The organism is Aurantimonas sp. E1-2-R+4 (assembly GCF_036549515.1).
Classification (GTDB): domain Bacteria; phylum Pseudomonadota; class Alphaproteobacteria; order Rhizobiales; family Rhizobiaceae; genus Aurantimonas; species Aurantimonas coralicida_A.
In genome coordinates this window covers 1-45315 of sequence record NZ_JAZHLK010000034.1, presented here as the reverse complement: position 1 = coordinate 45315, position 45315 = coordinate 1, and the positions used below count along the sequence as shown (strand labels likewise).

43 protein-coding genes and 1 pseudogene are annotated in these 45315 nt (G+C 64.4%); 14 read left to right on the top strand and 30 right to left on the bottom strand.

The features are described 5' to 3' along the window. From VQ045_RS15355 to VQ045_RS15295, 13 genes are all read right to left on the bottom strand, one after another. On the bottom strand, positions 1-320 hold a 320-nt coding region (locus VQ045_RS15355; protein ID WP_331830714.1), incomplete at its 3' end, for an HNH endonuclease signature motif containing protein. Positions 321-472: 152 nt separating this feature from the next. Continuing rightward, positions 473-859 carry a hypothetical protein gene (locus tag VQ045_RS15350; RefSeq protein ID WP_331830713.1) on the bottom strand — a complete coding sequence of 129 codons (387 nt, stop codon included), beginning with the start codon at positions 857-859 and terminating at the stop codon, positions 473-475. Between the two features lie 68 nt (positions 860-927). Beyond that, on the bottom strand, positions 928-2064 hold the full coding sequence (locus VQ045_RS15345) for a phage major capsid protein (protein ID WP_331830712.1): 1137 nt from the start codon (positions 2062-2064) through the stop codon (positions 928-930). Further along, positions 2061-2606: an HK97 family phage prohead protease gene (locus VQ045_RS15340; RefSeq protein ID WP_331830711.1), complete on the bottom strand. Its 546-nt coding sequence runs from the start codon at positions 2604-2606 to the stop codon at positions 2061-2063. The genes VQ045_RS15345 and VQ045_RS15340 overlap by 4 nt, the downstream gene beginning before the upstream one ends. Next, entirely contained in the window at positions 2603-3823 is a 1221-nt protein-coding gene (locus VQ045_RS15335) for a phage portal protein (protein WP_331830710.1), read from the bottom strand. The genes VQ045_RS15340 and VQ045_RS15335 overlap by 4 nt, the downstream gene beginning before the upstream one ends. Beyond that, a complete protein-coding gene (locus VQ045_RS15330) occupies positions 3823-4368 on the bottom strand; it encodes a hypothetical protein (protein ID WP_331830709.1) in 546 nt (181 codons plus the stop codon). Before VQ045_RS15330 ends, VQ045_RS15335 begins: the two co-directional genes overlap by 1 nt. Before the next feature lie 141 nt (positions 4369-4509). Then, the gene (locus VQ045_RS15325) at positions 4510-5583 is read right to left on the bottom strand and encodes a hypothetical protein (RefSeq protein ID WP_331830708.1); all 1074 of its coding nucleotides are present in this window, start codon (positions 5581-5583) and stop codon (positions 4510-4512) included. Between the two features lie 298 nt (positions 5584-5881). After that, the gene (locus VQ045_RS15320; protein WP_331830707.1) at positions 5882-7258 is read right to left on the bottom strand and encodes an AAA family ATPase; all 1377 of its coding nucleotides are present in this window, start codon (positions 7256-7258) and stop codon (positions 5882-5884) included. A 565-nt stretch (positions 7259-7823) separates the two neighbouring features. After that, positions 7824-8072, bottom strand: a complete 249-nt coding sequence (locus VQ045_RS15315; RefSeq protein ID WP_331830706.1) for a hypothetical protein — start codon at positions 8070-8072, stop codon at positions 7824-7826. A gap of 28 nt (positions 8073-8100) precedes the next feature. Next, a complete protein-coding gene (locus VQ045_RS15310; protein ID WP_331830705.1) occupies positions 8101-9636 on the bottom strand; it encodes a DNA-methyltransferase in 1536 nt (511 codons plus the stop codon). Next, entirely contained in the window at positions 9633-9905 is a 273-nt protein-coding gene (locus tag VQ045_RS15305; RefSeq protein WP_331830704.1) for a helix-turn-helix transcriptional regulator, read from the bottom strand. Before VQ045_RS15305 ends, VQ045_RS15310 begins: the two co-directional genes overlap by 4 nt. A 95-nt stretch (positions 9906-10000) precedes the next feature. Further along, the gene (locus VQ045_RS15300) at positions 10001-10369 is read right to left on the bottom strand and encodes a hypothetical protein (RefSeq protein ID WP_331830703.1); all 369 of its coding nucleotides are present in this window, start codon (positions 10367-10369) and stop codon (positions 10001-10003) included. Next, on the bottom strand, positions 10369-11550 hold the full coding sequence (locus tag VQ045_RS15295) for a tyrosine-type recombinase/integrase (RefSeq protein ID WP_331830702.1): 1182 nt from the start codon (positions 11548-11550) through the stop codon (positions 10369-10371). Before VQ045_RS15295 ends, VQ045_RS15300 begins: the two co-directional genes overlap by 1 nt. A 304-nt stretch (positions 11551-11854) precedes the next feature. Between VQ045_RS15295 and VQ045_RS15290 the strand changes: the two genes are divergently transcribed. After that, entirely contained in the window at positions 11855-13315 is a 1461-nt protein-coding gene (locus tag VQ045_RS15290; RefSeq protein ID WP_331830701.1) for a cryptochrome/photolyase family protein, read from the top strand. A 125-nt stretch (positions 13316-13440) separates the two neighbouring features. Here VQ045_RS15290 and VQ045_RS15285 read toward each other — a convergent pair whose 3' ends face one another. The 8 genes from VQ045_RS15285 to VQ045_RS15250 all read right to left on the bottom strand — a co-directional run bounded on the left by VQ045_RS15285 (position 13441) and on the right by VQ045_RS15250 (position 19984). Further along, complete coding sequence (locus VQ045_RS15285) at positions 13441-13611, bottom strand: hypothetical protein (protein ID WP_331830700.1); 171 nt, start codon at positions 13609-13611, stop codon at positions 13441-13443. Continuing rightward, a complete protein-coding gene (locus VQ045_RS15280; RefSeq protein ID WP_331830699.1) occupies positions 13608-14960 on the bottom strand; it encodes an amidase in 1353 nt (450 codons plus the stop codon). Before VQ045_RS15280 ends, VQ045_RS15285 begins: the two co-directional genes overlap by 4 nt. After that, entirely contained in the window at positions 14950-16368 is a 1419-nt protein-coding gene (locus VQ045_RS15275; protein WP_331830698.1) for a TRAP transporter large permease, read from the bottom strand. The genes VQ045_RS15280 and VQ045_RS15275 overlap by 11 nt, the downstream gene beginning before the upstream one ends. Further along, complete coding sequence (locus VQ045_RS15270) at positions 16365-16949, bottom strand: TRAP transporter small permease subunit (RefSeq protein ID WP_327645824.1); 585 nt, start codon at positions 16947-16949, stop codon at positions 16365-16367. Before VQ045_RS15270 ends, VQ045_RS15275 begins: the two co-directional genes overlap by 4 nt. A gap of 74 nt (positions 16950-17023) precedes the next feature. After that, positions 17024-18154, bottom strand: coding sequence for a TRAP transporter substrate-binding protein (locus VQ045_RS15265; protein WP_442873054.1), 1131 nt, complete (start codon positions 18152-18154; stop codon positions 17024-17026). Between the two features lie 610 nt (positions 18155-18764). Beyond that, positions 18765-18893, bottom strand: coding sequence for a hypothetical protein (locus tag VQ045_RS15260; protein WP_327645825.1), 129 nt, complete (start codon positions 18891-18893; stop codon positions 18765-18767). Between the two features lie 91 nt (positions 18894-18984). Beyond that, positions 18985-19284 (bottom strand): hypothetical protein, encoded by a 300-nt coding sequence (locus VQ045_RS15255; protein ID WP_331830697.1) that lies wholly within the window; start codon positions 19282-19284, stop codon positions 18985-18987. A gap of 148 nt (positions 19285-19432) precedes the next feature. Next, positions 19433-19984: a DUF7282 domain-containing protein gene (locus VQ045_RS15250; protein WP_331830696.1), complete on the bottom strand. Its 552-nt coding sequence runs from the start codon at positions 19982-19984 to the stop codon at positions 19433-19435. Positions 19985-20226: 242 nt separating this feature from the next. On the opposite strand from VQ045_RS15250, the gene VQ045_RS15245 reads away from it, so the two are divergent. From VQ045_RS15245 to VQ045_RS15235, 3 genes are all read left to right on the top strand, one after another. Further along, entirely contained in the window at positions 20227-20655 is a 429-nt protein-coding gene (locus tag VQ045_RS15245) for a GlcG/HbpS family heme-binding protein (RefSeq protein WP_327622947.1), read from the top strand. Between the two features lie 201 nt (positions 20656-20856). Further along, the gene (msrA, locus tag VQ045_RS15240; protein ID WP_442873051.1) at positions 20857-21477 is read left to right on the top strand and encodes a peptide-methionine (S)-S-oxide reductase MsrA; all 621 of its coding nucleotides are present in this window, start codon (positions 20857-20859) and stop codon (positions 21475-21477) included. 76 nt (positions 21478-21553) lie between these two features. Beyond that, positions 21554-22012: a DUF302 domain-containing protein gene (locus VQ045_RS15235; RefSeq protein WP_331830695.1), complete on the top strand. Its 459-nt coding sequence runs from the start codon at positions 21554-21556 to the stop codon at positions 22010-22012. Between the two features lie 12 nt (positions 22013-22024). Here VQ045_RS15235 and VQ045_RS15230 read toward each other — a convergent pair whose 3' ends face one another. Next, positions 22025-22699 (bottom strand): SDR family oxidoreductase, encoded by a 675-nt coding sequence (locus VQ045_RS15230; RefSeq protein ID WP_331830694.1) that lies wholly within the window; start codon positions 22697-22699, stop codon positions 22025-22027. A gap of 261 nt (positions 22700-22960) precedes the next feature. Here VQ045_RS15230 and dps point away from each other — a divergent pair, with 261 nt between their 5' ends. Next, positions 22961-23461: a DNA starvation/stationary phase protection protein Dps gene (gene dps / locus VQ045_RS15225; RefSeq protein WP_331830693.1), complete on the top strand. Its 501-nt coding sequence runs from the start codon at positions 22961-22963 to the stop codon at positions 23459-23461. Between the two features lie 365 nt (positions 23462-23826). Here dps and fsa read toward each other — a convergent pair whose 3' ends face one another. The 4 genes from fsa to VQ045_RS15205 form a co-directional block, all read right to left on the bottom strand. Then, entirely contained in the window at positions 23827-24480 is a 654-nt protein-coding gene (fsa, locus tag VQ045_RS15220) for a fructose-6-phosphate aldolase (RefSeq protein ID WP_331830692.1), read from the bottom strand. A gap of 326 nt (positions 24481-24806) precedes the next feature. Beyond that, complete coding sequence (locus VQ045_RS15215) at positions 24807-27077, bottom strand: beta strand repeat-containing protein (RefSeq protein WP_331830691.1); 2271 nt, start codon at positions 27075-27077, stop codon at positions 24807-24809. A gap of 297 nt (positions 27078-27374) precedes the next feature. Beyond that, the gene (locus VQ045_RS15210; RefSeq protein ID WP_331830690.1) at positions 27375-29081 is read right to left on the bottom strand and encodes a SulP family inorganic anion transporter; all 1707 of its coding nucleotides are present in this window, start codon (positions 29079-29081) and stop codon (positions 27375-27377) included. Between the two features lie 83 nt (positions 29082-29164). Then, a complete protein-coding gene (locus VQ045_RS15205; RefSeq protein ID WP_331830689.1) occupies positions 29165-29425 on the bottom strand; it encodes a helix-turn-helix domain-containing protein in 261 nt (86 codons plus the stop codon). A 293-nt stretch (positions 29426-29718) separates the two neighbouring features. Here VQ045_RS15205 and VQ045_RS15200 point away from each other — a divergent pair, with 293 nt between their 5' ends. The 9 genes and pseudogenes from VQ045_RS15200 (at position 29719) to VQ045_RS15160 (ending at position 38688) form a co-directional block, all read left to right on the top strand. After that, positions 29719-31980, top strand: a complete 2262-nt coding sequence (locus VQ045_RS15200) for a primosomal protein N' (protein WP_442879880.1) — start codon at positions 29719-29721, stop codon at positions 31978-31980. A 43-nt stretch (positions 31981-32023) separates the two neighbouring features. Continuing rightward, on the top strand, positions 32024-32593 hold the full coding sequence (locus VQ045_RS15195; protein ID WP_327622956.1) for a hypothetical protein: 570 nt from the start codon (positions 32024-32026) through the stop codon (positions 32591-32593). A 134-nt stretch (positions 32594-32727) separates the two neighbouring features. Continuing rightward, positions 32728-33123, top strand: a complete 396-nt coding sequence (locus VQ045_RS15190) for an AGROH133_08824 family phage infection protein (RefSeq protein ID WP_327622957.1) — start codon at positions 32728-32730, stop codon at positions 33121-33123. A gap of 248 nt (positions 33124-33371) precedes the next feature. Then, positions 33372-33932: a F0F1 ATP synthase subunit delta gene (locus VQ045_RS15185; RefSeq protein ID WP_327622958.1), complete on the top strand. Its 561-nt coding sequence runs from the start codon at positions 33372-33374 to the stop codon at positions 33930-33932. Continuing rightward, a complete protein-coding gene (atpA, locus tag VQ045_RS15180) occupies positions 33932-35461 on the top strand; it encodes a F0F1 ATP synthase subunit alpha (RefSeq protein WP_327622959.1) in 1530 nt (509 codons plus the stop codon). The genes VQ045_RS15185 and atpA overlap by 1 nt, the downstream gene beginning before the upstream one ends. Positions 35462-35531: 70 nt before the next feature. After that, entirely contained in the window at positions 35532-36407 is an 876-nt protein-coding gene (locus tag VQ045_RS15175) for a F0F1 ATP synthase subunit gamma (RefSeq protein WP_327649294.1), read from the top strand. 40 nt (positions 36408-36447) lie between these two features. Continuing rightward, positions 36448-37884, top strand: a pseudogene (atpD, locus tag VQ045_RS15170) (F0F1 ATP synthase subunit beta); the annotation flags it as partial. Between the two features lie 126 nt (positions 37885-38010). Beyond that, the gene (locus VQ045_RS15165) at positions 38011-38274 is read left to right on the top strand and encodes a hypothetical protein (protein ID WP_327622961.1); all 264 of its coding nucleotides are present in this window, start codon (positions 38011-38013) and stop codon (positions 38272-38274) included. Between the two features lie 9 nt (positions 38275-38283). Then, on the top strand, positions 38284-38688 hold the full coding sequence (locus tag VQ045_RS15160) for a F0F1 ATP synthase subunit epsilon (RefSeq protein ID WP_331830687.1): 405 nt from the start codon (positions 38284-38286) through the stop codon (positions 38686-38688). Between the two features lie 147 nt (positions 38689-38835). On the opposite strand, the gene VQ045_RS15155 is transcribed toward VQ045_RS15160, so the two are convergent. From VQ045_RS15155 to VQ045_RS15140, 4 genes are all read right to left on the bottom strand, one after another. Then, positions 38836-39360, bottom strand: a complete 525-nt coding sequence (locus VQ045_RS15155) for an RNA pyrophosphohydrolase (protein ID WP_331830686.1) — start codon at positions 39358-39360, stop codon at positions 38836-38838. A gap of 101 nt (positions 39361-39461) precedes the next feature. Further along, positions 39462-40619, bottom strand: a complete 1158-nt coding sequence (locus VQ045_RS15150) for a divergent polysaccharide deacetylase family protein (RefSeq protein WP_331830685.1) — start codon at positions 40617-40619, stop codon at positions 39462-39464. 174 nt (positions 40620-40793) lie between these two features. Further along, positions 40794-42134 (bottom strand): S41 family peptidase, encoded by a 1341-nt coding sequence (locus VQ045_RS15145; protein WP_327649982.1) that lies wholly within the window; start codon positions 42132-42134, stop codon positions 40794-40796. Next, positions 42124-43821 (bottom strand): murein hydrolase activator EnvC family protein, encoded by a 1698-nt coding sequence (locus tag VQ045_RS15140; protein ID WP_331830684.1) that lies wholly within the window; start codon positions 43819-43821, stop codon positions 42124-42126. The genes VQ045_RS15145 and VQ045_RS15140 overlap by 11 nt, the downstream gene beginning before the upstream one ends. Positions 43822-45315 lie beyond the last annotated feature (1494 nt).

Genomic DNA, 45315 nt, shown 5'->3' with positions numbered 1-45315 from the left:
CCATCGACGGCCGCCGTCTTGCGGCCGTGGCAGGGTGCGCACATACTGGCGAAGTTGGTCGGGTCCAGCCTTCGGTGCGGCGCCTTCCGAATGCTGGCGATATGATCGACCAGCGTGGCCGGCTGACCGCATGATACGCACAAGGGGTTGCGCGCAAGGTGATTGGCTCGGGCTTCCCGCCACGCGGCATCGTACCCGCGTGCGGCTGGTGACGGGCGGTTGGCGTCGCTTTCAGCCTTGCGCCTTGCAGCGCACGGACACGGGCGGCCTGCAGGCACGGTGCGTCCGCACGGGCATAGGCGCGGACCCTTGCTCGGCATGATGGTCTCTCCTGAATGACGAGCGGCCCGCACCGAAGCACGAGCCGCTGATGGGCTTTGCGACCTTGACCCTCTTACTGAGCGTGGCGGCAGGGAGGTCGCTGATCGTTACCGGACGAGCCCGTCGCCCTCGCATGTCGCCGCCGGATTAGTTAGGCGACCGGACGATCCGCCGCGTGGCCCTTCACGACCATCACGCCAGCCGCAATAGAAGTGCCACCATTCTTGGTGAGGACGGTGCGGACATACCGCTTGTTGCCGATGTAGCCGACCTTCGCCACGCTGTCGGCGGCAAGGCTCGCCGGGAAGGCGCCGACCATCTCATCGGCCGCAACGTCGGTGAAGGCGCCGGAGGTCGTGGTGTCGCTCTCCTGGATCTTCGCGGTGAAGTCGCCGGCCGTGACGATGGCGCCGCTGTTGACGATGACAGCCGCGCTATCGAAACCGATGAGGTCGATCGCCGGGCTGGTGTTGGTGGCGCTAAGAACGGCCGGTGCGACCGCCTGGACGACGCCGATATTGTTCGCGATGTCTCGCATGGTGTTCTCCTAAATGAAGCGGGGCGCCACAGCGGACGCCCCGAGGAAGGTGAAAGAGACGGTCGCGATTAGCTCGCCGCGATCTTCAGCTTGCGAACGGCCTCGGACTGCACGGTGGCAGCGCCGACGCGGCGACGAGCATGGAAGCGGACCTTCCCGGTAGTCGCGAGGCTGTACGGATCGCGGAGGATCGACATCGCGGCGCGGTCATAGATGCGGAACGCCCGCATGAAGTCACCGAACACCACCGGGAAGGTGCCTGCCGCGATGTCGGGCATGTCGACCGCCTCGACCACAGGCCTCGACAGGATCGTCTCCGGCTGACCGGCAGCATAGCTGGGCTGCCATAGGTAGTTGCCCTGACCATCCTTGAGCTTGCGCAGGGCAGCCAAGGTCGTGCCGTTCATCATGAACGCGCCGGTATTGCGATAAAATGCCGGCAGGCCATACACGAGGTCAATCAGGCCGTCAGCGGTAATGGCTGCGGCAGAACCGGACACGCTGAAGTCGATGCCAGTCGCCGACATGAGACCAAGCGGCTTCTTCACGCCGTCGCCATTCAGGAGGGAGGAGCCCTCCAATCGACCGAATTCCTCAGCGAGGTCAGAAGCGACCTCCGCCTCGACGTTGACCGCAGCATCTTCGAGAAGTTGGACCGACACATCGACGTAAGCGGCCATTTCGTGGATCGGGATTTCGATCTGCCCGTAGGCGGATTCCGTCCCCGTCCGCGTTTCGGTTTCTCCAACCCACGAAGCCGTAGGAGTCCCGGTACGCTTGGGGAGTATGACGCTAGATGCTGCCGTCGATCCGACGCGGGCAGCCTGGCGAACCGGGCTGAACTGCACGAGGTTCCTGATGATCTCGGTGCTGAATTCAGCGGGCGCAAGATAGCCGCCACGGGTGTCGTCGGCGACGACCAGCGCCTTGGCCTCTTCGGCCGGCATCCGCTGCTCGCCGAACTTCAGGAACGATGCGAAAGCCTTGCGCTCAATAGCAGGCTCTTCCTGGCGGTTGTCGTTCGCCGCCGGCCGATTGGCCTTGGCTTCCAACTTCGCCAGGCGCTCGGTGAGATCAGCGAGGGGGGCAGTCTTCTTCTGGAAGTCGCCGGTCAGCGCGTCCAGCGCGGCCTTCACCTCATCGAAGCCAGCGGCCTCGTCTTCGTTGGCTTCGGATTTCGTTTCAAGCTGCAGCAGTGCGGTCATTTGATGCCTTTCGAAAGGGATGTGCGCGCCGAATTGATTGCGGCGACGAGGTTGGAAAAGTCGGTCGGCTGGTGGTGCTTGACGCCGCTGATGGTCGCTTCGGCGTTGCTCGGAAAAGTCACGGCGGAGATTTCCCAGAGGTCGACGGCCTCCAGGATTCGGGCGCCTTTCGTCCGGTCCATCCGGTGGCGGACTGCGCGGTAGCCGACCGACAGGGAGTCGATGATGCCGGCCTTCATCAGGGCGTGAACCTCGCGGCCCTTCTCCAGATCCAAGAGGAGGCGGCCCTTGACCTTCAGGCCCCGTCCATCCTCTTCGATGCTGTCCCAGACGCCAATCGGCGTCGTCGGATCATGATGCCAAAGCATCTTCACGCGGGAGGCTGGACGCGCCACCAGCGAGGCCTTGTAGGCACCGGGCATAACGATGTCCCGGTGGTCGTCGCGGTTGCCGAAGATGCTGGCGTAGCCCGTGAAGGTGCCGTCCTCGCCGATAGCCTTCGTGTCGAGCTCGACGGTGGCGCCAAGGTCGCGTTTCGTCATGCTGCTGCCTCCCGATTGGGTGTGGTGTTATTGTTCGCGGCGGCAGGCTGTCCCGGCGTCGTGTACGGGCTGGCTAGTTGGTTGCCATCCGGGAGCGCGGGCATATTCTCGCGGCGCCTCACGTCGTTCGCGGTAAAGGCGCCCATTGCGCGAAACTTCGCGTAGGCCTCGGCCCGAGTGGCCGTGTCGCCGCGAAGAAGATCGTCCACCACGAACGCGATCGAGTGCGAGGCCCGGTCATCGCGGGCAAGCAGTGTCCGCCGATAGGCATCGGTCCAAGCCTTCAGCCATGGCAATAGGCAAAGCTGGAGGAACTGCAGCGTCTGCTGCTCGACATTGCTGAAGGTGCCACGGTCGAGTGCCTGGAGCATCGTCACAGGCACACGGGTGAGCCTCGAAATCTCGGCGACCTGTATCGCCCGCTGCTCCGCGTGCTGACTTTCGACACTGGTGAAGGCAACTGGCATATACTTTGCCGAGTTATCCACCACGGCTACACCGCCAGAGCCTTCGCCACCATGCGTAGCGCGCCAGGACTCGCCGGCCCGCTTTGCTGCTTCCGCCGTGAGTTTGCCTTCGAAGCTCAGCACGCCGCCCGGTCGGCTGTTGTTCTTCATCAGGCGGGAGCTCGTCTGCTCCAGGAGAATCGCGAGGCCGATCGCGTTCCGGCCAGATGACAGAAGACCGAGGCCGCACTTGCCGTCTAGGCTGGGAGCCTGGATATGGATGATCTGGTCCGGCCCGTAGATCGCTTGCCCGATGCGATATCGGGGCTCACCAGAGTCGAGATATTCAACCACAACGTTGGACCGCTGCAGATGCAGGATTTCGACCGGACGACCGCCAGCTTTGTTTACGAAACCGAACCCATCGCCATGAAGGATGGCATCGACCGTGACTAGTTCACGGACCTTTCCAGCGGACTGCCAGTCGTTCGCCTCGTCGTGCACGACCGCATAGGCTGGGTGGTCAGGCGCTGGCTCCTTGCCGTCCGGCGCAACGGCGTAGACCTTGCACGGCAATGTCGCCACGGTGGTCGCAATCAAGTTCACGGCGGCGTTTACCGAGGGCACCATCATGGCCGATGCCGCGTTGACCGCGACTCCAGTTGAGGAGCCGGTGAACCAGCCGGTGAGCGCCAACCAGGATTCAGACAGTGGATCCGTGAGTTCGGATTTCGTTTCCGACACGGTGACGCTTCTGGAGAAAGGCCACATCACGCTTTCTCCCTCGCCAGGATCGCGAACATGGCATCCGCGACGTCAAAAATGATGGCGTCGGCCGGGACGATGACATGCGGACGCCGGAAGCGCTCATTCTCGGCGCCGCGGCGCGGCAATGGCGCTGCCCAGGTTGCGCCGTCCCATTCCGCAACAATCGCCTGCGGCTCTCCGCCCGCTAGGGAAACGATGATGCGCGTGTCGCGCCGGTCGCCGTTCGGGAGTTCCGGGAGAAGATCGCCGGTAGCTACGTCGCGGGTGGACATCGCGAGGAAGCGGTCGACGACTAGTCCGGCGACCTTCTCGGCATGGACCGGCTGCATGCCAGTCGTCGCGATTAGATCCGCCATCGTTTTAAGTTTCATCAGGTCGAGGCCACTGAAAAGCCACGCCCCCAGCTTGCGATGCTTACACCCTACATCGACAACTTGGCGTGCCAGCCAGGAGCGAAGGACGCCCTCGTTGACGCCAGAAACGTCAAGCGCCTCCGACATCGTAAATTGGTACTCCCCGAAGTCGACGGGAGTATCGCCGGTCAGCATTACTGTACCGCCTTTCTGGTCGTATGAAGCCAAGCGGGTGCTTGGCAATGAAATGGGCAAAGAAAAGCCGCCCGGAGGCGGCTAAGTTGACCTGCGAAGGCCTGCTATATGTTCACCGGATGAAACCGGAAACAGGTATAGCTAAGATGCAATCTTTTTTACTGCGACAGCAAGATTATCATTTGCAGCGATCAGCGCTCGCTTGCCGGCATGCCTAGCGTATTGTCCGCAATGTCCAAGCGATCTGCCAATTTCCTCATAGTTGCTAGCGGTCATTGCGGCGTCGAGCGTCTTGGCGTCGTCGTCGGATAGGGACTGACGTATCATTTCGGCTTCCTGCCGCTCGGCGAGCGAGGTCTCGGCGTTGTCCTGCGGCTCTGCGAGCGGGCGCTTTCCGACTGTCGCAAACGCGATGAAGCTATCGGCCACGAAGGGCGAGCCGCAAGGCAGGCCATCGGGCATCTTCTCGGCTGCAGGCAGACCTACGAAGGCGCGGGCCTCATTAAGTGTCATGCTGGTAGGCGGCAGCGGCGGGACGGGAATATCGCGCGCCTTCCGCCGCTTCCCGCCCTTGATGTAGCGCGCAGGGGGGGTGCCGAGCACTTGAGCGAAGAATTCGTTACTCGCAACAATCGCTACCGGCCTCCGACCCGGACCGAGTGCGGCGCCGGATCTGTCGACTGAGTCCATGAGCGCCCCGGCAGGCATCCTCACCGCACCGAGGCGGACCTTTCCGAACTCGGAAAGCAGGAGGCAGCGTTCCGCCTGTTGTCCGTTGCTGAAGCGAAACCGTCCCATGCGGACGATTTTGCCATCCTCAATGTCGATGTCGCCCCCGACAGGGATGCAGTCGACCGCGCCACCGCCGCCGAGTTGGGCGTGGCAGAACTGGCGCATCTCGACGTTTTTAAGTTCCCGCCTGATCGCTGCGATGGAAGGCCGGATTTCGTGGCTGCGGTCGATGCTCGCGGATGATACCGCCTCGTTATCGCTGTCGGCACGCAGAAAGTTCGTGCCGTCCGGCTCGTCTCTGCGGGACCACTGCCGCCACCGCTTCAGTGCTGCAAAACGCTCCGCCGCCGGTCGGTCCCCGGCAACAGGGCGTGCCGGCTCTGGCATCAGCGCGCCGTCGTGCGCAGGGGTGTTCCGCCGCCATGCGGCGAGCGCGGCGCGGTGCATGCTGGGCGACCAGTTGTCGTCGGTTTTGAAAGCCATTCGGATCTCGCAAGTTGAGGCGCCGCTCTGCGTCGGCTGCCGGGAAAAATCGTGCGCCGTGCGCCCTCTAGAAAAAGGACGCGCACGCACGACCCGGAAGGAGGGGATAAATCCCCCCTTCCTTCATGGGGGTTTTTGATTTTAAACCGTGCGCGCGCACGGCATTGATTTCATTGAACAATTTGCCGATTTTCGTGCGTGTCGTGCGCGGTTTCGTGCGCGCGCACGATTTCCGCACGATGGGGTGTAAAATCGGCACAAGTCGTGCGGACCGATTTTTGGCAATCCGCACGATGTCTCACGCCGCTTTTGCTCTGTGCTTGGCGAGGATTCCGGCTGCCGTTCGGGCGGCAACATCCGCGTGGTATTGCTCACCACGCGCCTCGACCGCGGCTTCCTGACCTGCCAGTGTCAGCTTCCATTTTCCCCGCACGTAGGTAACGAGCTTTTCCTGCCTCAGCTTATCGGCTGCCCGGCGGACGCGCCCCTTATGCGGGGCGCCGTCTTTATACCAGCCCAGCGCCTCGGCCCGTTCGGCAAGCGACAGGCTGGCGTCTCGATCGATGGATAGCAGGACCGCATCCTCATCTCGACGTGCGTCCGCTGCCTTCTGGCGCACTTCGCCGCCGGACAGCACGGCTGCCATGACGGTCGGTATATGTCGACCACGGCTGTCTTGCAGGCCCGGCGCGGTGACTGTCTGAAGCTCGAACATGACCGGCTCGAAGTCGGGTCCGCGGTGCTTCCCCTGCCAATGCAGCTTCACTGTGCCGTCGCTGGACTTGACGCAGACGAGGTTTCCATCGACTTCGGCGATGAAGGCTCCGCCGCCTCGCGGCAGAAGATTATCCGAAGCTGCATTCTTCGTCGGGTGGCAGGCGACCATCACGCAGGGATGCCCCGGCAGTGTCGTCAGGGAGCGCAGCTCACGAGCATGGCGGCCAAGCTCGACATTGGCATTCTCATCCTGCCCTTGGAAGTATGCCGCAGACGTGTCGACGATGACAAGGTCGACTCCGCCTAGCGCTTTCACGTCCGCCTCGATCTTCTCAAACATCGCAGGGATGCTGAATGTGCCCTTTATGAAATGGACGTCGATCGTCTCCACATCGAACGGCATGTGGTGCGCCATGGCTATCCAGCGCATGGTGATATCGTCAGGATTCTCTCCCGCGAAATAGATTACGCGGCCCTTGCGCACCTCGCGGTTGCCAAGCGGCTCGCCCAGCGCCGTCAGCGCTGCGGTCAAGAGCAGTACGGCCGTTTTGCCCGCGCCGGTCTGTGCCGTCAGCGCGTACAGGAACGAAGACTGCGCGATGCCGTCGATGTGGTAGTCGGGCGGGACGAAGCCCCGAACGAAATCGCCGCTTGAGATGATGCCGGGATATGCGTCGGGCTTGTTCTGGTTTGCGGCTACAGGCGGGGAGGAACGCGCCAATGCCGTCAGCGCTCCAGCATCACCGCCCGCGTCTAGCCAGTCAGAAACGTCGCCCTTCGCCGGGAGGTCGGGCAGGGTGACGCGGCGAACCGTGGCGATGCCGGTTAGCTTCTCAACTGCGATCTCCGCCTTCCGCTCGCCGGCCGTATCGTTGTCCGCCATGACGTAGACGGTGCGTCCGCGAAGCGCCGCGATGTCCTCAGGCCACGACCCGTTCGGAACGGTGGTGGCGAGCACTCCGATCTCGGCCAAGCGATCGGCGTCCTTCTCGCCCTCGCAGAAGAAGACGGGTTCGTTCGGCCGCGCCAGGATGTCCGGCACCCTATAGAGGATCGGGTCGCCACGCCCGAAGAACCAGCCGCCCCTGCCGTCCGGCTGACGCTGGATGAAGGTCTTTTCCTTCTCGGGGTGCTCGTATCGAAGCACTTGGAACGCAATGTCACCGGCCGCGTCGGTGTAATCATATGCCGTCGCTAGGGTGTAGCCATCATGGATCAGATGTCGGTCGTTGAATCGCTTCTTTGCCGCCGGCGACGCCTTCGGTTTCAACCGGATGACTGGTGCCGTTTCGCGGTCGCCGCCAGGGGCGAAGTCGGGCTCACCGCATTGGCGCAGGATCCAATCCTTCATCTCGATAGGATCTTCGCCGCTGAAGCAGTTCACCAATATTCCGCGAGGCGCGGCCGGATCGACGGTAATCGAGAGCTCCGGCGCGCCATTCCTGTGGCCCGGCGCGTGCGCGAGAACCTTATTGCCGCTGACTCGGCCGCCGATGGCACGGGCTACGTGTTCCGGCGATATGTTATTGGCTGGCATGTGCTGCACGGCCCCCTTCGAGAGCCGCGTGCGCGGCCCGGCTGATCTGATCTGCGAGGTCCGGCGCAAACGTCGCGGCGTGCTTACCGAGGGCTTTTGGCGCGACGCTCCGCAGACGCCCGTCCGGTGTCCGGCGCAGGGCCATGTTGTAGAGTCGCAGGTTGCCGCCGAGCTCGAGGTCGAAGGTGGCGAGCACCTTCTCCCCGAACGTCGGGCGGACGTTCAGAATAAGCATGGTTGGTCCTTTGTGGTGGTGATGGCGGTTATGCGGCCGGCGCGACGGGCAGTAGTTCGGCCTGTCTATTATCGTTGTCGGCGAAGAGCGGGCCTTGACTGTGGGCCGTCTCGATGCGCTCACACGCAATGCGAAAGAACTCCGGATCGCGCTCTATTCCAATGAATGGACGGCCCATCGACGCGGCCACGACGCCGGTCGTGCCGGACCCGACGAACGGGTCCAAGATGACATCGCCGGGGTTGGTGAAGTCGAGTAGAAGCTGCCGGAGGAGCGGCACTGGTTTCTCGGTCGGATGCCTGCCGTCGCGCATCCGGCCGTTGGTGTTGAAGGTGTAGGTCCCGCGCTTCCCGCCTCCATTCCAGACGCTGCGCCCGCCGCCGCACCAGGCGAGCGCCATGGTCTCGAAATTGACCGCGGGTTTGTCGCCGGTGAACTGCGGGCTGCTATCCGGCTTCACCCAGATCGCCGGGCCGCGGTACTTCGCGCCCGAGGCCTCGATGGCTCCCTGCCATCGTCCGACTGCCTCCGACTGACAGAAGAACAGCGCCCAGCCCTTCGACAGGCGCGCGGCATGCTCTGTCACGAACGTGCGCAGCGGCTCTGTGATGGCGTCGAAGCCGAGCTCGGAGCGCCGCCCTGACGCGACATCGGCATGGGTGCGGATCTGCTTCTTGTGTGCCCGTGCCTCGTATGGAGGGTCCGTCAAGATATGCCCGACCGGATAGAGCGTCGGCAGCACGTCTCTGCAGTCGCCGCAGAAGACGATGGCGTTGCCGATTTTCTCGCTCCGGAACGGCTGCGGAATCCAGATGCTCGGCGCGGGCAATGGTGGGCGGCCTTCGCGCAGTGCATCCATGTCACGCACAAGCGGGACGACACGCTCGCCGCTCTCATATTGGCTTTGCGGGATGTCGCCGCTGTCGAATATGTCGCGGGCACGGCTCAACGCATTTGCAGGCAGGTGCTCGACCAGGAGCGCAGCCAGTTCAGCACAGGCTTCGGCGGAGGCACGGCGCTTCGCCTCGTAGCGAAGGTGGGTTTCGTCCCTCTCTCGGGCGATGCGCTCCGCTCTCAATCGCCGGCTTTCCCGCGTCCTCTTGCTAAGGGCCGCCTCTTCGGCCGCAACGGCATCCGCCTTCTTTTTCTCCCGCGCGTCACGCAGCAGCTCGTCAACGATCCGGGGCGCCACGGACTCGCCTCGGGAGACTCGCTCTTCGACGGTCTGCCGGACCTCCTCTGGCGTACTCTTCGAAGCGAGCTTGAGGACAGCGGTTGGCTGCAAATGCGAAATCAGTTTCGCATTCTCGCCTGACCACTCGGCGGCGCGCATATACATCTGCGCCAGCCGGGGAGTGATCCCGCATTCGGCCTCGACCCATGCCGCGAATGTTCCGTGTGCGGTCGCCTCCTTCACGGCGGCGAGATCGCGGCCGGTCTCAATCATATCCTTGGTCTGCTGCGTAACCCGCTCCCTGATCCGCTCCGCTTGTTTGCGCAGGCGCCCGGCCAGATCGGGAGCGACGCTGCCGTAATCGAACGGGATGATCGCGAGGGCGCTCACGACGCCACCGCCTGATGGACAGAGTCATCGTTCGCGGGATCGACTGGCAGTTTTCTCCGGCGCCCTGCGATTGCTTCGTCTATGCGCTGCTGTAACCAGGCATAGACATCGGAGCGCACGAACGCGACCCGCTTTTCGCCCAACTTGACATCGACCGGGAAATCACCCGAAACGCGAAACTTGTTAATAGCCGTGCGCGAAAGCGATGTTAGGGAACACACATCATTCAATGAAATTAGACGCGGGGCGTGGTTATCGTCGGTATGCATTGCTTCACCCTTTCTTGCTGGTGGAGCAACTTGTAAGCTTTTGCGACCTCCGTGTAACCGAAGTTAATTGGCAATCAGGTTCGGAAGCATCGTAATCATTCGATATTTCCGGTGTCTTTGGCGAATGCCAATGCGTCGTCAACCGTACGCGTGGAGCGGCCAAACCGTTCAGCCAATTCAAGTCGCGCCTCTGCAGCCCCCATTCCAGCGTCCCGCAGCGCATCGTAGGCTTCCGAAATATCCAGCCAGTCATTTGGAAAACCCTTTTTCGGGCCACGTTTGCTAGTCGAAGTCTGCGGGGAAAGCATCTTAGCAGCAATCTTTTGAAGCGGGATGCTCGCGGTACCCGCTTCCAGTTCCCTTACAACAATAGCAAGTGCTTCTGACCTGCGTGCTACTCCCTGGTGCATTTTATAATGCACCTCGTTGGCAATAGGGCAAACCAAATCCTTCAGGTTCGCCATCAGGCGGTCCCCTCGCAAAAGTTCGCCCATGCATCCATCAGAGCTCGCCTCTTCTCCAGGGCGTCGCCTCGCGAATATGCGCGCTCCACAACGTCGCCAACCGAGTGAGCCAGGGCAGCTTCAGCGACCTCGCGCTGGAACGTGGTTTCCTCTCCTACCCAGCTACGAAAGCTGGACCGGAACCCATGGGTTGTGAATTCGCTTGCGTCGTATGTCTTCAGCGTCTTCGCGAACGCCATGTCGGATAGCTGCGCGCCAGCTTTCGCGCTTGGGAAGACGAACTCGGATATCCGATTTGCCGCCATGTCGCGGACAATCTGCGCGGCGCGAGGCGATAACGGCACCCGGTGTGGCTTGGCACCCTTCATACGTTCGGCCGGAATCGTCCAAACCATCCGATCAAGATCCATCTCAGACCACCGGGCACCCCTGCCCTCGCCGCTCCGCACAGCGGTCAGGATGATAAGCTCTAGGGCACGCGCCGCGATACCACGAGCACCCCTTATTTTCGAAATGAAGCCCGGCAACTCGGTGTAGGGCATCGCCGCAAAGTGAGTGCGTTTGAAACTCTCTGGCGGTGGCAGGATTTGGTCTAGGTGCCCCCGCCATTGTGCCGGGTTCTCGCCCGTTCGCCAGCCGTTCGCCTTGGCGTGGTCGAGGATCATCTTGATTCGTTCCCGCACCTTAGTTGCCGTCTCGGTCTTCGTTTCCCAAATAGGTCGCAGGCATCGAATGATGTCAGGCGTTTCGATTTGGTCGACGCGCAGTTTGCGTATCGGCTTCGCATATTTGGTAAGGGCAAGCCGCCAACTGTTTTCGGTGCGGGCTCCCTTCCAGCGAACTGCCATGGCATTCACATAGTCATCGGCGACAGCACCGAAGAGCGGCACCTTCGCTGCCCTGCTCTGCCGTTCGCCCATCTCTGTAAATGGATCGCCACCTCGGCCGAGTATCTCACGGATCTCGTCGGCCTTCATTCGCGCGGCAGCCAGTCCGACCTTCGCCGTCCCACTATCGAGTGCCCCAAGGCCCATCTCGCGGCGCCTGCCGTTGCGGCGATAGATAAAGACCCAGCTGCGATTGCCCGACCGATTCCGATGAAGCCACAGCCCGTCGCCATCGCTCAATTTCCCATCGACCGAGGCTTTGATCTTCGTTGTGGTCAATAAGTTGCGTGCCATCTGATCCTACCGCCGCCCCTACCCGAAGGTGGTTGCTACAGCCGACCATATAGCCATGAGTGCCCGACTAAACCACCGGAAATGTTAGGAGCAAGGCACATTAGGTTGCGATAAAAGCAGCAAAAACAAGGGATTGTATTTTGCTCGGGGAGCCAGTTTTCAAGAAGGTCGCCGGTGTCGCACCGGCGACCTTCTTTTTTCGGCGTCGTCTGATCCGTCGGCCTCTTGCGATTTCGTCGCATCCGCCTCGCCGCGAGGCCATGCCGCGCCAGCTATCGGCCATCGGCAACGATGGGACGCCTGCATGAACGACAACAGCTCGAAAGCCCACAGCGATCCGATCGTCGTCTGGATGCGCGACGATCTGCGCCTCGACGACAATCCGGCGCTCGCCGCGGCGGCCGACACCGGTCGGCCCGTGGTGCCGCTCTATGTGCTCGACGAGACATCGGACGGCATCCGCGCGCTCGGTGGCGCTCACCAATGGTGGCTGCATCACAGCCTGGACGCTCTCGCTCGCAGTCTGCGCGGCAAGGGCACCGAGCTGACGCTCCGGCGCGGCGCGGCAAAGGGTGAGCTCCTCGACATCATCGCGGCGGTCGGCGCAACAGCGCTTTATTTCAACCGTCGCTACGACCCGGCCGGACGCGCTGTCGACGACAGGATCGCGGAGGCTTTGGGCGCGGCGTTCGATGTCCGCCGCTTCACCGCCAACATCCTGCACGAGCCGGACGAGGTCCAGACGACCACCGGCGGCTATTACAAGGTCTATACGCCGTTCTGGAAGAAGCTCTCGGCATCCGAGCCACGCGATCCGATCGACGCGCCGGCCGGTTTCAAGCAACCGGAGGATTTTCCGCGATCGGACAATCTCGCCGACTGGGCGCTTCTGCCGACGAAGCCAGACTGGTCGGGGGACATCGCCGAGGCATGGACGCCCGGCGAGAAAGCCGCGCTGGAACGCCTGGAGACGTTCTGCAACGATGATCTCGCCGGCTATCATGAAGCGCGCGACAATCCCTCCGCGGATCGCACATCCGGTCTGTCGCCGCATCTTCGCTGGGGCGAAATCTCGCCCTACCGAATCTGGCACACGGTCCAGACCTATGCGTCACGCCGCCAATCGATCCCGGACGATGCGATCCGCACGTTCAAGAAGGAGTTGGTCTGGCGCGACTTCAATGCCCACCTGCTCCATCACTGCGACAACCTCACCACGACGAACATCAACAAGCGCTTCGATGCGTTCCCGTGGCGACGTTCGGACGCGGATCTACGGGCATGGCAACGGGGCCTGACGGGCTACCCCATCGTCGATGCCGGCATGCGCCAGCTCTGGCAGACGGGGTGGATGCACAACCGGGTGCGGATGATCGTCGGTTCGTTCCTGACCAAGGACCTCTTGCTCGACTGGCGCGACGGCGAGCGCTGGTTCTGGGATACGCTGGTCGACGGCGATGCGGCCTCGAACCCCGCGCAATGGCAGTGGGTGGCCGGCTCCGGCGCCGACGCGCAGCCGTTCTTCCGCGTCTTCAATCCCGTCACCCAGAGCGAGAAATTCGATCCCGCCGGCACCTATATCCGCCGGTTCGCGCCGGAACTCGCCGAACTGCCGGACAAGGCGATCCACGCGCCTTGGAACGCGTCCGACGAAACCCTCGCAAAGGCGGGAGTCCGGCTCGGAGAAACCTATCCGAGGCCGATCATCGACCACAAAGCGGCGCGCGAGCGCGCGCTGGCGGCCTATAGCGAGATACGAGGATAATTCGCAAATCCAGCCGAGACGGAAGCGGAGCACGGCAGGTTCCGGCACCGGGTCAGCCCGGTGCGATCTCGTAGAGTTACTCCGGGAATAAGGCCGTCTTCGGTCGGTGCTTCAAGCCCCGTGCTTCAGTCGCGCGCAGGCGTCTTGTGCCAGAACAGGTCGTAGGCGCAAAGCAGGATGGTCACCAAAAGCACCACACCCAGGTCGACGCGGGGAACGTAGACAATCAGCACTCCAAGGAAGAATACGAACAGCGCGAAAGCCACAACGCTCATCAAACGTTCGGTCAGGGTCATTCGGGCGTTCCTCCTTTGAGTATCGTCTGTTCCAGCCAACGCGCCGCGCGCAGCAAACGTGCATCTTCCCCCAGGCGTCCAACCAGTTGAACTCCCATCGGAAGGCCGTTCTCCGCCTCCAACAGCGGCAGCGTGATCGTCGGCAGCCCGGCGAATGTCCAGAGACGATTGAAAACCGGTGAGCCGACATTGTCGAGCCCTTCGGGCGCCGGTCCTGGCGCCGCAGGCGTCAGAATCGCGTCGCATCGGTCCAGAACCGCCATAATCCCGGCTCTGTAGACGCTCTGCCAGTCCTTCGCCGCGAGATAGTCGCGTGCCAGGATGGCCCCGCCGCGCTCCAATGTCTCGCGCAATGGCGCGCTGAGAAGCGCGCCGTGACGCTGACCGTAGCCGACGAGGCTGCGAGCCATTTCAGCCTCAAGGACGCGCGCGCAATGAACCTCGCATTCGGCGAAAATCGTCGGCAGCTCGGCCTCGAAGCAGCGCTCGGCGAGATGCTCGGCCAGTTCGCCGAGCGCGCCCTGCATATCGGCGCTCGCCTGATCCCAGAAGGGCGTGCGCACCAAGGCGAAGGTCGGCTTGACCGGCGGCGCGGAGCGCGCCGCGTCGAGAAGACGTGGATGCGGCGCATGCGATGTCGCGGGATCGGTGGCATCATATCCAAACAGCGCCTCGGCGAGCATCGCCGCGCCCTCGACATCAGCGGCGAATACGCCGGGCGTATCGAGACTGGGAGCAAGGGCTAGCGTGCCGCGTCGCGCTATCGAGCCGAAGCTCGGCTTGTAACCGACCGAACCGCAATAGGCGGCCGGGCCGATGACCGATCCGCCACCCTCGACGCCGACCGCGAGCGGCACCATGCCCGCAGCGACGGCCGCCGCCGAGCCGGACGAGGCGACGCCCGGCGTGTGTGCCTTGTTGACCGGGTTGCGCGTTCTCGGCGGATGGCGATAGCCGAGCTCGGCCGTCTCCGTCTTGCCGATCAGCAAGGCGCCGGCCGCGCGCAGCCGCTCCATGATGGCGGCGTCGGCTTCGGGTACGCGTTCCGCGTCGGCGGACGTGCCATTGCGGGTGGGGACGCGGGCCGTGTCGATCGTATCCGCGACGGCGACAGGCACGCCATGGAGAGGCCCCAGGGCCCGCCCCCTGCCCCGCCATTCGTCGAGGATCCTTGCCTGCCGGCGCACGAACTCGGCGTCGAACCACGCGAAAGCACCCACCGCCTCCTCGCGCTCCGCGATCCGCATGAGCGAAGCCTCCGCCAAGTCGGATGTGCGTAGCGCCCCGCTTGCCAGACGGCTTGCGAGTTCAGCAACCGGCAGCGCGAGCAGCCTTGGATCAATTGCCATAAATGGCGTCCGGCAGATAAAAGACGATCTGCGGGAAGATGTAGACGACCGCCATCGACAGGAAGACCATGAAGAGGAACGGCATGATGCCGGCGAAGATTTGCGTCAACTTCACCTCCGGCGGGGCGATCCCCTTCAGGTAATAGGCGCTCATCGCCATCGGAGGTGTGAGGAACGACGTCTGGAGGTTCAGCGCCACCAGGATGCCGAAGAAGAGCGGATCGATCCCGAACATTTCCAGCAGCGGCAGGAAAATCGGCACGAAGATGATGATGATCTCCGACCATTCGAGCGGCCAGCCGAGCAGGAAGATGATCAACTGCGCCAGCAGGAGGAACTCCAGCGGCGACAGATCCAACCCACGGACGAATTCCGAAATGACCGTCTCACCGCCAAGATAGGAAAAGACCGAGGAGAAGGTGTAGGAGCCGACGAAGAGCCAGCACACCATCGCGGTTGTACGGACCGTGAGATAGACCGACTCCCGCAGTCTCTGAAAGGTCAGGGCGCGGTAGGAAACGGCAAGCAGCAAGCCGCCGAGCGCACCGATGGCCGCGGCTTCCGTCGGGGTGGCAAGCCCGAACAGGATCGAGCCGAGGACGGAGAGAATCAGGACGGCCAGCGGCAGGAAGGACGTCACAATCATGACGATCAGCCGCAGGGCCGGAACGTGGGGAACTTCCTCGTCGGTTGGTTTCGGCGCCACCGAGGGCTGCACGATGGACCGGCCAACGACGTAGACGAGGTAGAGACCGACCAACAGGAAGCCGGGGAGCAACGCACCGGCATAGAGCCGGACGATCGAGGTGCCGGAGGCCGCCGCGTAGACGATCAGCATGATCGAGGGCGGGATCAGGATGCCGAGCGTTCCGCCGGCGCAGATGATGCCCGCGGCGAACGACGTGTCGTAGCGCGCCTTCAACATGGCCGGCAGCGCCAGCAGTCCCATCAACGTCACAACTGCGCCAACAATGCCGGTGGCCGTGGCAAACAGGGCGCAGGTGATCAGGGCGGCAACGCCGAGCGAGCCGGGAACATTCTTGGAGGCGATGTTCAGGGTGGTGAAGAGCCTCTCGACGATATTGGCCCGCTCGACGACATAGCCCATGAAGAGGAACAGCGGGACTGCGGTCAGAACCTCGTTGCTCATCACCGTGTAGGTCTGGTTGATGAAGAGGTCGAAGATGCGGTTGTTGAAGAACCCGTCCACCCAAAGGCTTAGACTGTCCCATGTGCCGGCGAGGTCATCGAGACGATTGAAGCTGCGCCACATACGGTCGGCGTCGAAATAAGCGTAGTAACCGAAGCCGATACCCATCGCCATCAGCGTGAAGGCGATCGGAAATCCGAGGAAGACTAGGAAAATGAACAGCCCCAGCATCGTGAGGGCGAGTTGGGGATCGGTCATGGATGGGCGTCGCTTTCGGCGGCAGTGGCTTTGTTCAGGATCGCGTCCTCGGTCTCCTGGACGTCCTCATGGGCGCGCATCCAATATCCGGTGCGAATGCACTGGATACAGCGGAAGATCTCGGCGATGCCCTGAATGAAGAGGAGGATACCGGCCGCGACCATGACCGCTTTGAACTGGAAGATCGGGATGCCGGCCGGGCTGTTCACACTGACCTCGCCGTAACCGACGGAGCGGGCCGCGTATTTCCAGCCGGTGACGATCAGCGCCGTGACCCCGGGAAAAAAGAAAATGAGATAGAGGACGAGGTCGACGGTCGCCTGCGTCTTCGGCTTCCAGAGCCGATAAAGGAAGTCGCCGCGCACATGGCCGCCCCGTGACAGCGTATAGGCTCCGCCCATCATGAACAGCGTTCCGTACATGATGAAGGAAACGTCGAACGCCCAGGGCGTCGGATCGTTCAGGACGTAGCGCACGAACACTTCGTAGCTCGTGCCGAACGTCATCAGGATGATCAGCCAGGCGAAGGCCTTGCCGAATGCTGCCGACAGTGAGTCCGCGAAGCGAATGAAAGCGACCATGGATTCCCGATCCGGTTACAGAAAGGCCCGGCGGAAATCGACCGCCGGGCATTGGATTGTTCTGTGCCGGGGTATCAGCTCGGCAGTTTGCCCGGGAAGAAGTGCTCGTACGCCAAGCGATAGTCCGGTGCGTTCAGGAGCTCGTAATAGGTCACCCGCTCGACCCAGGCGCGCTGGCTGTCGAGCACCTTCTTGATGAAGGGATCGGCCTCCAGATCAACGATCATGGTGCTCCAGGCTTCCAGTTCCGCCTGCAGGATTTCCTGCGGCGTCTGGCGCACGGTCACACCGCTCTCGTCCTGCAACTTCTGCAGATCGGAGGAATAATTGTCGAGCGCATAAGCCGTGTTGGCTGTCGATGCCGCCTCGACGCTATATTCCATGATCGCCCGCAGATCCTCGTCGAGATCGTCCATGAAGTCCTTGTTGAACAGGAATTCGAAGGCCTCACTCGCCTGATGGTAAGAACCGAGATAGTAGTTCTTTGCCACGTCCTGCGCGCCGAACCGCATGTCGGACGACGGATTGTTGAACTCGAACGCGTCGATCACGCCGCGCTCCATCGCCGGCACGATCTCGCCGCCCGGAAGCTGCGCGACGCTCATTCCCATGGACTGCATCAGATCGGCGGCAAGGCCGACGGTCCGGTACTTGAAGCCCTTGATATCGGCGACGCTGTTGACCGGCTCCTTGAACCAGCCAAACGGCTGGGCCGGCATCGGGAAGCCGAGCAGGCCGACGACGTTGAGTCCCATCGTGTCCTGGGTCAGCTCTCGATAAAGCTCGCGCCCGCCACCCTGATAGAACCACGACAGCATGGTGGTCGGATTGCCGCCGAACACCGGTCCGGTGCCGAACAGCGAAGCCGCCTTGTTCTTGCCGTACCAGTAAGCCGACACCGAATGCGCCGCGTCCAGCACGCCGTCATTGACCGCGTCCATCACCTGGAACGCCGCGACGACGGCGCCGGCGGGGAGAAGATCGATCTTGATCCGGCCGCCGGACATTGACTCGACGCGGTCGACATACTGCTTGGCCATGTCCATCCAGATGTCGGATGCCGGCCAGGACGTCTGCATCTTCACGACCAGCGGCGACTGGGCCAGTACGGCCGGCGTCGCGAGCGCGGTCGCCGCGGCTGCCGCTCCACCACCGATCACGCTCTTCTTCAGAAACGAGCGGCGGTTGACGGCCTTGGATTGAATATCTGTCACGTAATTCCTCCCTTAAAATTCGCGCCCGGTCTTGCGGAACCATGGTTCACACACAAGCCGATGCATTGTGGCAAACCGATCCCTCCCGGCGGCCTCGGCTACTATCATGGACGCACCCCTGCTTGGCAAGGAGCGACAGGGCGATCCGGATACGACTAAAGCCTCATGCGGCGCACCTGTTTGGCCCATACCAGCCCCGAAATGGATTCATTGCGGTCACAATCAGGCAACGTCGCCAAATTGGCGGATGAGGCGAGTCGGTGCTTACTCCGGTCGTCGTCCAGCGGTTTTGACGGCGCGCGGCGTGAGCGTCTTCGCGATATCGGCAGGGCGCATCGATAGCGATCCCCTGCCCCCGCAGCATGTCACCGCCGCCGCATCGAAGCCGTTATCGATGCGTTGCCTCATTTGCACCATGCAGCATCTTGCCCGCAATCGTTTCCGCTTGAATTGCGGGGTGGCGTTGATCGTCGCCCGCCCTCAGCGCGCGGCGGAAGGTCCGACTTGCCCACGCTGTTCTGCGAAGCATGTGAAGCCCACTTGGCAACTGACCAACCGCGCGGTTCTGGCGTCGCCAAGCTTACCGCGTGTGGCGTCCCGTCTAGCGCGGTACCGCGCCGTCCATCAGTTCGGCTTGGCGGCTCCAACTGGCGCTTTTCACGCCGTCCGGGGTCTGGGCGCAGGCGCTGAAGGTCAGGGCGAGGAGAAGAACCGCGGGGAGAAATTTCATCGGGCAGGCCTTTTTGCGTTGGCGGAGGCATCCTCCGCCGCCAAGCGGGCGATTGCGAGGCGACACCGCCGAAGCGGGCTGTCGGGGGTGATTACTCTGGCTCCTGCCCCGGAACCAGGCCGCCGGACGGCGTCGAGGCGATGATCGATGGCGTGACGCCGCCGATCAGCGGTAGGCCGGATGCCTTGCCGTAGGCGCTGCCGACGCCGTAGAGCCAGGGCACGCCACTGTTGCGGGTGCGCAGAACCATGCGCCCGTCCGGCAGACGCACCGGCACGGCGACGCGCTTCTCGCGGTTCGACAGGGCGACGCCGACGGTCTGCTGCGCCAGGACCGGCGCGGCGGGGAGCGCGAGCAGCGCGGCGAGAATGGCGGTGGAAAAACGGGACATCACGATCTCCTCGAGGGGGATGGAGCTCTTCGGGATAAACGCTGCGAACCCGGGGAATGGTTCCGCCGTGCGCCACGCGTCACTGCACGAAGAAAGCCGCCCCGCGCGAGGCGGGACGGCTTGTCGTCATTTGCTGGCGGGGACCGGCTTAGTTCGGCGTCTGGCCGGGGACCACGCCACCGGACGGGGTGGTAACTTCGTCGGTCTTGGCGCCCGGCTCGCCGCTCGTCGCGGTGCTGGCGCCGGACATGTTCGAATCCATCGCGCCGTCGGCCTTCATGCCGCCGTCCATCATCATCGTCGCCATGAACGGCATCACGACGGGCTTGCCTTCCATCATCGTCGGGGTGTCGACGTCGGTCGCGCCGTCGCCGAAATCATAGGTGTCGTTGCCGTTGGTCTCGTCGTGCAGCATCGCCATGTAGGCGCCGTCGGCGGCCAGTTCGACGTCCGTCTCGACCGTCACCGACTCGTTGTGACCGGGCTTGAGGGCGACGTGGCCGATCGAGCCCGGAACCACCGGCGCGCCGTCCTTGACCTCGTGAATGACCAGATAGCCGCCATTGTCGGCGCCGACGCTGGCGAAGGTGATGGCCTTGCCCTCGACCTTGACGTTGGCGGTGTCGATCATGTTGTCGGCAAAGGCGGTCGTTCCGAGCGCGAGAAGCGTGGCGGCAGTCGTCGTCAGAAGCTTGTTCATGGGGAGTCCTCCAAATTCGGGGATGGATCGCGAAGAAGCGTCGGCTGTGCGAAGCGTTCGCGATTCCAGCTAACAACGGGCCGTTCGGCGGGAGGTTGCGTCGAAACCCGCCGATCAAGTGGATGTGAGGGAAGTTCTGACAGCGGCGGGAATGTGCCCGGCGGCGGCTTTGTGCCGCCAGCCGGATCGGTTAAAGGCGGTGCCACATCAATACCCGCCAACCTCATACAACAAGGACGACCATGACCATCACCCTCGACAAGGCCCGCATTATCATCGCCGAGGCGCTCAAAACCGGTGCCGCGAACGGCTGCAAGCCACTGACCGTCGCCGTTCTCGATGCCGGCGGCGCGCTGGTCGCGCTGGAGCGCTCGGACGGGTCGTCGCGGATGCGCCCGGACATCGCCATCGGCAAGGCCAATGGCGCCATCGCGCTCGGCATCGGTTCGCGGGCGATCTTCAAGCGGGCCGAGGAGCAGCCCTCCTTCGTCCAGGCGATGAACGCTCTCGCCAAGGGCTCGCTGGTGCCGGTGCCGGGCGGCGTGCTGGTCAAGGGCCAGGGCGGCGCGATCCTCGGCGCTGTCGGCATCACCGGCGATACCTCGGACAATGACGAGATCGCCGCCATCGCCGGCATCGAGGCCGCCGGCTTCCAGGCCGACGGGGGCTAGGGGCCCCCGCCAGCGAGAGCGTAAGCCCGAAGCTTAAGGGCGGGGCAGACAACCGGGTCCCCGTTAGCGCCGAGCCTCGCGAGAAGCTGAGGTCGGGGCCGGTAACGGCTCACTTCACCGAAGCTTGTGTTGATCGGGCGCGCGTCGCCGGCCTTGATGGCGCGACGCATGCCCGTTCGGCAGAAGACTGAGGAGATGACGATGCGACGCAACCCATTCGCCCTGGCCACGCTGGCCGCCGGCGCGCTGATGGCGCTGACGCTGTCGCCCGGCCCGGTCGCGGCCCAGACGAGTGCGACGGCGATCTTCGCTGGCGGCTGCTTCTGGTGCGTGGAGAGCGACTTCGACCATGTGCAGGGTGTGCTCGACACGACGTCGGGCTATATCGGCGGAACCAACCAGAACCCGACCTATCAGAACCATCCCGGTCACGTCGAAGCGGTGAAGATCACCTACGACCCCGCCAAGGTGTCCTACGACCAGCTGCTCACGGTGTTCTGGCACTCGGTCGATCCGACCGACGCCGGCGGCCAGTTCTGCGATCGCGGCCATTCCTATACCACCGCGATCTTCGCCACCGACGCCGCCCAGGTCGAGACCGCGAAGGCGTCGAAGGCCGCGGTGAAACAGGACCTCGGCACAGTCGTGACGCCGATCAACACCGCCCCGACCTTCTGGCCGGCGGAGGGCTACCACCAGGATTATTACAAGAAGAACCCGCTGAAATATAAATACTACCGCTTCTCCTGCGGCCGCGACGCCACGATCCGCAAGGTCTGGGGCGACAAGGCCTTCGAGGGCATCAAGGATTCGATGAGCTGAGAGACGGCAGGGGCGGTGCGGAGGGAACCCGCCGCCCCGCCGACAGTTGGACTCGAAACCTCACACGGGAGAGATTATGACTTTCAAAGCCCTGGCGCCGCTGTTCGGCGCCGCGCTCATCCTGGCTCCTACCCTCGCCCATGCCGAGGACGACTGGGTCACCAAGCAATCGCCCAAATCCGTCGCCGATACGGTCGCGGCGCTGACGGCGGCGATCGAAAAGGCCGGCGCCAAGGTTGTCGCTACCCTCGACCATCAGGCCAATGCCCAATCGGCCGGCATGGAGCTGCCGGCGACGACGGTGGTCATCTTCGGCAACCCGAAGCTCGGCACGCCGCTGATGCAGGAGAGCCGCCGGATCGCGATCGACCTGCCGCAGAAGATGCTGGTCTGGGACGAGGACGGCCAGACCATGGTCGGCTATCTCGAGCCGGAGGAACTTGCCGAGCGCTACGGCATCGACGACGATGCCGAGCCTGTGGAGGCGATGGAAAAGGCGCTCGACAAGCTGTCGGACGCGGCAATCGCCAAGTAGCGCCGCCCACCCTCAGCGCATCAGCGGCTCGATCCAGATCTCGCCGGCCATGACGTTGTCCGGCTGCGACAGCGCATAGAGCACGGCCCCGGCAATATCGTCCGGGGTCAGTGCGTTCGGCTTGGGCTCGTCGAAGAACGGCGTGTCGACCATGCCGGGCTCGATCAGCGTCACCTTGACGCCCTTCTCGCGCATTTCCTCGCGCAGATTGTAGCCGTAGCCGGTTACCGCCCATTTGGTCGCGCCGTAAACAGAGCCCGGCAGCACCTTCCGGCCGGCTACCGAGCCGGTCAGCAGATAATGCCCCTTGGCCGCGACGACCGCCTCGTAGCTTGCCTTCACCGTGAACATCAGGCCGAGGACGTTGGTCAGCACCATCTCGCGCCAATTGTGGACGTCGCCGCCCGCGGTGCCGGTGCCCTTGGCGCCGAGCCCGGCATTGGCGAAGACCGCGTCGAGCGAACCGAAGCGGCCGAGAACGGCGGCGACCATCGCCTGCTGGGCAGCGAAATCCTGGACGTCGCAGGCGAGCGCCAGCGACTTGTCCTCGCCGAGTTCGGCGACCAGCCCTTCGAGCTTGTCTTTTGAGCGGGCGGCGAGCGCCACGCGGTAGCCGGCCTTGACGGCGCGACGGGCGGTGGCTGCGCCGATGCCGGTCGAGGCGCCGGTGATGAGCATGGTCTTCATGGAAATCTCCTTGATCGCAATTCAGGCGGGCGCCGGTACCGGGCGCGGTCGCACTGGAACCGCCATGTGGATCGCAACCCCATTCAGGAAAGCCCGGACTCCCATGCGCCGCGACGCGATGCCGTCCCGAATCGTCGCCGAAAACCCGTTTCGAACGGAACCGTTAGCCTTCAGGGCGATTATGCAGGCGACCGGTTTTGGCATCGGGGTTCGCCCACGCGGCCCGATGCGCCAACGCCACCCCACACGAAGGAGACGATCATGGCCAAGAACGGCAAAACCAAGCTGCACACGACCAAGAACCCGCTGTCGGAAAACATCCGCGGATCGATGGTCCAGCTTCTGCAGAAGCATCTCGGCTCGGCGGTAGATCTCACCTACCAGACGAAGCAGGCGCACTGGAACGTCAAGGGCATGAACTTCATCGCCGTGCACAAGCTTTTCGACGAGCTGCACGAGGTGACCGAGGCCTATGTCGACGACATCGCCGAGCGGCTGACCGGCATGGGCGGCCAGGCGCACGGCACGGTTCAGGCGGCGGTCGAGAACTCGGTGCTGGAGCCCTACCCGCTCGACTTGGTGAAATCGGAAGATCACCTGAAGCGACTCGCCGATTCCTACGCGCGCTGGAGCGACGAGGTACAGAAAGGCATCGAGGAGGCCTCGGAGGCCGGCGACGCGCTGACCGAGGATCTGTTGACCGAGGTTGGCCGCGGCCTCGACAAGTCGCTGTATTTCCTGGAGAGCCATTTCCAGGGGTAATACCAACCTGCGGTGATAGGAACCCATTCGACCGGCCATTCTCCGCACCTTGGCGCCGATGCGTGGCGAGGAGCGGGACGACGCGCGATGCGGCGCATCGGGCCAGGCCCGCGACGAATCCAGGCGCGGCGAGCGCCCGGCCTTCGGTGGGCTGGACGGGCTTGCCGGACGGCGTCGCACAGCTTGCCCGATGCGCCGCATCGACCCGCGCGGCGCTCCTGGCCGGACAAGCCCGTTCAGCGCCATCGAATAGGTCCCTATCGCCGCAGGTTGGTATAAGGCGTTCCCCGGCTCATATCCGGACAAGAAAAAAAGGCGGCCCAGTGGGTCGCCTTTTTCGTTGCAGCGATTGGTCCGCCCCGCCCTCAGGCGATGGTCTGGCCGGTCTTCTTCCAATCGGCGAGGAAGGCCTCAAGGCCCTTGTCGGTGAGCGGATGCTTGACCAGACCCTTGAGTGTTGCCGGCGGCACGGTGGCAACGTCAGCGCCGAGCAGCGCTGCTTCGCGGACGTGGTTCATGGTGCGCACCGAGGCCGCCAGGATCTCGGTATCGAAGCCGTAATTGTCGTAGATCCGGCGGATGTCGGCGATCAGCCCCATGCCGTCGATATTGATGTCGTCGAGCCGGCCGATGAAGGGCGAGATGAAGGTCGCGCCGGCCTTGGCCGCGAGCAGCGCCTGCACCGCCGAGAAGCACAAGGTGACGTTGACCAGGAAGCCCTCGCCGGTCAGCGCCTTGCAGGCCTTCAGGCCGGGCAGCGTCAGCGGCAGCTTGATGCAGACATTGTCGGCGATGGCGGCCAGAATCTTACCCTCGCGGATCATGGCGTCGGTTTCGACGGCGGTAACCTCGGCCGAGACCGGGCCGTCGACGGCGGCGCAGATCTCGGCGACCACCTCTTTCATCGGGCGGTTCGCCTTCATGATCAGCGACGGGTTGGTGGTCACGCCGTCGAGGAGACCCGTGTCGGCGAGTTCCTTGATCTCGGCGATATCGGCGGTGTCGACGAAGAATTTCATGGCGCCCTCGTTGGGTTCGGTTCGCAATCTGCCGCGTCTTTAGCAGGAATTGGCGGGCGGGCGCTATATGGGAAAGTGGTTGCCACGACGGCGACCGGCCGAAACCGACCGACCACAGGCGGCAAAAACAGGCGGCGGAAACCAGCTTCCGCGGCCGGACCGGCCGGTCTCGCTCGGCCGGTCATGGTAACCGGCCAAGGCGACATGCGCCGGATGCGAGACCCTCCTGAGGCAGCCTCTACAAATGGGCATCACATCCGCTGGGATCTGTTCCATCGCTCCGGCTCGCCGGAGTGCGGCGCCATGGAGGTCCCGCTTTCTCCGCCTCAGGCGAAGATGATGTCGTTCTCCAGGTCGCTGACATTGGCGACATTGGCGACGTCGAGCTGCGAGCCGTCGGTGAAGTCGAAGCGCACGCCGGTGCCGGTGTCGGTGGCGAAGGCGAGCGCATCGTTGGCGCTGGAAAAGCCGAAGCTGCGCAGGTCGATCCGGTCGGAATTGTCGACGAAATCGGCCAGCGTATCGGAGCCTGCGCCGGGGGTGAAGATGAACCAGTCGGCACCATCTCCTCCATAGATGATGTCGTTGAGGCCGCGGCCGTCGATGAAATCGACGCCGGCGCCGCCATGGATGGTATTGCTCCACCTGTCGCCATAGAGCGTGTCGGAAAAGCCGCTGCCGACGATGCTGTTGATCAGGTTGAAGGTATCGCCCTGTGCGTCGCCGCCGGTGCTGGCGTTGGTATTGGAAATGTCGACCCACACGGCCGTGCCGGAGGCGCTGTAATCGACGCTGTCCCAGCCGGCGCCGCCGTCGAGATGGTCAGCGCCGGCAGCGCCGATCAGCGTGTCCCGGCCGTCGCCGCCATTGAGGCTGTCATTGCCCGACCCGCCGTTGAGCGTGTCGTCGCCGCCAAGACCGTTGAGGGTGTTGTCGGTGCCGTCGCCGGTGATGCTGTCGGCGAACTCACTGCCATTGATGTTCTCGATCGAGACGAAGCCGTCGCCGGTCGCCTCGCCGGTGCCGGCGCCGCCGGCGAGCGACACGGTGACGCCTGCCGCCGCGAAGGCGTAGGAGGCGGTGTCGATGCCGGCGCCACCGTCGAGCAGGTCGCCGCCGGCGCCGCCGAACAGGAGGTCGTTATCGTCGCCGCCATAGAGCGTGTCGTCGCCGGCGAGGCCGTTGAGGGTGTCATTGCCGCCGAGGCCGTTGAGGATGTTGTCGGTGCCGTCGCCGGTGAGGCTGTCGGCGAACTCGCTGCCATTGATGTTCTCGATGGAGACGAAGCCGTCGCCGGTCGCCTCGCCGGTGCCGGCGCCGCCGTCGAGCGACACGGTGACGCCTTCAGCGGCGAAGGCGTAGGAGGCGGTGTCGATGCCGGCGCCGCCGTCGAGCAGGTCGCCGCCCTCGCCGCCGAACAAGACATCGTTGTCGTCGCCGCCATAGAGCGAGTCGTCGCCGGCGCGGCCATAGAGGAAGTCGGCGCCGCCGAGCCCATAGAGGACGTTGGTGCCGCCGTCGCCGGAGAGCTGGTCGAAGAACTGGCTGCCGACCAGCCCCTCGATGCCGCGATAGCTGTCGCCGGCGGCCTCGCCGGTGCCGGCGACGAGGCCGGACAGATCGGCGGTGACGCCGCTCCCCGCCTGGCTGTAAAAGGCAAAGTCGTAGCCGGCGCCACCGTGGAGTGCGTCGGCGCCGGAGCCGCCGTCGAGATTGTCGTTGCCGGCGCCGCCCTCCAGCAAATCGTCGCCGGTGTTGCCGTAGAAGTTTTCGTTGGCGATGCCGCCGATCAGCGTGTCGGTGCCGGCGCCGCCACTGACGATGCCGGTGACCCGGCCGGTGCCGGAGCCGTCATAGACGTCGTTGCCCTCGCCGAGCAGGATGTCGCCGTCGATCAGGCCGGTATTGACGACGCTGATGGCGCCCGAGGAGGTGCCGTCCATGCGACCGTCAAGCACGGCGATGCGGCGGCCGGTGAGATTGCTGGCCTCGGCGACGATCGTACCGGCATTCACCAGGCTATTTACAGAAGCGCTGCCGAAAAAACCGACGGCGGCTGACAAGTCGGCGGTATGGTCCGCATTTGAGCCGCCGCGGACATAGCCGCTGGCGCCGATGTCAATCGCATTTCCCGATCCGCCGTTGACATAAATGCCGTAATCATCGCTCGTCACGGTGCCGGTGATCGAGGCGCGGTTGTTCGCGTCTGCGAGATGTATTCCGTAGTTCGCCGCCGCTACGGTGCCGCTGACGGTGGCGACATTGTTCCCGCCGAGAAGAAAGACGCCAAAGGAGTCCGAAAAGATCGAGCCGGCGATGGTGACAGCACTGCCAGCGCCGGCTGCATAGACGCCGATGGTACCGGCGGCGATCGTACCAGTGGCGGCAAGGTTGAACACGTTGTCGCTGTAGAGACTTACGCCAATAGTGCCGCTGAGCAGGCCGGCGACGTGGATCGTCGCGTCGACGCTACCCGTGACAGTGATCGCAGTGTCGGTGCCGGGCGCCGTCACCGAGACGTCCTGAAGGAAGACATAGGTGTCGTTGGTGGTGATGTTGTAAGTCGCCGTCTGGTCGGTGCTGATGATCGTCGCCATGAAATTCTCCCAAAGTAAAGTCTAAGCCTTACATAGGGTAATCAGAAGCGCAACCGCGCGGCAGGAGACCCGCGCGGAACACGGACCGTCCGGCCGCTCGCGACACCACGGGCGACTGTCTTCCGATGCGGCAGTTGCATTTACCAATGACTTAGCGATGACGCCCGTCTGCCGGCCGAGCGGCCCTATTCCTGTGCTGTGCCGGACAGATGGAGGTCGCGCCGGGTTCGATCGTGCAGGTGCCGCTCGGCCGCCGGCAGGTCGCCGAAATCATACGGGACAGGGCGACCGACCGGGTCATCCCACGCCCTGGCGAACCGTCGCCACGGCCTTGTCGATGGATGACTCGTAGCTCACCAGCGGCGGCTTGATCCCGTGCAGGAAGAGGTCCTTGCGAATTTCGTGCGAAGTGCCGGTCAGCACCACTTTCACCCCCCGCCGGGTGGCCTTGTGGGCCAGCCCCTCCAGCGTGTTGGCCGCGGTGGAATCGAGAAACGGAACCGCCGCGAAGTCGATGATCAGGGCGCGATGCGTGTCGGCGATGCGGTCCAGCACCGAGCCGATCGATGCCGCCGCGCCGAAGAAGAACGCCCCCGAGATCCGGTAGACGACCACGTCGGGGTCCATCGCCGCCGTCTCGTCGTAAGGCGAGCGGCCGCCATTGGCGTCATCGGCCCTGTCCTCGGCGACGAACGGTCCGTGTGTGGCGATCGACGTCGTTTTCGACATGCGGTGAATGAACAGCACCGAACCGAGCGCGAAGCCGACGACGATCGCCTCCGTCAGATCGCGGAAAATCGTCAAAAGGAAGGTCGCCAAGAGCACTGCGGCATCGCCGCGCGAGGCCCGCAGCAGCGTCGCGAAGGCATGTTTTTCGATCATGTTCCAGGCCACGACGGCAAGAACGCCGGCAAGGCTGGCCAAAGGAATGTAGCTGGCGAGCGGCGCGGCAACCAGAATGAAGAGCAGAAGAAAGACGGCATGCAGCATGCCCGCGACAGGTCCGTGCGCGCCGGCGCGCACATTGGTGGCGGTACGGGCAATCGTGCCGGTGACGCAAATACCGCCGAAGAGGCCCGAGGCGACGTTGGCCACGCCTTGCGCGACCAATTCGCAGTTCGATCGATGGCGGCGACCGGTCATTCCGTCCGCGACGACAGCCGACAGCAAGGATTCGATAGAGCCGAGGAGCGTGAACGCCACGGCGCTCGGCAGCACGGCCTGGATTTTGGCGAACGTGAATTCCGGCAATGACGGCAGCGGCAAGGTGCTGGGAATGCCTCCGAAGGCGGTGCCGATCGTCGACACCGGGAGATGCAACAGACCGGTTGCGGCAGCGGCGGCGACCACCGCGATCAACATCCCCGGCCAATGCGGGCGGGCGCGTTTCAGGCCGGTGATGACAAGGATGGTCGCGGCGGACAGCGCGATCGCTGCAGCATTGACGCTCGGCAGACCGGCCCAGATGACGGGCAGTTTCTCCAGTAGTGGCCCGGGCTCGTCGCCCAGTGTGAGACCGAGAAGATCCTTGATCTGGCTGGCGAAGATGATCACGGCTATGCCGGCCGTGAAGCCGACGGTGACCGGATAGGGTATGAACTTGATGTAGGTGCCGAACCGCAGCAAGCCCACCGCCATCAGCATCACGCCGGACAGGATCGTGGCCAGGAGCAGCCCGTCCATGCCATGCAGTTGGACGGTCGTGGCTACCAGCACGATGAACGCGCCGGCGGGACCGCCGACCTGAAAGCGGCTGCCGCCGAGGGCCGAGACCAGAAAGCCGCCGATGATCGCCGTATAGAGCCCCTGCGCCGGCGAGGCGCCCGACGCGATGGCGATCGCCATCGACAACGGCAGGGCGACGATCGCCACCGTCAGTCCGGCGATGGCATCGGATCGGAACTGCGTAAGGCCGTATCCCTCGCGCAGGACGGTGATGAGTTTGGGCGTGAAGAGCGCGACAAAGCTCGCGTTGGACGTCGGGGTCCGAATTGAGGGTCTCATGTCCATGATGTCCGGCGGCCTTGGAAAAAGGCGGCGGGATCGTCGGCATCAGTCGTCGGTCGCCGTCGCGTTCGTTGCTCGTTTCAGCTTCGCGGTTTCGGCACCTTCAGCCGAACCCCCCGGCCCGACGAGACACTCTGGGCGTTTTCGCCGATCAACTCGATTCCGGCGCGGTCGAGCGCCTCGACGACCTTCGTCAGACTCTCGACGACACCGCGAACATTGCCCTGACTGGCCTCCATCCGCTGGATGGTGGGCACCGATACGCCGGCCAGTTCCGCCAATGTCTTCTGATCGATGCCCAGAAGCGCCCGGGCGGCGCGCAGTTGTGAGGCCGTGATCATGAATCATTCTGCCGAGGCTCGGATGGGTCAATCGATACCTACACAATGCACACTGATATTTCAAGCATCATTATTGGCGCTTCATATGCTATCAACGTATCCCTCGCCGCCACGGCAGATGCGCACTCAGACTGCGGCGGACGGAGCGCAAAATACCGCTGATGGAATGCGGCGGAGGCCCTGCGCATCATCGCCTGCCTCAAGGCCGCGGATCGGGCAATCTGGTCCGCGGCTGCCGCCAGACCGCACCATCGCTTTCGGCCATCCGCCCGACTTCGTAGACTCGCCAATCCATGCGCGATTCGGTTCCGCTCCTCGCAAGCGGCCAAATCCGGTCCCTGCCCTCCCCCGGAGCCCCCCTTTTGTCCCAGACCGGCCAGCTCTTTGAAACGCGCGTCGTGCCGGTCCTCGTCCCGCTACCGGCCGAGCGGCCCTATTCCTATGCTGTGCCGGACGGGATGAAGGTCGCGCCGGGGTCGATCGTGCAGGTGCCGCTCGGCCCCCGGCAGGTGGCCGGTGTCGTCTGGGACGGGGCGACCGACCGGGTCGACGCCAAGAAGCTCCGGCCGATCACCCGCGCCTTCGACTGCCCGCCGCTCGACGCCACGATGCGCCGCTTCGTCGACTGGGTCGCCGACTACACGCTGTCGCCGCCGGGGCTTGTGGTGCGCATGGCGCTGAGGGCGCCGGCGGCGTTCGACCCGGAAGCCTGGATTGAGGGGATCGAAGCGACCGGCGCTTCTCCGGACCGCATGACCGTCGCGCGCGAGCGGGTGCTAGCCGCGGCTGGCGAGGCGCCGGCCTGGTCGCGCTCGGGGCTCGCCCACGCGGCGGGGGTGACGCCGTCGGTGGTCGACGGGCTGATCAAACAGGGCAGTTTTCGCGGCGTCCGCCTGCCGCCGCCGCCGGCGGTGGCGGCGCCCGATACGGGCTACGGCCGGGCCGAACTCAACGCCGACCAGCGCGCGGGGGCGGACAGTCTCGCCGCGAGCGTGGCAAAGGGCGGCTTTTCCACGACGCTGCTCGAGGGCGTCACCGGCTCGGGCAAGACGGAGGTCTATTTCGAGGCGGTGGCGCGCGCCCTGGACCTGGGCCAACAGGTGCTGATCCTGTTGCCCGAAATCGCGCTGACCCAGAGCTTCATCGACCGCTTCCACGCACGCTTCGGCGCGCCGCCGGCCGAATGGCACTCGGACGTCGCCCCGCGCCAGCGCGAGAAGATCTGGCGGCAGGTCGTGGAAGGACGGGTGAAGGTCGTGGCCGGAGCGCGCTCGGCGCTGTTCCTGCCGTTCCAGAACCTCGGGCTGATCATCGTCGACGAGGAGCACGACCCGGCCTACAAGCAGGAGGAGCGCACCTTCTACCACGCGCGCGACATGGCGGTGGTGCGCGGCTCGCTCGGTGGGTTTCCGGTGATCCTGGCATCGGCGACGCCGTCGGTGGAAACGCGGGTCAACGCCGCGTCCGGGCGCTACGGCCATGTGCGGCTCGCAGGACGCTTCGCCGAAGCCGCGATGCCAGATCTGTCCCTGATCGACATGCGTGCCGCGCCGCCGCCGCGCGGGCGCTTCGTCTCGCCGGTGCTCGGACGGGCGATCGCCGACACGATCGCGCGCGGCGAACAGGCGCTCTTGTTCCTCAACCGGCGGGGCTACGCGCCGCTGACGCTCTGCCGGGTCTGTGGCCACCGCTTCCAGTGCCCGGACTGCTCGACCTGGCTGGTCGACCACCGGCTGCGCGGCCAGTTGCAATGCCACCATTGCGGCTTCGCTGTGCCCCGGCCCGAGGCTTGCCCGGAATGCGGCACGCTCGATCACCTCGTCGCCTGTGGCCCCGGCGTGGAACGAATCGCCGAGGAGATGCTGACGGATTTTCCCGAGGCGCGGACGATTCTGCTCTCCTCCGACCTTCCCGGCGGCGCGAGGCGGCTCAGGCGCGAACTCGACGCCATCGCCGACGGCGAGGCCGATATCGTCATCGGCACGCAGTTGGTCGCCAAGGGGCATCATTTTCCGATGATGACGCTGGTCGGCGCGATCGACGCCGATCTCGGCCTCGCCAATGGCGACCCGCGCGCCGCCGAACGGACCTTCCAGCTCTTGCACCAGGTGACCGGCCGTGCGGGCCGCAGCGGCGGCCGGGCCAGCCGCGGGCTGATCCAGACATTCCAGCCGGAGCACCCGGTGATGCAGGCGATCGCGTCCGGCGACGCCAGCCGCTTCTACGAGCGCGAGATCGCCGAACGCGAACGCACGAGTCTGCCGCCTTTCGGGCGACTTGCCAGCGTCATCGTCTCGGCGAATAGCCGCAAGGAGGCAGAGGAGCATGCCCGCTCGCTCAGACGGGCGGCGGCCGAGGACGGCGACATCGAGGTTCTGGGCCCGGCCGAGGCGCCGCTGGCGGTGCTGCGCGGCCGGCATCGGTTCCGGCTGCTCGTTCACGGGACACGCCGCTCACCGATCCAGGCGTTCCTGCGCGCCATGGTCGCTGCTGCGCCCCGCCCGCGTGGCTCAGTTCAGGTGCAGATCGACGTGGACCCGCAGAGCTTTCTGTGAGAAAGCCTCTGGCAAAGGGGTATGATGGACGGGGAGACGACGGATGCAGGCGCTGTTGAAATATCTCGTGGCCGGGGCGGCCATGAGCGTGCTCGCGAGTTATTCGGCCATGGCTCAGGACAAAGCGGGCGGAACCTCGCTCCCGACTTCCCCCTTCGCATCGACGACGCCGGGTCAGGCACCGACTGCGAACGCCTCCCCCGACACGCCCACAGGCCTCGAACTGGGTCTCCTCGACTGGTCCCCCATCCCGACGCGCTGTGCCTTCGTCGATCCCGACAAGTCCGTCAAGCCGAGCACGGAGACCACGTTCGAGCCGTTCGTTTTCCTGACCATGACCCAAAGCGGCAGCGGGACAACGGTCGGACCGGAGCGTGGCTACGTCATGGCGAACGGCCTGGTGCGCGAACTCGAAAAGGGCAAGACGGCGCCGAACAAGGACGGCCAGGTGGTCACCGTCTGGCGCTCGGCGGGCGAGCCGCGCATCAACGTCAACATCGTCCTGGCGGACGCGCGCCAGGAGAACGGCACGACCCGCTATTCCGGGTCGATGACCCTTTTTTGGGGCGACAAGAAAGAATCGGTGGCGATCACCGGCAGCTGCGAGAATTGAGCGGCGGCAAGCGCGGCCTGCCGCTTTGCGGCCTGTCTTTCGCCTCGCCGAACCTCAGCCTATAAGGCGCCCGTCCTGATTCCCGCGCGGCACGCCCTCGACTGCCGCCACCTGCCCTCGCCGATGGAGCTTCGATGGACTTCGCGCTGCCGCAAACCAACGCCGACATGCTGCCGTTCGCGGCCGCGTGCGTCACCGTCCTGTTCGGCCTCGTCGCCTTGTTCGCACCGCGAATCACGCTTCGCGCTCTCAGGCTGGAAACCAGCCCGCGCCATCCCGAAGCCCTGTCCGAATCGCGGGCGACCATCGCCGGCTTCTGGCTCGGCGTCGGCATCGTCACGCTGCTCCTCTACAATCAGCCCTTCGTCCAGATGACGCTGGGTGCGGGTTGGCTGTTCACCGGTTTCGGCCGACTGGTCTCGATCCTCTCGGACCGCGGGTCGACCGCCTATAATTGGCTGATGTTTTTTCTGGCTCTTGCTCTGGCGGCCGCGGCTCTCGCTCCCGTATTCGGCATGGTGGCGAATTAGCCGCGGGCGAGCGCTCCGCACCGGCGGCAAATCAGCGCAAATAGGACGATGCTTTGACAAAAGCTGTCGCCAAAGCGTGTTGTCGCCGGCAAAACCCTATGCTAGACGGACCCAGTCTTCGGAAGGGCTTTTGCGGCCCGGTCGCGCGCCTTCCGTCAATCATTTAACGGCTTCAAGGATTTGGGGCGCTCTCGCTTCAGAGGCGCAACGAATGCCTTGAACGAAACCCGAAAGAGAAACGGTCGTCCGTGGCACAATCATCCTCTCCCGTTTCGGGGGTCGCAGACCGCTACGCCCAATCGCTCTTCGATCTCGCCCGCGATGACGGCGCGATCGAGACGGTCGAATCCGAGCTCGTGGCGTTTCAAAAACTGATCGACGACAATGCGGATTTCCGCCGGCTCGTCGAAAGCCCGGTCTTCTCCTCGGACGACCAGATGAAGGCGATCGACGCCATCGTTGGCGAGGTGAAGCCGAGCGAACTGACCGGCAACTTCCTGCGGGTCGTCGCGTCGAATCGCCGCCTCTTCGTCCTGCCGGGCATCATCCGCGGCTTTCGCCAGTATGCGGCCGAGCATCGCGGCGAAATCGCGGCGTCGGTGACCAGTGCCCACAAGCTGTCGGCCGCCCAGCGCAAGGAACTTGCCGAGGCTCTCGGCTCCTACGCCGGCAAGACCGTAACCATGACCGAGAGTGTCGATTCCACGATCCTCGGCGGGCTGATCGTCAAGATCGGATCGCGCCAGATCGACACCTCGCTTCGTACCAAACTCAATTCGCTTAAGCTTGCACTGAAAGAGGTCGGCTGATGGACATCCGCGCCGCGGAAATTTCCGCAATCCTCAAGAAGCAGATCAAGAACTTCGGCTCGGAGGCGGAAGTCTCGGAAGTCGGCCAGGTTCTTTCGGTCGGCGACGGCATCGCGCGCGTCTACGGGCTCGACAATTGCCAGGCCGGCGAGATGGTCGAATTCCCCGGCGGAATTCAGGGCATGGCCCTGAATCTGGAAGAGGACAATGTCGGCGTCGTGATCTTCGGCTCCGACCGGGCGATCAAGGAAGGCGACACCGTCAAGCGCACCGGCAACATCGTCGAGGTGCCGACGGGCAAGGGCCTGCTGGGACGCGTCGTCGACGGTCTCGGCAACCCGATCGACGGCAAGGGCCCGATCGAGGGTGCCGAGCAGCGTCGCGTCGACGTCAAGGCGCCGGGCATCATCCCGCGCAAGTCGGTGCATGAGCCGATGTCGACCGGCCTGAAGGCCATCGACGCGCTGATCCCGATCGGTCGCGGCCAGCGCGAGCTGGTCATCGGCGACCGCCAGACCGGCAAGACCGCGATCCTGCTCGATACCTTCCTCAACCAGAAGCCGGCGCATGACGAGAACCGCGAGAGCGACAAGCTCTATTGCATCTACGTCGCTGTCGGCCAGAAACGCTCCACAGTCGCACAGTTCGTGCGCACGCTCGAAGAGCGCGGGGCCATGGAGTATTCCATCGTCGTCGCCGCCACCGCGTCGGACCCGGCCCCGATGCAGTACATCGCGCCGTTCACCGGCTGCGCCATGGGCGAATATTTCCGCGATAACGGCATGCACGCCGTGATCGCCTATGACGATCTGTCCAAGCAGGCCGTCTCCTACCGCCAGATGTCGCTGCTGCTGCGCCGTCCGCCAGGACGCGAAGCCTATCCGGGCGACGTCTTCTATCTGCATTCGCGGCTCTTGGAGCGCGCCGCCAAGCTGAGCGAAGCGCACGGCGCCGGCTCGCTCACAGCACTGCCGGTCATCGAGACCCAGGCCGGTGACGTGTCGGCCTATATCCCTACCAACGTGATCTCGATCACCGACGGCCAGATCTTCCTCGAGACCACCCTGTTTTTCCAGGGTATCCGTCCCGCTGTGAACGTCGGCCTCTCGGTGAGCCGCGTCGGCTCGGCCGCCCAGATCAAGGCGATGAAACAGGTCGCCGGTTCGATTAAGGGCGAGCTCGCGCAGTACCGCGAAATGGCGGCTTTCGCGCAGTTCGGCTCCGATCTCGACGCCGCGACCCAGCGCCTGCTCAATCGCGGCGCTCGTCTGACGGAGCTGTTGAAGCAGCCGCAGTTCTCGCCGCTGAAGACCGAAGAGCAGGTGGCGGTGATCTTTGCCGGCACCCAGGGCTATCTCGACAAGCTTCGGGTCAATCAGGTCAGCGATTTCGAGCAGGGCCTGCTCAACGCGCTGCGGAGCGATCACAAGGATCTGCTCGACCGGATCGCGCAGGAAAAGGCGCTTTCGGACGAAATTCGCGAGAACTTGAAGTCGGCGATCGATTCATTCGCCAAGAGCTTCGCCTGAGTCACGAAAACGCGCATAAGCCGCGCCCCTCAGCGGGCGTGGCCGAGCTAGCGGGAGACAGCGCCAAGCCATGGCATCTCTGAAGGATCTGCGAAACCGCATTGCGTCGGTCAAATCTACGCAGAAAATCACCAAGGCCATGCAGATGGTCGCGGCGGCGAAGCTGCGCCGTGCCGAGGAGGCCGCGCAAGCCGCGCGCCCCTATGCCGACCGTATGGCCGCGGTGCTCGCCAACATTTCCGGCGCCATGGAGGGCGACGGCCTGCCGCTGATGGTCGGGACCGGCAAGGACGACGTCCATCTTCTGGTCGTCTTCACAGCCGATCGCGGCCTTTGCGGTGGCTTCAACGCGTCGATCGTCAAGCTTGCCCGGATCCACCAGCGCAAGCTGGAAGGCCAGGGCAAGACGGTGAAGTTCGTGGTCGTCGGCAAGAAGGGCTGGGACCTGATGCGCCGCGACCTGTCGTCGAAGGTCGTCGAGCGCACCGATCTGCGTGAGGCCAAACAGGTCGGTTTCGAACATGCCGAGGCGATCGGACAGACGATCATCGACCTGTTCGAGAAGGGCGAGTTCGACGTTTGCTCGATTTTCTTTTCCGAGTTCGAGAACGTCATGACCCAGACGCCGACCAGGCAGCAGGTGATCCCGGCCGCGCTCGCCGAGGATGACGCCAATCTGGCCGGCGAAGCGACCGTCTACGAGTACGAGCCGGAGCCCGGCGCGATTCTCGAGGATCTGATCCCACGCAACATCAAGGTTCAGGTGTTGCATGCGCTGCTGGAAAATGCCGCCTCCGAACAAGGCGCGCGCATGTCGGCGATGGACAACGCGACCCGCAATGCCGGCGACATGATCGACCGCCTGTCGATTTCCTACAACCGGCAGCGGCAAGCGCAGATCACGACGGAACTGGTCGAAATCATTTCGGGCGCCGAGGCGCTCTAAAGTATCTAAGAGGAGGCCTCCGATGGCTGACAACGTAAACATTTCCGGCGCGACCGGCCGCGTCGCCCAGGTCATCGGCGCCGTCGTCGACGTCGAATTCGACGGCGATTTGCCGGCGATCCTGAACGCGCTGGAATGCGACAACAACGGCATGCGCCTGGTGCTCGAGGTTGCCCAGCACCTTGGACAGAACACCGTGCGTACCATCGCCATGGATCTGACCGAAGGTCTGGTCCGCGGCCAGCCGGTGAAAGACACCGGCGGCCCGATCGAGGTTCCGGTCGGTGACGGCACGCTCGGCCGCATCATGAACGTCATCGGCGAGCCGATCGACGAGGTCGGTCCGATCCAGTACGAGATGAAGCGCGGCATCCACCAGGACGCGCCGCCCTATATCGAACAGTCGCCGGAATCGCAGATCCTGGTGACCGGCATCAAGGTCATCGACCTTCTCGCGCCTTACGCCCGCGGCGGCAAGATCGGCCTGTTCGGCGGCGCCGGCGTCGGCAAGACCGTTCTGATCCAGGAACTGATCAACAACGTCGCCAAGGCGCATGGTGGCTACTCCGTCTTCGCCGGCGTCGGCGAGCGGACCCGCGAGGGCAACGATCTCTATCACGAGATGATCGAGTCCGGCGTCAACAAGGACCCGCACCAGAACAACGGCTCGGCCGAAGGCTCCAAGGCCGCCCTCGTCTACGGCCAGATGAACGAGCCTCCCGGAGCCCGTGCCCGCGTCGCGCTCACCGGCCTGACCATCGCCGAGCATTTTCGCGATCAGGGCCAGGACGTGTTGTTCTTCGTCGACAACATCTTCCGCTTCACCCAGGCCGGCTCGGAAGTGTCGGCGCTGCTCGGCCGCATTCCCTCTGCCGTGGGCTATCAGCCGACGCTGGCGACCGACATGGGCCAGATGCAGGAACGCATCACCACGACCACCAAGGGTTCGATCACTTCGGTGCAGGCCATCTACGTGCCTGCCGACGATCTGACCGATCCGGCCCCGGCGACCTCCTTCGCCCATCTGGATGCGACGACCGTTCTGAACCGCGCGATCTCGGAAAAGGGCATCTACCCGGCCGTCGATCCGCTGGATTCAAACTCGCGCATGCTGTCCCCGATGATCATCGGCGAGGAGCATTACGGCGTGGCGCGGCAGGTTCAGGAGGTTCTGCAGAAATACAAGTCGCTGCAGGACATCATCGCCATTCTCGGCATGGACGAGTTGTCGGAAGAGGACAAGGTGACGGTGGCGCGCGCCCGCAAGATCGAGCGCTTCCTGTCGCAACCCTTCTTCGTCGCCGAAGTGTTCACCGGCGCGCCCGGCCAGCTGGTCCCGCTCGAAGACACGATCAAGTCGTTCAAGGGTCTGGTCAATGGCGAGTACGACCATTTGCCGGAAGCCGCCTTCTACATGGTCGGCTCGATCGAGATGGCGGTCGAGAAGGCGCAGAAGCTGGCCGCCGAAGCGGCTTGACCGTTGTTTACTCGATCACCAGGGCCCCTCGTCGGAGCGGTTGTTGCTCTTCTCTTGATTTCCGACTGGGTTCTGCCGGCGACCACACGAGCTGACACCACGCAGGATCTGGCTCGGGAGGCCGGATTGACGAAGATGCAGATGGACGCGATCTTTGATCAGGGAGTGGTCAGCGGAACCGCCAACGCCTGCGGTCTTGATTGGACTCGTTTGAGTTTCAGCCCGTTGATGGCCTACTGGCGGGACAAAGGGAAAACCGAGCAGCAGATGGCTGTGATCGCCGCGTGGCATGGTGCTGGCCAAGGGGTGGCTGAGTCCAAGTTCAAGGAACAACCTTGTACCGAGAGGGCGCGCCGTGAGATCAAAGCACGCCTTCCATTCCGACCTTAAAGGGGCACCATGTCCGATAGTTTTCAGTTCGAACTCGTCTCTCCCGAGCGCCTGCTGCTGTCTGAAGCGGTGACGGCCGTCAACGTGCCCGGCACCGAAGGCTATTTCACCGTCATGGCCAAGCACGCGCCACTGATGACGACGCTGAAGCCCGGCGTCGTGGTGGCAACGCTGGAAGGTGGCTCCGAGCAGAAAATCTTCGTGCTCGGTGGCTTCGCCGACGTCAACCAGAACAGCTTCACGCTGCTGGCCGAGCGCGCCACCCGTGTCGAGGATCTCGACGCGGCCGAGCTCGACCAGCAGATCAAGAACGCCGAGGAAGACGTCGCCGACGCCAAGACGCCCGAGGCCAAGGCGAAGGCCGAGCATGCCCTCGACCAGCTCCGCGAAGCGCGGGTCGCCGTCGGGATGTAATCCCGCCCACGCGCTTGTTATCGAAGATTCTGAAAGGCCGGTGTTTCGCCGGCCTTTTGCTTTTCCGGGCGCGCGTGCAGCCTGGACCGACCATCGGTGGCCTCGCCTCGCCTCTCCGATGCCGAAAGCCTCGAAGACGCGATTCGGTCAGCCCGCCGGTGCATTCTCCAAATGCCGAAACGCCGCGACCACCCGTTCATAGACGCCGCGCTTGAACGGCACGATCAGGTCCAAGAGTTCGCCCATCGGCTTCCACGCCCATTGGTCGAATTCGGCACTGTGCCCGCCGGGCGGCGGATTGATGGCAATCTCGCTGTCGTCGCCTTCGAAGCGGAAGGCGAACCAGCGCTGGGTCTGGCCCCGATAGCGACCCTTGAGGGCGACGCCGACGAGCTCGGGTGGCAGGTCGTAGTCGATCCAGTCGGGCGCCTCGCCGAGCAGCGCGACGGAGCGCATGCCGGTTTCCTCGTAGAGTTCCCGGCGCGCCGCCTCCAGCGGGTCCTCGCCCTTGTCGATGCCGCCTTGCGGCATCTGCCAAAGCTGCGTCGCCCCGGTCATCTCGCCCTTGTCCACCATCATCCGGCGGCCGGACCAGACCAGTCCGTCGCGGTTGAGCACCATGACGCCGACGCAAGGGCGATAGGGAAGATTGTCGAATGCGATCGGTTTCATGCTGTGCCGTCCCGAGTGTCTGGGGCGCGGATCTCCCCTTCATCGGGTGGTGTTATCGCGCGCTCGGCGACGAGGGCAAGGGCATCGATGGAGCGCGGCGGTCAGCGGCGCTCCGTATCCTCGGCCAACGCGGAGACCGGCACGATCTCGATGCCGCGTCCGCTCGCCTCGGCAATCCATTCGGCAATGACCGCGACCGAGACGTCGAAGGCCGATGCGACGCCGATCGCCGCGCCTTCGGCGCGGGCGATGCGCTCGAGCGTATCCAACTGACGGCGGATGTCGGCCGCGTCCTGAGTCTCGTCGATCATCACGTTCGAGGCAGCGACCGGGACGTTCTGAAGCGTCGCCGTGTCCTTGGCGAGCGACCGCAGCGAGCTGGAATCGTCGAGATACATCAGGCCACGACGACCGAGTTCGGCGATCAGCGGCTCCATCGCCGAGGGATCGCCGGTGAACCGGCCGCCCATGTAGTTCATGATGCCGACATAGTTGGTGATCCGGCCAAGCGAGGCGTACAGCGCATCAAAGCGGCCGGCCGCCGCGTCGGCGACCGTCACGGTATTCTTGCCGGGATCGATCTGCGGATAGCCGATCGGCTCGAGCGGCACCTGCAGCAAAAGCTCGTGCCCTCCCCGCCGCGCGTCCTGCATCCAGCGGTCGAGACTGTTGCCCGCCGGCGCGAAGCCGAGCGTCACCGAGCCCGGCAAGGCGTTCAGGGCGTTCAACGTCCCGGTCTGGCTGATGCCGAGACCACCAACGACAATGGCGATGCGGGCGCCCGGTGTGCCGCTCGAGGATCCGGCATAGACGTCGAACGGCCGCCTGCCATCCGCCCCGCGCGTCGGCAGCGGGCCGTAGGCACTTTCCTCGATGAGATCCGGGTCGGGCAGATGCGCGTCCGAGGGGCGTTGGCGATAGGTGACGGGATCCTCGATGCGGAAGCCGATCCCGCCGCCTTCATGCAGCGCCGGATCGTCCGGGCCCGAGATGACGATGGGCAGCGGCCTCTTCGCCACCGGAGCCGGTGCGGCGATGACCGTCGTCGCAGCGATTTGTTCGGCGGCGATCGGCTGCGATGCTTCAGTGAAATAGTCCGTGACCCGGCGTTCCGGCTGGCCGAGGAGTGCGGTCGTGAGCGAGCCGGCGACGACGAGCGCCGCCAAGGTCAGACCGCCCAGCGTCGACGCCGACGGGCGACGGCGGGCGTTGCCGCCGTCGAGATCGAGACCCAGGGGCTCATAGAGTTCGCCGTGCATTCTTCCCGTCTATCCGGCGAAGCTGGATCGTGGCTCGCGAGCGAGGAACAGGCGACTGCGGTCGAATGGGTTCCGATCACCGCAGGCTGCCATCACTCACGAAAAAGGCCCGGTCATCCGAAGATGGCCGGGCCCTGGTTGCCTATAGCGAGCGTTGGGCTCGCCGCAAAACCGTCAGTTGGCGGCGTTCGCTTCCTGCTTCGGCGGGAACATGGCGTTGGTCTTGACGCCGTTCAGGAGGTCGATCGCGTACTGCATCTGCAGATCGTCCTTCTTCTCCGGCGGCACATAGTCGAGCGAGCCGGAGCCCTGGTCGTCTTCCTCGTTGCCGGTGATGTGACCGCGCAGCGAGGATTCACCACGGGAGATATCCTCCTGCGGATCGAGGCCCATCTGCTCGCGGATTTCCTGCGGCAGCGGCTGCTCGACGCCGATGTCGGGATCGATGCCCCGGCCCTGAATGGAGCGGCCGGACGGCGTGTAGTAGAGCGCCGTCGTCAGGCGCAGCGCGCCGTTGGCGCCGAGCGGGATGATCGTCTGCACCGAGCCCTTGCCGAAGGAGCGCGAGCCGACGACGGTGGCGCGGCGCTGGTCCTGCAACGCGCCGGCAACGATCTCGGACGCCGAGGCCGAGCCGCCATTGACGAGGACGACGAGCGGCTTGCCGTCGATCTCGTCGCCGGTCCGGGCATTGTAGCGCCGGGTCTCGTCGGAGTTACGACCACGGGTGGAGACGATCTCGCCATTGTCGAGGAAGGCGTCGGACACCGACACCGCCTCGTCGAGAAGCCCGCCCGGATTGCGGCGAAGGTCGAGGATGTAGCCCTTGAGCTTGTCCTCACCGACCTGTTCCTTGATGTCGGCGACCGCCGCTTCGAGGCCGATCGTGGTCTGCTCGTTGAACTTCAACAGCTTGATGTAGCCGATATCTCCCTCGACCGAATGACGGACCGAGGGCACCTTGATCTCGTCGCGCGTCACCGTCAGCCGCACCGGCTTGGTCGCGCCCTCGCGGATGATCGTCAGGCTGACGCTGGTGCCGATATCGCCCTTCATCTTCTCGACGGCCTCGCCGAGGGTCAGGCCGCGAACCTGCTCGCCATCGATCTCGGCGATCAGATCGCCGGCCATGACGCCGGCCTTGTCGGCGGGCGTGCCCTCGAAGGGCGACACCACCTTGACGAGTTCGTCCTCCATGGTGACCTCGATGCCGAGACCGCCAAACTGGCCGCGGGTCTCGGTCCGCATGTCCGCCGCTTCCTTGGCGTTCATGTAGCTCGAATGCGGATCGAGCGACGTCAGCATGCCGTTGATCGCGGTTTCGATCAGCTTCTGGTCGTCGGGCTCGTCGACATATTGCGCGCGAACGCGCTCGAACACGTCGCCGAAGATCGCAAGCTGGCGATAGGTATCGGAGCCCGCCGCGTTGGCGGTGCCGGCGTTCTGACTGACGACGGTCATCGCCGTCGCCCCCATCAGCGCCCCGGCGAAGAGTATCGAGAGCTTACGAATCATTCGTCGTCCTTCCAGAGGGTTCGTCCATCCACCAGGCAGACGGATCGACCGGTTTTCCGTCCTTGCGGAATTCGACATAAAGCGCGGGACGGGTCGCACCGAATTCCGCCACCGCGATGCTGGCAACACGTCTTGCGCCCATGACCGCGACGGGCTCGCCCGCCGAAACGAATTGGCCGGTCTCGACGTCGATCCGCTCCATACCGGCGAGCACGACATGATAGCCGTCGCCGGCGTCCAGGATCAAGAGCTGACCATAGGACCGGAACGGCCCGGAATACAAAACCCGACCGTCCGCAGGCGCCGTGACGGCGTCACCTGGCCGCGCCGCGAAGGATGCTCCCGTCGTCTCCCGCCCAATATCGTCTTTCCCGCCGAATCCGATCAGCTGCATGCCAGCCACCGGCTTCGACAAACGGCCTTTCATTGTCGAAAATGCGGCGGCCGGTTCGAGCCGCGCCGCCTCACGACGAAGTGAGGCAATATCGTATTCGGGCGTTGCGTCGGCGGACGGCGCGTCGGCTGGTTGCAACGCGGCGATTTCGACCGCCGCCTCGGCTGCCGGTTCGCTCTCAACCGCCCTATCATCTGGCGCGGCTGTCTCGGCCGCCGGTGGCTCGGCCGTGGCGACGACCGTCTCCGGAACGTCCTCGATCGCGGCCTCCCGCGTCCGCGCCGCTTCGGCGTCGCGGGCCTCGGCCAGCAGCGTTGCCTCAGCCGCGCGCTGCGCGATGACGCGTGCCTCGCGCGTCAGGCGCTCCGCTTCCATGCGCCGGGCCTCCGCCAAGCGCCGGATTTCTACCGCCTGCGCCTTTTCGTCGGCCTGGCGGCGCATCTCCGCAAGGCGCGCGGCGTCCTCGGCGGCCTTGGCGCTGTCGACCTCGTTCTGCAACGAAGCGATCAGGTCTTTCAGGTCCGTCGCCTTTCCGGCGAGGTCGGCCGCCCGCGCGGCTTCGCTTGTTCGCCGCTCGCGGTTCGTCGCTTCGAGCTTTTCCTTCTCGGCGAACAGCCGGGCAAGGCGCGCTTCCTCCTCGCGGTGCCGGGCGACCTGACCGGCAAAGCGTTGCGTTTCGGAGACGATGGCGAGACGAACCGTTCCCAGACGTTCCAGATCGGCGACGAGCCGGTCGGTCTCCTCGCGAATGGCGGGAACGACGGCGCCGAGAAGAATAGCGCTGCGGACCGAACCCAGCGCGTCGCGCGGCTTGACCAGCAGCGCCGGCGGCGGCTTGCGGCCCATGCGCTGCAGCGCCCCGAGCACTTCGGCGAGGACGCCGCGGCGCTCGTTGAGCGAGGCCTTGATCAGCCCCTCCTCACTCGCCAGTTCGTCGACCCGCCCCTCGGTCGCTGCCAGTTCCTCGCTGACCGCCTTCTGGGCGGCGGCGGCATCGATCATCGCCTGGCGAATCCGGTCCCGGTCCTTCGCCAGCGCGTCGATCTCTTCGTCGAGCGAACTGATCGTCTCCCGCGACAACGCGATGGTGTTGGCAACGGCCACGAGATCGGCAGCGGTCTGGCGGCGCTGTTTTTCCAGGATAGTCGAGCGGGCCGTCTGGATCGAGGCGACCTGCATCGAATCGATGGCGGATTCGACGGGTTTGGCTTCGGTTCGAACCGCATCCGGCTGCGCGCCGGACGGAAACGGCAGGAGAACGGCACAGGCGATCGCCGCGGCGCTGATTCGCACGCCTCGTAACCCCCGTCCAGCCTTGCCTGTCCGCCTTTCGACCAAGACCGTTCGTCCTCCGCGATCCAAGTGTCAGGATAGACGAGTCGCGCCATCTCGCATACCGGGAGCCAGCCTAGAATCAGCGACTTAACAATCGATCAACCATCGCCGGCGCGCGGGGGGCTTTCCGCAAAATCCACCGGGCACGCGACAACGCCTCCGCACCCGATCGGGCCGGAGTGGGTTCTCTGTCCCGTCCTTAAGTTTTGCGGCTTAGCCGCTCACTGACGGGGCAGCATTCTCAGTCCCCTCCTTAAGCTTCGCCTTGCGGCTCGCTGAGGGGCCCCTGATGCCGCTTTCTACAAGCGGCGGAACGCCGGAGGCGAACCCTCCGAACTATTTTGTGTAACGGTCCGCCTCCGGCGTTCCGCGCGATGGGTGCCAAGGACACGCACGGGCTCTCGGTTCCCGTGCGTCGCCGCACCATTCGCCTGCCGGCCCGACTTTTCGGCCAGGACCGGACGGGCTGTGGGATGCCGCCGGGAGGAGCACGACCTCCAGGCCGGCGACAGGCCGCCTTCCCCGCAGAACGGAAGGCAGGCGCGGCCGTCACAAGGCCCGGTTCCCGCCGCTCCGGAAGCGGCCGCAACCGGCACCGCCCGCCAGGGATCACTCCCCTTTGGCCCAACGAATGATCCCGGTGATCGTCCGCGCCCGTTCCTTCGACTGGCTCAGGATGGGCCGGCGGTGACGTGATTGTGCGGGAGAGTGCGAGGGGTGGGGAGAAATATTTTTCGTCGGCGCGATTGTCCCGGACGCACGCGGACCCTTCTTACACCGTCGACGATGAGGGCGCCGGCATCCAAACCGCGTCATCCCGGCCTTGAGCCGGGACCCATGCCGCGACTTTTTCCCCATGCTGTCCGTCAACGGATTGGCGGTTCCAGCGGCATGGAGTGGATTCCCGCGCTACGCGCAAGAATGACGATACGTCGGAGCTCGACGTCCACTCCCACTTGCGGGAAGAACGCAATTCATCTGTTTAGCGATAAAAGGAGCTAAACGATAGAAATCGCGAGAGAGTGGGCATTGCTGGCAGCCCGAGCGACTGTCCGTTCGATGGAATGGCAGGCGAAGACTCACGCGTTATCTGCAAGATTAGTGTTCCGCGGAGTGTTCGGTCTCTCGACTACCGCATTCGCGATTAAATCCGATCCGAGTGGCTTCAAGCCACAAAAGTCGGTGGCCTGCCGTTGCGGCGACCAATTCTGTCGAAATCGAGAAAAATTTCCTGAATTCGCTTGCTACCTATGCCCAAGCGTAGAAATATAATCACCCTCAGATATAATATCTTTTGGGGATCATTACCGTTCTCCGTACCATCCACCTAGAGCGAGGCCTTATACCAACGGGAGCGAAGGCCGACTCTTCGGGGATTCCCAAGCTGACAGAATTCTGAATCACTGTGACAAACGGAGGTTTGTCATGGCAGCACCGGTTCCCCTTCACACG

What these genes read in the sequence shown, in the direction of transcription:
- VQ045_RS15275 (WP_331830698.1), bottom strand. Translation starts at nt 16,368, where the DNA reads ATGACCGATCCCCAACTCGCCCTCACGATGCTGGGGCTGTTCATTTTC.
- VQ045_RS15335 (WP_331830710.1), bottom strand. Translation starts at nt 3,823, where the DNA reads ATGTGGCCTTTCTCCAGAAGCGTCACCGTGTCGGAAACGAAATCCGAA.
- VQ045_RS15325 (WP_331830708.1), bottom strand. Translation starts at nt 5,583, where the DNA reads ATGGCTTTCAAAACCGACGACAACTGGTCGCCCAGCATGCACCGCGCC.
- VQ045_RS15315 (WP_331830706.1), bottom strand. Translation starts at nt 8,072, where the DNA reads ATGCTTATTCTGAACGTCCGCCCGACGTTCGGGGAGAAGGTGCTCGCC.
- fsa (WP_331830692.1), bottom strand. Translation starts at nt 24,480, where the DNA reads ATGAAATTCTTCGTCGACACCGCCGATATCGCCGAGATCAAGGAACTC.
- VQ045_RS15160 (WP_331830687.1), top strand. Translation starts at nt 38,284, where the DNA reads ATGTCCGATAGTTTTCAGTTCGAACTCGTCTCTCCCGAGCGCCTGCTG.
- VQ045_RS15280 (WP_331830699.1), bottom strand. Translation starts at nt 14,960, where the DNA reads ATGGCAATTGATCCAAGGCTGCTCGCGCTGCCGGTTGCTGAACTCGCA.
- VQ045_RS15210 (WP_331830690.1), bottom strand. Translation starts at nt 29,081, where the DNA reads ATGAGACCCTCAATTCGGACCCCGACGTCCAACGCGAGCTTTGTCGCG.
- msrA (WP_442873051.1), top strand. Translation starts at nt 20,857, where the DNA reads ATGCGACGCAACCCATTCGCCCTGGCCACGCTGGCCGCCGGCGCGCTG.
- VQ045_RS15300 (WP_331830703.1), bottom strand. Translation starts at nt 10,369, where the DNA reads ATGGCGAACCTGAAGGATTTGGTTTGCCCTATTGCCAACGAGGTGCAT.
- VQ045_RS15245 (WP_327622947.1), top strand. Translation starts at nt 20,227, where the DNA reads ATGACCATCACCCTCGACAAGGCCCGCATTATCATCGCCGAGGCGCTC.
- dps (WP_331830693.1), top strand. Translation starts at nt 22,961, where the DNA reads ATGGCCAAGAACGGCAAAACCAAGCTGCACACGACCAAGAACCCGCTG.
- VQ045_RS15350 (WP_331830713.1), bottom strand. Translation starts at nt 859, where the DNA reads ATGCGAGACATCGCGAACAATATCGGCGTCGTCCAGGCGGTCGCACCG.
- VQ045_RS15305 (WP_331830704.1), bottom strand. Translation starts at nt 9,905, where the DNA reads ATGCATACCGACGATAACCACGCCCCGCGTCTAATTTCATTGAATGAT.
- VQ045_RS15145 (WP_327649982.1), bottom strand. Translation starts at nt 42,134, where the DNA reads ATGATTCGTAAGCTCTCGATACTCTTCGCCGGGGCGCTGATGGGGGCG.
- VQ045_RS15250 (WP_331830696.1), bottom strand. Translation starts at nt 19,984, where the DNA reads ATGAACAAGCTTCTGACGACGACTGCCGCCACGCTTCTCGCGCTCGGA.
- VQ045_RS15155 (WP_331830686.1), bottom strand. Translation starts at nt 39,360, where the DNA reads ATGAAACCGATCGCATTCGACAATCTTCCCTATCGCCCTTGCGTCGGC.
- VQ045_RS15330 (WP_331830709.1), bottom strand. Translation starts at nt 4,368, where the DNA reads ATGCTGACCGGCGATACTCCCGTCGACTTCGGGGAGTACCAATTTACG.
- VQ045_RS15285 (WP_331830700.1), bottom strand. Translation starts at nt 13,611, where the DNA reads ATGACCCTGACCGAACGTTTGATGAGCGTTGTGGCTTTCGCGCTGTTC.
- VQ045_RS15290 (WP_331830701.1), top strand. Translation starts at nt 11,855, where the DNA reads ATGAACGACAACAGCTCGAAAGCCCACAGCGATCCGATCGTCGTCTGG.
- VQ045_RS15270 (WP_327645824.1), bottom strand. Translation starts at nt 16,949, where the DNA reads ATGGTCGCTTTCATTCGCTTCGCGGACTCACTGTCGGCAGCATTCGGC.
- VQ045_RS15200 (WP_442879880.1), top strand. Translation starts at nt 29,719, where the DNA reads ATGCGCGATTCGGTTCCGCTCCTCGCAAGCGGCCAAATCCGGTCCCTG.
- VQ045_RS15195 (WP_327622956.1), top strand. Translation starts at nt 32,024, where the DNA reads ATGCAGGCGCTGTTGAAATATCTCGTGGCCGGGGCGGCCATGAGCGTG.
- VQ045_RS15190 (WP_327622957.1), top strand. Translation starts at nt 32,728, where the DNA reads ATGGACTTCGCGCTGCCGCAAACCAACGCCGACATGCTGCCGTTCGCG.
- VQ045_RS15255 (WP_331830697.1), bottom strand. Translation starts at nt 19,284, where the DNA reads ATGTCCCGTTTTTCCACCGCCATTCTCGCCGCGCTGCTCGCGCTCCCC.
- VQ045_RS15345 (WP_331830712.1), bottom strand. Translation starts at nt 2,064, where the DNA reads ATGACCGCACTGCTGCAGCTTGAAACGAAATCCGAAGCCAACGAAGAC.
- VQ045_RS15215 (WP_331830691.1), bottom strand. Translation starts at nt 27,077, where the DNA reads ATGGCGACGATCATCAGCACCGACCAGACGGCGACTTACAACATCACC.
- VQ045_RS15260 (WP_327645825.1), bottom strand. Translation starts at nt 18,893, where the DNA reads ATGAAATTTCTCCCCGCGGTTCTTCTCCTCGCCCTGACCTTCAGCGCC.
- VQ045_RS15205 (WP_331830689.1), bottom strand. Translation starts at nt 29,425, where the DNA reads ATGATCACGGCCTCACAACTGCGCGCCGCCCGGGCGCTTCTGGGCATC.
- VQ045_RS15235 (WP_331830695.1), top strand. Translation starts at nt 21,554, where the DNA reads ATGACTTTCAAAGCCCTGGCGCCGCTGTTCGGCGCCGCGCTCATCCTG.
- VQ045_RS15230 (WP_331830694.1), bottom strand. Translation starts at nt 22,699, where the DNA reads ATGAAGACCATGCTCATCACCGGCGCCTCGACCGGCATCGGCGCAGCC.
- VQ045_RS15340 (WP_331830711.1), bottom strand. Translation starts at nt 2,606, where the DNA reads ATGACGAAACGCGACCTTGGCGCCACCGTCGAGCTCGACACGAAGGCT.
- atpA (WP_327622959.1), top strand. Translation starts at nt 33,932, where the DNA reads ATGGACATCCGCGCCGCGGAAATTTCCGCAATCCTCAAGAAGCAGATC.
- VQ045_RS15175 (WP_327649294.1), top strand. Translation starts at nt 35,532, where the DNA reads ATGGCATCTCTGAAGGATCTGCGAAACCGCATTGCGTCGGTCAAATCT.
- VQ045_RS15295 (WP_331830702.1), bottom strand. Translation starts at nt 11,550, where the DNA reads ATGGCACGCAACTTATTGACCACAACGAAGATCAAAGCCTCGGTCGAT.
- VQ045_RS15150 (WP_331830685.1), bottom strand. Translation starts at nt 40,619, where the DNA reads ATGCACGGCGAACTCTATGAGCCCCTGGGTCTCGATCTCGACGGCGGC.